60 protein-coding genes and 1 tRNA gene (1 of these 61 cut by a window edge) are annotated in these 54,271 nt (G+C 71.2%); 44 read left to right on the top strand and 17 right to left on the bottom strand.

What is annotated here, in order from left to right:
• The 5 genes from ACWDSL_RS04520 to ACWDSL_RS04500 form a co-directional block, all read left to right on the top strand.
• Window positions 1-1,011 carry the 3' portion of a DUF445 domain-containing protein gene (locus tag ACWDSL_RS04520; RefSeq protein ID WP_450481636.1) on the top strand. The gene continues 309 nt to the left of window position 1, outside the view, so only the last 1,011 of its 1,320 coding nucleotides appear in the window; its start codon lies off the left edge, out of view; the stop codon is at window positions 1,009-1,011.
• A 75-nt stretch (window positions 1,012-1,086) separates the two neighbouring features.
• Window positions 1,087-1,944: a class E sortase gene (locus tag ACWDSL_RS04515; RefSeq protein ID WP_450481634.1), complete on the top strand. Its 858-nt coding sequence runs from the start codon at window positions 1,087-1,089 to the stop codon at window positions 1,942-1,944.
• Window positions 1,945-2,034: 90 nt separating this feature from the next.
• Window positions 2,035-2,343, top strand: coding sequence for a DUF6412 domain-containing protein (locus tag ACWDSL_RS04510; RefSeq protein ID WP_398533194.1), 309 nt, complete (start codon window positions 2,035-2,037; stop codon window positions 2,341-2,343).
• 126 nt (window positions 2,344-2,469) lie between these two features.
• On the top strand, window positions 2,470-3,192 hold the full coding sequence (locus tag ACWDSL_RS04505; RefSeq protein ID WP_450481632.1) for a YidC/Oxa1 family membrane protein insertase: 723 nt from the start codon (window positions 2,470-2,472) through the stop codon (window positions 3,190-3,192).
• Between the two features lie 80 nt (window positions 3,193-3,272).
• Window positions 3,273-4,139, top strand: a complete 867-nt coding sequence (locus ACWDSL_RS04500) for a fumarylacetoacetate hydrolase family protein (RefSeq protein WP_450481630.1) — start codon at window positions 3,273-3,275, stop codon at window positions 4,137-4,139.
• Here the strand turns inward: ACWDSL_RS04500 and ACWDSL_RS04495 are convergent.
• Window positions 4,126-5,238, bottom strand: a complete 1,113-nt coding sequence (locus ACWDSL_RS04495) for a Gfo/Idh/MocA family oxidoreductase (RefSeq protein ID WP_450481628.1) — start codon at window positions 5,236-5,238, stop codon at window positions 4,126-4,128. The genes ACWDSL_RS04500 and ACWDSL_RS04495 overlap by 14 nt on opposite strands.
• A 67-nt stretch (window positions 5,239-5,305) precedes the next feature.
• Here ACWDSL_RS04495 and ACWDSL_RS04490 point away from each other — a divergent pair, with 67 nt between their 5' ends.
• Both ACWDSL_RS04490 and ACWDSL_RS04485 read left to right on the top strand, forming a co-directional pair.
• Complete coding sequence (locus ACWDSL_RS04490; protein ID WP_450481754.1) at window positions 5,306-6,529, top strand: ROK family transcriptional regulator; 1,224 nt, start codon at window positions 5,306-5,308, stop codon at window positions 6,527-6,529.
• 154 nt (window positions 6,530-6,683) lie between these two features.
• Window positions 6,684-7,715, top strand: a complete 1,032-nt coding sequence (locus ACWDSL_RS04485; RefSeq protein WP_450481626.1) for a hypothetical protein — start codon at window positions 6,684-6,686, stop codon at window positions 7,713-7,715.
• 13 nt (window positions 7,716-7,728) lie between these two features.
• Here ACWDSL_RS04485 and ACWDSL_RS04480 read toward each other — a convergent pair whose 3' ends face one another.
• Window positions 7,729-7,890, bottom strand: coding sequence for an antitoxin (locus ACWDSL_RS04480; RefSeq protein WP_450481625.1), 162 nt, complete (start codon window positions 7,888-7,890; stop codon window positions 7,729-7,731).
• A gap of 263 nt (window positions 7,891-8,153) precedes the next feature.
• Here ACWDSL_RS04480 and ACWDSL_RS04475 point away from each other — a divergent pair, with 263 nt between their 5' ends.
• The 4 genes from ACWDSL_RS04475 to ACWDSL_RS04460 all read left to right on the top strand — a co-directional run bounded on the left by ACWDSL_RS04475 (window position 8,154) and on the right by ACWDSL_RS04460 (window position 11,235).
• Complete coding sequence (locus ACWDSL_RS04475; RefSeq protein WP_089512412.1) at window positions 8,154-8,933, top strand: HAD-IIA family hydrolase; 780 nt, start codon at window positions 8,154-8,156, stop codon at window positions 8,931-8,933.
• A 125-nt stretch (window positions 8,934-9,058) separates the two neighbouring features.
• Window positions 9,059-9,352: a hypothetical protein gene (locus tag ACWDSL_RS04470; RefSeq protein ID WP_450481623.1), complete on the top strand. Its 294-nt coding sequence runs from the start codon at window positions 9,059-9,061 to the stop codon at window positions 9,350-9,352.
• A gap of 5 nt (window positions 9,353-9,357) precedes the next feature.
• Window positions 9,358-10,002 (top strand): class F sortase, encoded by a 645-nt coding sequence (locus ACWDSL_RS04465; protein WP_450481621.1) that lies wholly within the window; start codon window positions 9,358-9,360, stop codon window positions 10,000-10,002.
• Between the two features lie 177 nt (window positions 10,003-10,179).
• Window positions 10,180-11,235, top strand: coding sequence for a glycoside hydrolase family 6 protein (locus ACWDSL_RS04460; protein ID WP_450481619.1), 1,056 nt, complete (start codon window positions 10,180-10,182; stop codon window positions 11,233-11,235).
• Between the two features lie 53 nt (window positions 11,236-11,288).
• Here ACWDSL_RS04460 and ACWDSL_RS04455 read toward each other — a convergent pair whose 3' ends face one another.
• The 4 genes from ACWDSL_RS04455 to ACWDSL_RS04440 form a co-directional block, all read right to left on the bottom strand.
• Window positions 11,289-13,256: a galactose oxidase-like domain-containing protein gene (locus tag ACWDSL_RS04455; RefSeq protein ID WP_450481617.1), complete on the bottom strand. Its 1,968-nt coding sequence runs from the start codon at window positions 13,254-13,256 to the stop codon at window positions 11,289-11,291.
• Between the two features lie 3 nt (window positions 13,257-13,259).
• Window positions 13,260-15,068 carry a glycosyltransferase family 2 protein gene (locus ACWDSL_RS04450; RefSeq protein ID WP_450481615.1) on the bottom strand — a complete coding sequence of 603 codons (1,809 nt, stop codon included), beginning with the start codon at window positions 15,066-15,068 and terminating at the stop codon, window positions 13,260-13,262.
• 282 nt (window positions 15,069-15,350) lie between these two features.
• The gene (locus ACWDSL_RS04445) at window positions 15,351-16,031 is read right to left on the bottom strand and encodes a FadR/GntR family transcriptional regulator (protein ID WP_450481614.1); all 681 of its coding nucleotides are present in this window, start codon (window positions 16,029-16,031) and stop codon (window positions 15,351-15,353) included.
• Window positions 16,032-16,140: 109 nt separating this feature from the next.
• Window positions 16,141-16,214: transfer RNA gene (locus ACWDSL_RS04440), tRNA-Lys, on the bottom strand.
• A 192-nt stretch (window positions 16,215-16,406) separates the two neighbouring features.
• On the opposite strand from ACWDSL_RS04440, the gene ACWDSL_RS04435 reads away from it, so the two are divergent.
• The gene (locus tag ACWDSL_RS04435) at window positions 16,407-17,000 is read left to right on the top strand and encodes a lytic polysaccharide monooxygenase auxiliary activity family 9 protein (protein WP_450481612.1); all 594 of its coding nucleotides are present in this window, start codon (window positions 16,407-16,409) and stop codon (window positions 16,998-17,000) included.
• 75 nt (window positions 17,001-17,075) lie between these two features.
• Here the strand turns inward: ACWDSL_RS04435 and ACWDSL_RS04430 are convergent, their stop codons facing one another.
• Window positions 17,076-17,225 (bottom strand): DUF397 domain-containing protein, encoded by a 150-nt coding sequence (locus tag ACWDSL_RS04430; RefSeq protein WP_450481610.1) that lies wholly within the window; start codon window positions 17,223-17,225, stop codon window positions 17,076-17,078.
• A gap of 58 nt (window positions 17,226-17,283) precedes the next feature.
• A complete protein-coding gene (locus ACWDSL_RS04425) occupies window positions 17,284-18,219 on the bottom strand; it encodes a DUF5753 domain-containing protein (protein ID WP_450481608.1) in 936 nt (311 codons plus the stop codon).
• A 152-nt stretch (window positions 18,220-18,371) separates the two neighbouring features.
• On the opposite strand from ACWDSL_RS04425, the gene ACWDSL_RS04420 reads away from it, so the two are divergent.
• From ACWDSL_RS04420 to ACWDSL_RS04395, 6 genes are all read left to right on the top strand, one after another.
• Window positions 18,372-18,800, top strand: coding sequence for an ATP-binding protein (locus ACWDSL_RS04420; RefSeq protein WP_089512421.1), 429 nt, complete (start codon window positions 18,372-18,374; stop codon window positions 18,798-18,800).
• A gap of 55 nt (window positions 18,801-18,855) precedes the next feature.
• Window positions 18,856-19,311 (top strand): hypothetical protein, encoded by a 456-nt coding sequence (locus tag ACWDSL_RS04415; RefSeq protein WP_450481605.1) that lies wholly within the window; start codon window positions 18,856-18,858, stop codon window positions 19,309-19,311.
• A 378-nt stretch (window positions 19,312-19,689) separates the two neighbouring features.
• Window positions 19,690-20,514: a helix-turn-helix transcriptional regulator gene (locus ACWDSL_RS04410; protein WP_450481603.1), complete on the top strand. Its 825-nt coding sequence runs from the start codon at window positions 19,690-19,692 to the stop codon at window positions 20,512-20,514.
• Window positions 20,515-20,569: 55 nt separating this feature from the next.
• A complete protein-coding gene (locus tag ACWDSL_RS04405; protein ID WP_450481601.1) occupies window positions 20,570-21,394 on the top strand; it encodes a DNA-binding response regulator in 825 nt (274 codons plus the stop codon).
• Window positions 21,395-21,939: 545 nt separating this feature from the next.
• Window positions 21,940-22,473 (top strand): ABC transporter permease, encoded by a 534-nt coding sequence (locus ACWDSL_RS04400; protein WP_450481752.1) that lies wholly within the window; start codon window positions 21,940-21,942, stop codon window positions 22,471-22,473.
• 31 nt (window positions 22,474-22,504) lie between these two features.
• Window positions 22,505-23,554, top strand: coding sequence for an ABC transporter substrate-binding protein (locus tag ACWDSL_RS04395; protein WP_450481599.1), 1,050 nt, complete (start codon window positions 22,505-22,507; stop codon window positions 23,552-23,554).
• 42 nt (window positions 23,555-23,596) lie between these two features.
• Here the strand turns inward: ACWDSL_RS04395 and ACWDSL_RS04390 are convergent, their stop codons facing one another.
• The 5 genes from ACWDSL_RS04390 to ACWDSL_RS04370 all read right to left on the bottom strand — a co-directional run bounded on the left by ACWDSL_RS04390 (window position 23,597) and on the right by ACWDSL_RS04370 (window position 27,879).
• Window positions 23,597-24,859, bottom strand: coding sequence for an MFS transporter (locus ACWDSL_RS04390; protein WP_450481597.1), 1,263 nt, complete (start codon window positions 24,857-24,859; stop codon window positions 23,597-23,599).
• Window positions 24,856-25,665, bottom strand: a complete 810-nt coding sequence (locus tag ACWDSL_RS04385) for an LLM class F420-dependent oxidoreductase (protein WP_398533213.1) — start codon at window positions 25,663-25,665, stop codon at window positions 24,856-24,858. The genes ACWDSL_RS04390 and ACWDSL_RS04385 overlap by 4 nt, the downstream gene beginning before the upstream one ends.
• Window positions 25,666-25,706: 41 nt before the next feature.
• A complete protein-coding gene (locus ACWDSL_RS04380) occupies window positions 25,707-26,723 on the bottom strand; it encodes a zinc-dependent alcohol dehydrogenase (RefSeq protein ID WP_450481595.1) in 1,017 nt (338 codons plus the stop codon).
• A 113-nt stretch (window positions 26,724-26,836) separates the two neighbouring features.
• Window positions 26,837-27,058: a DUF397 domain-containing protein gene (locus ACWDSL_RS04375; RefSeq protein WP_450481593.1), complete on the bottom strand. Its 222-nt coding sequence runs from the start codon at window positions 27,056-27,058 to the stop codon at window positions 26,837-26,839.
• On the bottom strand, window positions 27,055-27,879 hold the full coding sequence (locus ACWDSL_RS04370; RefSeq protein ID WP_450481591.1) for a helix-turn-helix domain-containing protein: 825 nt from the start codon (window positions 27,877-27,879) through the stop codon (window positions 27,055-27,057). Before ACWDSL_RS04370 ends, ACWDSL_RS04375 begins: the two co-directional genes overlap by 4 nt.
• 237 nt (window positions 27,880-28,116) lie before the next feature.
• Here ACWDSL_RS04370 and ACWDSL_RS04365 point away from each other — a divergent pair, with 237 nt between their 5' ends.
• From ACWDSL_RS04365 to ACWDSL_RS04345, 5 genes are all read left to right on the top strand, one after another.
• Window positions 28,117-28,443, top strand: a complete 327-nt coding sequence (locus ACWDSL_RS04365; protein ID WP_450481589.1) for a hypothetical protein — start codon at window positions 28,117-28,119, stop codon at window positions 28,441-28,443.
• Window positions 28,444-28,599 carry a hypothetical protein gene (locus tag ACWDSL_RS04360; protein WP_450481588.1) on the top strand — a complete coding sequence of 52 codons (156 nt, stop codon included), beginning with the start codon at window positions 28,444-28,446 and terminating at the stop codon, window positions 28,597-28,599.
• Window positions 28,596-28,841, top strand: coding sequence for a hypothetical protein (locus ACWDSL_RS04355; RefSeq protein ID WP_450481586.1), 246 nt, complete (start codon window positions 28,596-28,598; stop codon window positions 28,839-28,841). Before ACWDSL_RS04360 ends, ACWDSL_RS04355 begins: the two co-directional genes overlap by 4 nt.
• Window positions 28,842-28,927: 86 nt before the next feature.
• Window positions 28,928-29,218 (top strand): hypothetical protein, encoded by a 291-nt coding sequence (locus ACWDSL_RS04350; protein WP_450481584.1) that lies wholly within the window; start codon window positions 28,928-28,930, stop codon window positions 29,216-29,218.
• Window positions 29,219-30,081: 863 nt separating this feature from the next.
• Entirely contained in the window at window positions 30,082-30,987 is a 906-nt protein-coding gene (locus tag ACWDSL_RS04345) for an alpha/beta fold hydrolase (RefSeq protein WP_450481582.1), read from the top strand.
• A 4-nt stretch (window positions 30,988-30,991) separates the two neighbouring features.
• Here ACWDSL_RS04345 and ACWDSL_RS04340 read toward each other — a convergent pair whose 3' ends face one another.
• From ACWDSL_RS04340 to ACWDSL_RS04325, 4 genes are all read right to left on the bottom strand, one after another.
• A complete protein-coding gene (locus ACWDSL_RS04340; protein WP_450481580.1) occupies window positions 30,992-31,441 on the bottom strand; it encodes a hypothetical protein in 450 nt (149 codons plus the stop codon).
• Window positions 31,438-31,941, bottom strand: a complete 504-nt coding sequence (locus ACWDSL_RS04335; RefSeq protein ID WP_450481578.1) for an RNA polymerase sigma factor — start codon at window positions 31,939-31,941, stop codon at window positions 31,438-31,440. The genes ACWDSL_RS04340 and ACWDSL_RS04335 overlap by 4 nt, the downstream gene beginning before the upstream one ends.
• A gap of 131 nt (window positions 31,942-32,072) precedes the next feature.
• The gene (locus ACWDSL_RS04330; protein WP_450481576.1) at window positions 32,073-33,593 is read right to left on the bottom strand and encodes a family 43 glycosylhydrolase; all 1,521 of its coding nucleotides are present in this window, start codon (window positions 33,591-33,593) and stop codon (window positions 32,073-32,075) included.
• Window positions 33,594-33,734: 141 nt separating this feature from the next.
• Window positions 33,735-35,306, bottom strand: a complete 1,572-nt coding sequence (locus ACWDSL_RS04325) for an MFS transporter (protein WP_450481574.1) — start codon at window positions 35,304-35,306, stop codon at window positions 33,735-33,737.
• A gap of 330 nt (window positions 35,307-35,636) precedes the next feature.
• Here ACWDSL_RS04325 and ACWDSL_RS04320 point away from each other — a divergent pair, with 330 nt between their 5' ends.
• From ACWDSL_RS04320 to ACWDSL_RS04220, 21 genes are all read left to right on the top strand, one after another.
• Entirely contained in the window at window positions 35,637-36,419 is a 783-nt protein-coding gene (locus ACWDSL_RS04320; protein WP_450481572.1) for a LuxR C-terminal-related transcriptional regulator, read from the top strand.
• Between the two features lie 436 nt (window positions 36,420-36,855).
• Window positions 36,856-37,107 (top strand): acyl carrier protein, encoded by a 252-nt coding sequence (locus ACWDSL_RS04315; protein ID WP_014179312.1) that lies wholly within the window; start codon window positions 36,856-36,858, stop codon window positions 37,105-37,107.
• A 37-nt stretch (window positions 37,108-37,144) separates the two neighbouring features.
• Window positions 37,145-38,380, top strand: coding sequence for a beta-ketoacyl-[acyl-carrier-protein] synthase family protein (locus ACWDSL_RS04310; RefSeq protein WP_450481569.1), 1,236 nt, complete (start codon window positions 37,145-37,147; stop codon window positions 38,378-38,380).
• The gene (locus tag ACWDSL_RS04305) at window positions 38,377-39,567 is read left to right on the top strand and encodes a beta-ketoacyl synthase N-terminal-like domain-containing protein (protein ID WP_450481567.1); all 1,191 of its coding nucleotides are present in this window, start codon (window positions 38,377-38,379) and stop codon (window positions 39,565-39,567) included. The genes ACWDSL_RS04310 and ACWDSL_RS04305 overlap by 4 nt, the downstream gene beginning before the upstream one ends.
• Window positions 39,564-40,658 (top strand): beta-ketoacyl synthase N-terminal-like domain-containing protein, encoded by a 1,095-nt coding sequence (locus ACWDSL_RS04300; RefSeq protein ID WP_450481565.1) that lies wholly within the window; start codon window positions 39,564-39,566, stop codon window positions 40,656-40,658. The genes ACWDSL_RS04305 and ACWDSL_RS04300 overlap by 4 nt, the downstream gene beginning before the upstream one ends.
• A gap of 137 nt (window positions 40,659-40,795) precedes the next feature.
• The gene (locus tag ACWDSL_RS04295; RefSeq protein WP_450481564.1) at window positions 40,796-42,607 is read left to right on the top strand and encodes an alpha/beta fold hydrolase; all 1,812 of its coding nucleotides are present in this window, start codon (window positions 40,796-40,798) and stop codon (window positions 42,605-42,607) included.
• Window positions 42,607-43,851: a beta-ketoacyl-[acyl-carrier-protein] synthase family protein gene (locus ACWDSL_RS04290; RefSeq protein WP_450481562.1), complete on the top strand. Its 1,245-nt coding sequence runs from the start codon at window positions 42,607-42,609 to the stop codon at window positions 43,849-43,851. The genes ACWDSL_RS04295 and ACWDSL_RS04290 overlap by 1 nt, the downstream gene beginning before the upstream one ends.
• Window positions 43,848-44,858 carry a beta-ketoacyl synthase N-terminal-like domain-containing protein gene (locus ACWDSL_RS04285; protein WP_450481560.1) on the top strand — a complete coding sequence of 337 codons (1,011 nt, stop codon included), beginning with the start codon at window positions 43,848-43,850 and terminating at the stop codon, window positions 44,856-44,858. Before ACWDSL_RS04290 ends, ACWDSL_RS04285 begins: the two co-directional genes overlap by 4 nt.
• 7 nt (window positions 44,859-44,865) lie before the next feature.
• Window positions 44,866-45,657, top strand: a complete 792-nt coding sequence (locus tag ACWDSL_RS04280; RefSeq protein WP_450481558.1) for an SDR family oxidoreductase — start codon at window positions 44,866-44,868, stop codon at window positions 45,655-45,657.
• Window positions 45,658-45,752: 95 nt separating this feature from the next.
• Window positions 45,753-46,718, top strand: coding sequence for an alpha/beta hydrolase (locus tag ACWDSL_RS04275; RefSeq protein ID WP_450481556.1), 966 nt, complete (start codon window positions 45,753-45,755; stop codon window positions 46,716-46,718).
• The gene (locus ACWDSL_RS04270) at window positions 46,715-47,065 is read left to right on the top strand and encodes a hypothetical protein (protein WP_450481554.1); all 351 of its coding nucleotides are present in this window, start codon (window positions 46,715-46,717) and stop codon (window positions 47,063-47,065) included. The genes ACWDSL_RS04275 and ACWDSL_RS04270 overlap by 4 nt, the downstream gene beginning before the upstream one ends.
• Complete coding sequence (locus ACWDSL_RS04265) at window positions 47,065-47,472, top strand: hypothetical protein (RefSeq protein ID WP_450481552.1); 408 nt, start codon at window positions 47,065-47,067, stop codon at window positions 47,470-47,472. Before ACWDSL_RS04270 ends, ACWDSL_RS04265 begins: the two co-directional genes overlap by 1 nt.
• A gap of 2 nt (window positions 47,473-47,474) precedes the next feature.
• A complete protein-coding gene (locus ACWDSL_RS04260) occupies window positions 47,475-47,873 on the top strand; it encodes a hypothetical protein (protein ID WP_450481550.1) in 399 nt (132 codons plus the stop codon).
• A gap of 87 nt (window positions 47,874-47,960) precedes the next feature.
• On the top strand, window positions 47,961-49,094 hold the full coding sequence (locus tag ACWDSL_RS04255) for a beta-ketoacyl synthase N-terminal-like domain-containing protein (protein WP_450481548.1): 1,134 nt from the start codon (window positions 47,961-47,963) through the stop codon (window positions 49,092-49,094).
• A gap of 99 nt (window positions 49,095-49,193) precedes the next feature.
• On the top strand, window positions 49,194-50,126 hold the full coding sequence (locus ACWDSL_RS04250) for an ACP S-malonyltransferase (protein ID WP_450481547.1): 933 nt from the start codon (window positions 49,194-49,196) through the stop codon (window positions 50,124-50,126).
• Window positions 50,127-50,245: 119 nt separating this feature from the next.
• Window positions 50,246-50,500: an acyl carrier protein gene (locus ACWDSL_RS04245; RefSeq protein ID WP_385621255.1), complete on the top strand. Its 255-nt coding sequence runs from the start codon at window positions 50,246-50,248 to the stop codon at window positions 50,498-50,500.
• A 1-nt stretch (window position 50,501) separates the two neighbouring features.
• Entirely contained in the window at window positions 50,502-51,512 is a 1,011-nt protein-coding gene (locus ACWDSL_RS04240) for a 3-hydroxyacyl-ACP dehydratase FabZ family protein (RefSeq protein ID WP_450481544.1), read from the top strand.
• A gap of 4 nt (window positions 51,513-51,516) precedes the next feature.
• A complete protein-coding gene (fabG, locus tag ACWDSL_RS04235; RefSeq protein WP_450481542.1) occupies window positions 51,517-52,272 on the top strand; it encodes a 3-oxoacyl-[acyl-carrier-protein] reductase in 756 nt (251 codons plus the stop codon).
• A 30-nt stretch (window positions 52,273-52,302) separates the two neighbouring features.
• Window positions 52,303-53,028 (top strand): DsbA family protein, encoded by a 726-nt coding sequence (locus ACWDSL_RS04230; protein ID WP_450481540.1) that lies wholly within the window; start codon window positions 52,303-52,305, stop codon window positions 53,026-53,028.
• Window positions 53,029-53,190: 162 nt separating this feature from the next.
• The gene (locus ACWDSL_RS04225; protein ID WP_450481538.1) at window positions 53,191-54,120 is read left to right on the top strand and encodes an alpha/beta hydrolase; all 930 of its coding nucleotides are present in this window, start codon (window positions 53,191-53,193) and stop codon (window positions 54,118-54,120) included.
• A 50-nt stretch (window positions 54,121-54,170) separates the two neighbouring features.
• Window positions 54,171-54,271 (top strand): biotin carboxylase N-terminal domain-containing protein (locus ACWDSL_RS04220; RefSeq protein WP_344316556.1); only part of this gene is annotated, 101 nt, incomplete at its 3' end.

Below are 54,271 nucleotides of genomic sequence, written 5' to 3'. Positions count from 1 at the left end.
GCGATCATCCCGACCAAGAAGGACCAGCTGGGAGTGAGCCTCGGCGAGTTCGTCGGCGAGAACTTCCTGTCCGGCGATGTGGTGCGGATGCGGCTGCGGGCCGTCGGCATCAGCAGCAGGCTGGGCGCCTGGCTGGCCGAGCCCGCCCACGCCGACCGGGTGACGGCCGAACTGGCGACGGCCCTGCGCGGCGCGCTCACGGTGCTGCGCGACTCCGACGTCCAGGCCGTGGTGGGCGAGGCGATCACCCGGCGCGCCGACGCGCAGGAGATCGCGCCGGGCCTCGGCAAGATGCTGGAGCGGATCGTCGCGGACGGCGGGCACCACCGGGCCGTGGACCTGGTGTGTCTGCGCGCCCACGACTGGCTCGTCGAGCACAACGAGTCGGTGATGGAGGCGGTGGCGGGCGGCGCGCCCGGCTGGACCCCGCGGTTCGTCGACCGGAAGGTCGGCGAGCGGGTCTACAAGGAACTGCTGCGGTTCGTCAGCGAGATGCGCGATATGCCGGATCATCCGGCGCGCGGGGCGCTGGACCGCTTCCTGGCCGACTTCGCGGGCGATCTGCAGTCCGATACGGACACCCGGGCGCGGGTGGAGCGCCTGAAGGGGGAGGTGCTGGGGCGGGGCGAGGTGCAGGATCTGATCGCCTCGGCGTGGGCCTCCGTACGGGCGATGATCGTCGCGGCGGCCGAGGACGAGCGCAGCGAACTGCGGCTGCGGGCGCGGGCGGCGATCCTCTCGCTCGGCTCGCGGCTGGCCACGGAGGGGCGGCTGCGGGCGAAGGTCGACGGGTGGCTGGAGGACGCGGCGGTGTATGTGGTCACCACCTACCGGGACGAGATCACCTCGCTGATCACCGAGACCGTGGCGGGCTGGGATGCGGAGCACACCTCGCGGAAGATCGAGGCGCATATCGGGCGGGACCTGCAGTTCATCCGGATCAACGGCACGGTCGTGGGCGCGCTGGCGGGGCTGGTGATCTATATGGTCTCGCGGCTGCTGGGCGCGTAGCGGTTCTGGGTGCGTAGCGGTTCTGGAGAGTGCGGGCCGCAGGGCCTATGGTGCCCCCGACCGGAGGGGGTAGGCGTGCGACGGCAGCGGTTACCGGTGGTCGTACGGGGGCGGGTGCGGGGGCGCGTACGGGGACGCCTACGGGGACGGCGTCCGCGGCGGGCGGTCCTGGCGCGGGTCCTGTGGACCGGCGCGGAGATCACCGTCACTCTCGGGCTCGTCATGCTGCTCTTCGTCGTCCATCAGCTGTGGTGGACCAACCGGCAGGCGCGGGAGGGCGCCAAGCGGGAAGTGGCGGCGCTGGAGCGGGACTGGCGCGACGGGGCGGGGGCCGGGGACGGCTCGGCCGAGGATCCGTCCGGCGGCGACTCCTCCGGGGGCTCCTCGGGGGCGGCGGACCCCGACTCGGACCGCGCCACGGCCCGTAACTCCCCGGCTGCCGCCGGGAGCCGGGCCCCGCGCCGCGACCAGACGTACGCCGTGCTGCGCATCCCCCGTATCGGGCTGACCGCCCCGGTGGCCGAGGGCATCAGCAGGGCCGGGGTGCTCAACAAGGGGTACGTGGGCCACTACCCGAAGACCGCGCAGCCCGGCCAGGTGGGCAACTTCGCGCTCGCGGGCCACCGCAATACGCACGGCGAGCCGTTCCGCCACCTCGACGAGGTGCGGCCGGGCGATACGGTCCGCGTCGAGACCGCCGACGGCCGCTACACCTATGTCGTCGAGCGAACCCTGCCGCGCACCTCGCCCTCGGACGGCACGGTCGTCGCGGCGGTGCCGTACAGCTCGGCGCATCCGCGTTACCGCTACACGGAGCGGGGCTCGTACATCACGCTGACGACCTGCACCCCGGAGTACACCTCGCGGTACCGGCTGGTGGTGTGGGGCAGGCTGAAGGCGGCTGAGCCGCGCGCTGTCGGTGGCGGCGACTAGACTCGCGTACGAACGGATCAGCTGGGCAAGGGCGTTGTGGGACTCGCGGGTCCCGCGGGCCTCGCGGGTGTTACGGGGAGGGGGAGTCCGATGGTCCACCGCATCGAAGTGCTGCGGACGCACCTCGGCGTGCTCCTGTTCCTGCTGACCGGAGCGCTCCTCACCCACACCGGCCTGATGAGCGCCGTCGCGCTCGCCGCGACCGCCACGATCGCGGCCGCCCTGCTGACCTGCGCGCTGCTGGCCGCGCGCGCTCTCGCCCCGCTTCCGCCGGGGCGAATACGCACCGCGATACGGGACAGGGAGCGCCGTACGGCGTTCCTGGCCCAGCGGGATCCCGACGCCGCGGGCCGGCCGCGGCCGCGAGCGCCGGGCCGTCGCCTGCCGACGGCCGCGTAGGCGCTCCGCTCCCGTAGCTTCATCAGCTTTATTGCTGGAGCCCGCTTCATTGCTGGAGCCCATGTGGCTCGTCACGCCGACTTGTCGATTCCGGCACCACGACGAGATCCCGTGGAGGGCTTTCCCATGTCTGTTTTCGCCGCGCTGGGCACGCTGCTCAGCTGGTTCGCCGACTGTCTGGCACCGCTGTTCGGGGCGTCCGCGACGGCCGCCTCGATCGTCCTGTTCACGCTGTGCGTGCGCGCCGCGCTCCATCCGCTCGCCCGCGCGGCCGTGCGCGGCGAGAAGGCGCGCGCCGCGCTCGCGCCGAAGCTGGCCGAGCTGAACCGCCGTCACAAGCGCGACCCCGAGCGGCTGCGGCGCGCGATGGCCGAGCTGTACCAGAAGGAGTCGGTCTCCCCGGTCGCGGGCTGCCTGCCGACGCTCGTTCAACTGCCCGTCTTCTTCGTCATGTACCACCTGTTCTCCACCGGCAGCGGCGCCGGGGACCTGCTGGACCACACCCTCGCGGGCGCCCCGCTGGGCGGCCGGTGGGGCGGGGACCTGGCCGGGCCGCACGGGGCGGTCTACCTCGCCCTGTTCGCGCTGATCGCGGCGGTGGCGGGCTGGACGTACCTACGCGCCCGCAAGGCTGCCGTCGGCCGGCCGGCCCCCGCGGGGGTCCCGGCGGGGGCGGCCAGGCTGCTGCCCCTGATGTCGTTCGGCACGCTGGTCACCGCCGCCGTGGTGCCGCTGGCGGCGGGGCTCTACCTGGCGACCAGCACGACCTGGACGGCGGTCGAGCGGGCCCTGCTCCAGCGCACGGGCCGGGAGGAGAAGGCCAAAGGGGGCGCGCGGTCCAGTGGATGAACGGAGTCTTGCGGACTGGACGCCGCTCTTGTGAGGATCGATCAGCCAGGGCCGCCCCTCGACTTACGGGAGTCATCAGAATGAAGCTGCTGCGTGTCGGACCTGCGGGGGCGGAGCGCCCGGCGGTACTCGACGAGTCGGGCACCCCGCGCGATCTGTCGAGCCTGGTCAAGGACATCGACGGGGACCTGCTCGGCGACGAGGCGGCGCTCGCCGGGATCCGTGCGGCGGTCGCGTCGGGGGAACTGCCCGCGCTGGACGCCACGGACGCCACCGACTCCCGGATCGGTCCGCCGCTGGGCCGTATCGGCAAGATCGTGTGCATCGGGCTGAACTACCACGACCACGCCACGGAGACCGGCGCCGCGATCCCCAAGGAGCCGATCCTCTTCATGAAGGCCCCGGACACCGTCGTCGGCCCCGATGACACGGTCCTGGTGCCGCGCGGCAGCGAGAAGACCGACTGGGAGGTGGAGCTGGCCGTCGTCATCGGGCGCACGGCCCGCTACCTCGAATCCGACGAGGAGGCCCTTGCCTCGGTCGCGGGCTACGCCATCGCCCACGACGTCTCGGAGCGGGCGTTCCAGATCGAGCGCGGCGGCCAGTGGGACAAGGGCAAGAACTGCGAGACGTTCAACCCCCTCGGCCCCTGGCTGGTCACCGCCGACGAGATCCCCGACCCCCAGGCGCTGGCCTTGCGCCTGTGGGTCAACGGCGAGCTCAAGCAGGACGGCACCACGGCGGACCAGATCTTCCCGGTGGCCCAGGTGGTGCGCTACCTCAGCCAGTTCATGACCCTCTACCCGGGGGATGTCATCAACACCGGCACCCCGGCGGGCGTGGCCCTCGGGCAGCCCGAGCCCAAGCCGTATCTGCGGGCCGGGGACGTCGTCGAGCTGGAGATCGACGGGCTGGGGCGGCAGCGCCAGGAGTTCAAGGACGCGTGATCCGGACCGTACGGTCCTCCGCTGCCGAGGTGCGGGCCGCCTCCAGGACCCGGAGGGCGGCCGCGGCCTCGGCGGCGGTGACCGGCGGGGCGCCGCCGTCGCGGAGCGCGGTGGCGATGGCGCGGTAGTAGGCCGGGTAGTCGCCCGGGAGGGTGGGTACGGGCACGCCGCCGCCGCTCAGCGGCGATTCTCCCGCGCCCAGCCGGCCCCAGGCGGCTTCGGGTTCGGCGCCCCAGGGAGCACCGCCGTCCGTACCGGGGCGCAGGCCCTCGCGCAGGGCGGCCTCCTGGGGGTCGAGGCCGTACTTCACATAGCCCGCCTGGCTGCCCAGCACCCGGAAGCGCGGGCCCAGCTGCGCGGTGATCGCGCTCATCCACAGATGGGAGCGGACGCCGCTCGCATGGGTGAGGGCGATGAAGGTGTCGTCGTCGGTGCGGGCGCCCGGGCGGCGCACATCGACCTCGGCGTAGACGGAGGTGGCCGGCCCGAAGAGGGTGAGGGCCTGGTCGACGAGGTGGCTGCCCAGGTCGTACAGCAGCCCGCCGACCTCGGCCGGGTCGCCGGACTCGCGCCAGCCGCCCTTGAGCTGGGGGCGCCAGCGCTCGAAGCGGGACTCGAAGCGCTGCACCTCGCCGAGCGCGCCCTCGGCGAGCAGCTTGTGCAGAGTGCGGAAGTCGTTGTCCCAGCGGCGGTTCTGGAAGACGCTCAGCAGCAGGCCGCGGCGGTCGGCGAGCTCGGCCAGCTCCTCGGCCTCGGCGGCGGTCGCGGCGAGCGGCTTGTCGACGACGACCGGCAGCCCGGCCTCCAGGGCGGCGCGCGCGAGGGGGACGTGGGTGCGGTTGGGGGAGGCGATGACGACCAGGCCCAGCTCGCCGGCGCGCGCCCACAGCTCATCGGCTGAGGCGGCGAGGCGCACCCCCGGGTACTCGTCGGCGGCCTGCCGCTGCCGCTCCGGGCTGGAGGTGACCACGGTGTCGAGGACGAGGCCGTCCGTGGCGGCGATCAGGGGCGCGTGGAAGACGGAACCCGCCAGACCGAAGCCGATGAGGGCGACGCGTACGGGGGTGGAGCCAGGGGTGCCGGTGCCGGTGTCAGCCATGAGACCACTTTGACAACACTGTTGCGGAAGCGCAAGCGGGAGCCACAATGGGGGCGTGAACAGCGCGATGTCCTCGACGGCCCGAGCGGTTTCCGGCCCCGGCCCCGGCCCCGGCCCCGGAACCGGAACCGGCCACGGAGCCCGGCCCGGGCCTGGAGTTCAGCCCGGACCGGGAATCCAGCCCGGCCCCGGCGCCAATCTGGCCGTCCTGCGCGGCCATAACGCGGCCCTCGTCCTCGGCCTGCTGCGGGACGCGGGCGAGGGCGGGATCAGCCGGCTGGAGCTGGCCGCGCAGACCGGGCTCACCCCGCAGGCCGTCAGCAAGATCACGGCCCGGCTGCGGGCGGACGGGCTGGCCGCCGAGGCTGGCCACCGGGCGTCCACCGGCGGTAAGCCGCGTACGGTCCTCCGGCTGGTCCCGGGTGCGCGGCGGGCGATCGGGTTGCACCTGGACCGCGACGAGCTGACGGCCGTGCTGGTCGACCTCGCGGGCACACCGCTCGGCCGGCGCACGGTCCCCTTCGACTTCGGCGCGGGGGCCGAGGAGGCGGTCGCCGTGGTCGGCGGCGAGGTCGAGGCCCTGCTCGCCGAGGCCGACGGCGGCCGCACCGGGCTGCTGGGCGCCGGGGTCGCAGCCCCCGGGCCGCTGGACCACGGCTCCGGGGTGCTGCGCCGCGTCACCGGCTTCCCCCGCTGGGACGGCTTCCCGCTGCGCGACGCGCTCGCCGAACGCCTCGGCCTGCCCGTCGTCCTGGACAAGGACACCAACGCCGCCGCACTCGGGCTCACCGTCGGCCGCGCCCGGCAGCGCGCCGCCGCCGGGCCCTTCCCCGCCGGGTCCTTCGCGTATCTGCACCTCGGCACCGGTCTGGGCGCCGGTCTCGTCCTCGGCGGGGCCGTCCACCGGGGAGCCCGCACCGGCGCGGGGGAGTTCGGACACCAGGTCGTCCAGCTGGACGGACCGCCCTGCGGCTGCGGCAACCGCGGCTGCCTGGAGGCGCTGTGCCTGGCCGCGGTCGCGGACGGCGACCCGGCCCGGGCGGCGCGGCTGCTCGGCGTCGGCGCCGCCAACCTCGTACGGCTGCTCGACATCGACCGGGTGCTGCTCGGCGGCCGGGTCGTACTGGCCGCGCCCGAGCCGTACGCGCGCGGCGTGGCCGAGACGCTGGCCGCGGACGCGGCGCGGGCCGGCGGCCGTACGGTCCCGGTGGACGTGGTCGGCCGGGGCGGCCACGCGGTCGTGGAGGGCGCGGCGCAGCTGGTGCTGGCGCCGCTGTTCGCGGTGGGGTGAGGGAGTAGGGGGCTGATCGGCTGACGATCCGATGGGCCGAACGAGGGGGTTGTTGACCGCCAGTCGGAGGCAATCGGCCCGGTCGGCCGCGTGTCGGTGCCCCAAGGTGGAAGACAGCAGGGCACTCGGGAAACCACCGCAGCAGAGGTCGCCCATGCGCTCGCCCGCCACCCCCGTCGTCCGCGCAGCCGCCCGGTCCGCCGCCGCGCTCGCGCTGCTCGTGCCCGCGGCGTGGTGCGGAACCGCGCAGTCCGCGGCCGCGGCCGCGTCGGCCGCCGTGCCCTCCTGCGGACGGCGGGAGAGCCCCCGCTTCCCGATCGACGCCCGGCTGCACGACGGGCCGGCCCGGTACGCGCGGGGCGGCGGCTGGCGCGCCTGGCACCTGGAGCTGCGCAACACCACACGCGCCGAGTGCCGCGCCATCCACCCCATCGCGATCCTCGTCGACCGCGCGCACGCCCTGCGGCCCGACCACATCAGGATGGAGTTCCTGGACCCTTACGCCGACAAGGCCGCCGGTGGCCGATGGCGGCCCGTCTCCTTTGAGACCACGGACGAGGACGAGAACATCGGGGTCTTCGGCGACCCGTTCCAGGGCTTCACCGTGCCCGCGCGCGGGAGCGTGAAGGTGCGGGTGCGGTCCTGCTTCACCGACTCCGCGCCGATCGGCCCCGTCACCGCGAACGTCATCACCATGGAGCGCCGCGCGGACGACGGGGACTGGGTCGGCCAGTCCGGCGACTACGACTTCCGCATCGAGCGCGCGGCGGGGGCGGGGGCGGAGGAGGCGAGCGGGGCCGGTACGGAGGAGCCGGGGGAGCCCCGTAAGAGCGGGCCGAGCGCCGGTGAGCAGCGCAGCACGGGCGGGCTCCGCACCGGTGAGCCCTCTGCCGAGCCGCAGCCCGAGCCCCGCGCCGATCAGGGGACCGGCGCCGGCGGGCGCACCGGGGGCCCCGGACGCACCGAGGGCCCTGAGGGCCCTGGGGGCCCCGGGAAGGAAGAGGCGCCCGCCCGCGCCGACGCCACCCCCGGCCCCCGCGGCGAGGGCAGCAGTCGCGACCATCTGCCGCCTGAACTCGCCGCGACGGGCCGGGGCGTCGTACTCCTCGGACTCGCCGTGATCAGTGGCGCGCTCATCGTCTCCGGTACCGCGCTGGTGATCAGGTCCCGGCGTCCGAGGCAGTGAGAGCCGGCTGCCGCTACCGCCCCCTGGGCGGCTCGCCCCGGCGGCGGAGCTCTTCGTCCGCCTTCTCCGCGCCGCTGCGGGGCCGGCCGGTGGTGCCCTTGCCCTTGCGTGAGGCTTGCCGCGCCCGTTCCTGGCCCTTGTTGATCGCGTCCTTGAGCTTGTCCTTGATGCTCATCTGAATCTCCTTCGCGCGGGGAGGGGGGAGCGGAAGCGGCCGCGGCAGACGCGGCCTTCACCACCAGGATCGGCCGCCCGCCCGGCTCTGTCGCGCTGGAACGCTTGCCGCGAGTCCGCCGCGGTCCCGTCTGCCGAGGTCAGAGGGGACCGGGGAGGTCCAGGTCGCGGCCCGGCTGACTACGCTGGACCCTCGGCCCGTCCGCAATGGCGCGGTCGGTGTCCCCACTCAGGTGTTATTGGTGCACGGCAGGAGAGTCCGCAATGGCAGAGCGCAAGCCGATCGAGTCCTGGCTCACCGATATGGACGGGGTGCTGATGCACGAGGGGATCCCGGTGCCCGGGGCCGACGCCTTCATCAAGCGGCTGCGCGAGTCCGGCAAGCCCTTCCTCGTGCTCACCAACAACTCCATCTACACCCCGCGCGATCTGCACGCCCGGCTGTCCCGGATCGGCCTGGACGTGCCGGTCGCCAACATCTGGACGTCCGCGCTGGCCACCGCCAAGTTCCTGGACGACCAGCGGCCCGGCGGTACGGCGTATGTCATCGGCGAGGCGGGGTTGACCACGGCCCTGCACGACATCGGCTATGTCCTCACCGACGTCGAACCGGACTATGTGGTCCTCGGCGAGACCCGTACCTACAGCTTCGAAGCGCTGACCAAGGCCATCCGCCTGATCAACAACGGCGCCCGCTTCATCGCCACCAACCCCGACGAGACCGGGCCCTCGGCGGAGGGCGCGCTGCCCGCGACCGGCTCCGTGGCCGCGCTGATCACCAAGGCGACGGGGGCCGAGCCGTACTTCGTCGGCAAGCCGAACCCGCTGATGATGCGCGCCGGGCTGAACGCGATCGGGGCGCACTCCGAGACCAGCGCGATGATCGGCGACCGGATGGACACCGATGTGCTGGCCGGTCTCGAGGCGGGCATGGAGACCTTCCTGGTGCTCACCGGGGTCACTCAGATCGGAGAGGTCGACCGGCACCCGTTCCGGCCGTCGACGGTCGTGAACTCCATCGCGGACCTGGTCGAGCGGGTGTGACGCCAACCGGAACAATCTGACGCGTACGGACTGACCCGGACTGACCCGTACGGAGCAGCCGGGGGCCGCAGCGGATGCGGCTCCCGGCGGCGCGCGTGAGCCTCGGTGGTGTCAGGAGGTTCACCATGCGTTCGCTCGCCCTCACGCTCCGTATGGCCGCCTGTGCGGCGGCGGTGGTCATGGCCATCGCCGGACCCGCCGCCGCGGACCAGGAGGACAACGCCCCCGCCCACCCGGCCCACCCGGCTCACCCCGCCCACCACGCCCATCCGGGCATCGCCCCGGCCGATGACGCGGCGCGCCAGGACTTCGGCGGGGCCGAGGCGTACGGTCTGGTGCTCTCCGGGGGCACGGCGCTGGCCGTCGCCGGGCTGGCGGTGCACCGCCGCCGTCGCCCGGTCGCAGTGGCATCGGGCTGACGGCGGTGTACGGGAAGGGCTTCGGCCGGGTCGGCCGGCCGGTCGCGGGGGTGGCCTGGGCGGCGCTGCTGCTCGGGCTGTGGCTGTGGGGCCATGACACCGCGGAGGGTCTGGGCGGTGTGGTGCCGGTGACGGGAGACGTTGCGGCCGTGGGGCGCCCGCCCGCGCATCCGCTGCCGCCGTCCCGGGAACCGCTGCCGTCCGTACGGGCGCGGCGCGTCGTCGTCGCGTCGGCAGGGATCGCGGGGCGGGTCGGTGAGCCGGTCCGTGGCCGGAGCTGGAGCCGGCGAATGGGCCGGGGCGCGGACTGGTACGGCGTGGGGGTGCGGCCGGGGGCCGCGGGTACGGCGGTGCTGATCGGGCCCGCCGACGCTGGTGTCGTCCGCCGCCTGGGCGGGGTCAGACGCGGGGACGCGGTGCGGGTGTCGCGGGCGGACGGGACGGTGGCCGAATTCACGGTCGAGGGCGTCGAGATGGTCATGGCCGGGCGGTACGACGCGCGGCGGGTGTTCGGGGCGCGGGCTCGGGGCCGGGCGGAGCTGCGGCTGGTCGCGAGGGACGGAATCCAGGGAGAGCACGGGGCGCGCGGGGCGTACGCGGCGCCTGGTGCGCGCGTGGTGGTGTCGGCGTATCTGACGGGGATTCGGTAGGCGTGCGCGCCCCGGCGCGGCTCAGGGCACGCACCACGCCGTACGGGCGAAATCGCGCAAAGGGCTGTGGACAACCCTGTGGGGGTCGGTGTGGTGTGTAAGCATGGATTCGACCGGTCTTGTCCTACCCGGGGGCCTGAGGGGTGCCTCCCGGAGCGTGCACCCAAGGGGGAGTGGATGTACGGGAGTTACACCGGCCGTCGGCGCAGGGCTGTCCATGTGCGGGCCGCGGTGGGGGCGCTGCTGTCGCTGCTGTTGCTTGTGACGCTCTCCGGCTGCTTCGGCTCGTCGTCCTCCGACAGCGAGGAGGAGTCGATCGCGGCCGCCAAGCCCGCGCAGCGGCCCAGGAATATCGTGCCGTACTGGGTGAATCCCGACGGCAGTGCGGCGCGGCAGGTCGCCGCGTACCGCAGGAAGGGGGCGGACGCCGAGGCGAGGCTGATAGGGCGGATCGCGGCGCAGCCGGTCGCGGAGTGGCTGGGGGTGGACGATCCGGAGGGCCAGGCGCGCGGGTTCACCGAGGCCGCCGCCCGGGAGGAGCGCGATGCGCTGCTGGTCTTCTACAACATCCCGCACCGCGACTGCGGACACTATTCGAAGGGCGGCGCCGCCGACGGCAATACGTACCGCGCCTGGCTGGACAAGGCGGTCAGGGGTATCGGCGACCGGGCCGCCACGGTCATCCTGGAGCCGGACGCGCTGCCTCACGCGGTGGACGGCTGCACGCCCAAGAAGTTCCTCGAGGAGCGCTATGACCTGCTGACCGGGGCCGTGGACAAGCTCAAGGGGCTGCCCCACACCAAGGTCTATCTGGACGCCGGGAATCCGCACTGGATCAAGGACCCGCGCCGGATGGCCGAGCCGCTGAGGCGGGCGGGGCTGAAGAAGGCCGACGGCTTCGCGCTCAACATCGCCAATTACCAGACCACCGAGGACAACAAGATATACGGCAAGAAGCTCTCCGCCCTGGTCGGCGGCAAGCCCTTCGTGATCGACACCAGCCGTAATGGCAACGGCCCGGTGCCGGGCAAGGAGGACCCCGAGGCATGGTGCAACCCCAAGGGGCGGGCGCTGGGCGAGACGCCGACGGTCCGCACGGGCGACGGCGCGGTTGCCGCGTATCTGTGGATCAAGCGTCCGGGCGAGTCGGACGGCACCTGCAAGGGCGGCCCCGAGGCCGGCCGGTGGTGGCCGCGGTACGCGCTCGACCTCGCCCGTAACGTCAAGCGGTAACACGAAGCAGTAACGCCAAGCAGTAACGCCGAACAGCCCGGATAGCCGACCGGTCAGCGCTTGGAGGCGCCCGCGGTAGCTGCGGACGGGGGTACCTCCACCCAGGCCGCCTTCGACGGGGTGCCCTCGTCGTCCACCACTGTGAGCATGTACCACCCCGGCGGGACCAGCGACGGGTCCTTCGGGATCCGGACGGTGACGCTGTCCCGGCCGGCGACGAAGTCCAGCGCGATCGACCGCTGTTCGACGTTGGTCACATGGGTGAAGGCCCCCGGGCGGATCAGCCGCACCCGCTCGATGGCCGGTGCGTGCGGGGTCCGGTAGGTGGCCTTCGCCCCGTGCTTGACGGTCCGCGGCGCGGTGTCGACCAGCGTGGGCCGCGCGTCGCGGAACAGATACGGCGGGGTGTACAGGTCGATCTGCTGCTGGAACGTCCCCGGCTTGGTGTTGGCGGAGTCGCCGAACAGTGAGTCGGAGCCGAAGGTCATCACCCGGCCGTCGGGCAGCAGCAGCGCCCCGGAGTGGTAGTTGCGGCCCACCAGCGGGTCGGCCACGCTGCGCACGGTGTTGGTCTTGGGGTCGTAGACCTCGGCCCGCAGCACATCGCTGCCGTCGCGCCCGCGGTAGTCGCCCGAGCCGTTGGTGGTCAGCAGCGTGTCGTCCGGGAGGATGACGCTGCTGGGGTAGCGGACCTCGGAGTACAGCTTCGGCCCGTCGTGGAAGCGCGGCCGTGCCTTGTGCAGATCGACGATCCGGGTCTTCGCGGTGGCCCTGGGGTCCTCGCCGACCCCACCGCCGCCGAGCACCATGTACCGCTGCTCCTGGGCCGGTGGCAGCAGCACGGACATCGACGTCTCCAGGATGTCCGGGTCGCTCATACCGGGCACGGCCTTGAACGCATTGGTCTTCAGATCCCAGATGCCGGGGGTGCGGCCCACGTTGTCCGGGCCGTAGCCGGCGTTGGAGCCGGTGTAGAAGATCTTGCCGCCTTCGGCGAGGAAGAGTGCGGGGTACGTGGGGAAGAACCGCTTCTTGGGCAGGTACTTCCACTTCTTGGTCCGGGGGTCGTAGGTCTCGTTCTTCCCCGGTACGACCTGGCCGATCTCGTCCAGACCGGAGACCGACAGCACCCGGCCGTCCTGGAGGGTGGTCAGGGTCGGGTACCAGCGGGCCTCGTGCATCGGGTCGACGGGGACATAGCGCTCGGCGACCGGGTCGAACTCGTAGGCGGTCTTGATGCCCTGGAAGTCCTTCTTGTCGAAGGACAGCTTCTGCGCGATGCCGTAGAAGTTCCGCCGGTCCTTGCCCTCCAGCCCCTCGATCCGGTAGTTGTCCTGGGTCCCGGTCTGGTACCGCTTCCCCTTGCGCAGCGCCTCCACATAGACCCGGGCGGTGCTGGCGGTCACGGTGACCTTGCCGGACTTGCGGTTCTTGGCCTTCTTGGCGCGCGGGACCAGCACCGGGTCCTTGGACTCGAAGACCTTGCCGTTCTCCTTGCCGGTGAAGCGGGTGCCCGCCGGGAACGTCCTCGGCTTGTCCGGGTCCTCGTTGTGGACAAACATCAGGCCGCCGGCCTTCTCCACATCGCCCTTGAGCTTTTCGTACCGCTGAGTGCCGCCCGCCACCAGCAGTTTTCCGTCCGGCAGCTGGGAGTGTCCGGCGCAGAAGAGGTCCTGGGGGGTGGGGATGTTCCGATAGGTGTTCTTCACCGGGTCCCACAGGACGCTCCGGAAGGACTTGGCGGCGAAGTTCTTCGCGTTGTTCCCGGAGCCGGCGACCAGCAGCACCTTGCCGGTATGCAGCAGGGCGGCGTGGATCGTGTTGATCCGGTACTCCTCGGGGACGTTCACCACATCCCAGTGGCCGTTCCTGACCTTGTACTCCGGCTGGTTGATCTTGTACTTGTGGTACTTGTCCGAGCTGAAGCGGTAGAGGGCCGGTCCGTTCATTCCGGCCAGCATGAGCACAGCCGCCGCACCGATCCCGAAGCGGCGGGTGCGGCGACTCGGTCGGTACTTCACGTTCTATCGTCCCCCAAGGGATGGATCGGCGGTCTGCTTCTCGGTCCGTTTCTGCTGGCGGAGGGTCCACCGCCAGGCGATGATCGGCGCGGCCGTGACAGCCAGGGCAAGTGATGCCCAAACGGTCATCGCTGGATGACTGTGGTCGAAATAGAAGGAAGAGGCGAGCGACCCGCCGAAGACCGCCAGGAAGAAAAGGTGAATCCGGAAGGTGCCGAAGAGCGTGTCGGGGCTCGCCGAGTCGCCCTTGGGTGTCACCACGAACCTGCTCTTACGGCGCAGTACGGCGTCCATCAGCGAACGGGCGTAGATCGGCGCGGCGAGGGCGGACATCACCATGCCGGCCACACCGCCGGACCCCTCCGGTTCGTGCGGCGAGACGTTGTGCCGCCGGTTCCAGATGTACAGACCGATCTGCAGGGCCGAGGCGTTGCCGTAGAGCATCATCCAGATGGCGGGGTCGATCTGGAGCCCCGAGGCGCCGAAGCCGAGGAAGAGCGCGCAGCTGAGGGCGGCGAGAATCCAGTTGAGCGCCGACGCCGGATAGAAGATCACCATCAGCGTGTAGTTGAAGAGCTTGCCCGGCGGCAGGGTGAACGGCGCCTTCCAGAACTGCTTGAGCAGCGTCTCGTAGGTGCCCCGGGACCAGCGCAGCTGCTGGGTGAAGAAGTCGGTCCAGGCGCCCGGGCCCTCGCCGACCGCGAGCACGTCGGGGGTGTAGACGGAGCGCCACTTGCGGCCGGTGGCGGGGTTGCGGTGGCGGTGCAGCTCGAAGCCGGTGGCCATGTCCTCGGTGATCGAGTCGTACAGCCCGCCGATGCCCTTGAGGGCGCTGATCCGTACGGCGTTGTTGGTGCCGACGAACATGGGGCCGCCATAGGCGTTCCCCGCGCGCTGGATGAGGGCGTGGAAGAGGAACTGCTGGCTCTCGGCGGCCTTGGTGACGACCGCGTCGTAGTTGCCGTAGACCTGCGGGCCGACGACGAAGGCGACGTCCGGGTCGCGGAAGTAGCCGAGCATCCGCTCCAGGTAGTTGGGGAGCGGGACGTGGTCGGTGTCGACGGAGGCGAAGTAGTCGTATGCGTCGCCGTGGGCGTCCAGCCAGGCGTTGTAGTTGCCGTGCTTGGTCCTGGCGCGGTGCGGGCCCTTGGGTCGGTTCCACTTCTCGACGCCCTTGCGGGTGAAGTGGCGTACGTCCAGGCGCGCGCAGACCGCCCTCACCGCCGGGTCGTCGCCCTCGTCGAGGAGCCAGACGTGCAGCGTGCCGCGGTGGCGCACCCGCACCGCCGCCTCCAGGGTCCGGGTCACCATCTCCAGCGGCTCCTTGCCGGGCACGAAGGAGGTGAGGAAGGCGACCTTGGTGCCGGTCTCGGGCACCACCGGGACCGGGTCGCGGGCGACGAGGGTGGCATGCGCGTTGGACAGCACATTGAGCGTGCGGAACAGCTCGATCAGCCCGATGGAGACCAGCATCACGGTGTCCATGGCGGCCATGACCGGGCCGACGCCCTCCCGGCTGGTCCAGTGGGCGGGCTGCATCAGCCACAGCAGCAGCCCCAGCGAGAGCAGGGGCGCGGCGCCGAGCAGCAGCGCGGCGCGGATGCGGTGCGGTTCGTCGGCCAGCAGCCCGCGGTAGCGCACCCGGTACGGTTTGGCTGAATTTCCGGCGCTTTCGGAATCCGGTCGGCTGAGCGGGCCGGCGAGCCGGCTGTAGTGCTCGTAGTCGTACTTCGGCAGCGGCGGCCGGGGCCGGTGCCGTGGCGGTTCGCTCTGGTGCTGTCGTGGGATGCGCGCGCTGGTCGTCGACGCCATGAGTCATTCCCCCCGCACGCGGAAGCCGGCCGCGTGCTGAAGCCCGTTCGTCGTGTGCTCTCCCCCGAAACGGCCCCCCTCGGCCGTACGGGCACATTAGTGGAGACAACCGGCGATGCGGACATGGAACGGCCGCCTCGTGAAGCGCAACAGCGAGAACCGGACCTTTCCGGCGGGGAGGGGGGAATCGGCCGCGGCGCGAGGCGGGAGGCGGCGCGAGGCGGGAAGGCGGGGCGAGGCGGGAAGGCGGGGCTCAGGCCGGTTGTGGTGCGGGGCGCCGGGTCATTCCTGGTGAGGGGAGCGCAGCCGCTCCCGGATGTTGCCGAAGTGATCGCGGACGGCGGCCTCGGCCCGTACGACATCGCCGGTGCGGACCGCCTCCAGGATCTCCCGGTGCTGTCGGCAGGTGACCTTGGGGTCGGTGTGCAGATCCACCAGATCGGTGCGCACCCGGTGGAAGGCGTCCCAGAACGCCTCCAGCATCTCGCTGAGCAGCAGACTGTCCAGCCCGCGGTGGAGGGCGGCGTGGAAGGCCCGGTCGGTGTCCGCGCGTACGGCGCCCTCGGCGGCCTCCGCCTCCATCCGCTCGACCAGGGCGTCCAGCTCGGCCAGGTCGGCCTGGGGTATTCGTCCGGCCAGCCGTGCGATCAGCCCGGTCTCCACCGCCTCGCGCAGCTCCAGCAGCTGGAGCAGGCTGTCCTCGCCGCGGTAGTGGCCGGCGACGGTGCGGAAGATCAACCCCTCGATCATCGGGCCCATCGACATGGGTCCGACGTAGGTGCCGAAGCCATGGCGGATCTCCACGATGTTCATGGCCTGCAGCCCCTTGAGGGCTTCGCGCACGGAGTTGCGGCTGACGCCGAGCAGTTCCATCAGCTCGGTCTCGGTCGGCAGCGGGGCGCCGGAGGGCAGCCGCTGGTCGACGATCAGGCGCTTGATGCGCTCCTGGATGTCGCTCGCCATGCCGCGATTGTGCGCCGCCACAGCCACCTCCGATCGCGTCAGCTTACCGGGAACGCGACAGGGGCTCCTCGGCGAACCGAGAAACCCCTGGTCAGTGGCGTAAGCCAAGTGCGCCGCCAGGGACTCGAACCCCGGACCCGCTGATTAAGAGTCAGCTGCTCTAACCAACTGAGCTAGCGGCGCCTGCTGACGGATGAATCCTACCCGACCTGGAGGGGTGCTCCGGGCGGCGCGCTTCATCGCGCTTCATTGGTATGGACATCTCCCATATTTGGTATGGACATGACCAAGAAATCGCGGTTACTCTGCGACTTGGTCTAGACCGCACTTGCACTCGGCTCGCCGAAGCACTCCCCACGTCTTCAGGAGCGAAGCATGCGCAAGAAGATCAGCGCCGCTGTGATCGGCATCGGGCTCGTGGCGGTCTCCGTTCTCACCACCGGCGGCAGCGCCTCCAGCCACGCCTACACCGACTCGCCCATCAGCCGCCAGAAGCTGTGTGCCAACGGCACCGTCACCAACTGCGGCGACATCCAGTACGAACCGCAGAGCGTCGAGGGCCCCAAGGGCTTCCCGTCCGGCGGTCCGGCCGACGGCACGATCTGCGCGGGTGGCAACAGCCGGTTCTCCCAGCTGGACGACCCGCGCGGCGGCCAGTGGCCGACCACCAAGCTCACCGCCGGGCAGAGCTACACCTTCACCTGGCGCTTCACCGCCTCGCACGCCACGACGGACTTCAAGTACTTCATCACCAAGAACGGCTGGAACCCCAACTCGAAGCTCACCCGCGCGAGCCTGGACTCCACGCCGTTCCTGACCGTCCCGTACAACGGCCAGCGGCCACCGTCCACGCTCTCCCACTCGGGCACCATCCCGAGCGGGAAGACCGGCAGGCATCTGATCCTCGCCGTGTGGACCGTCGCCGACACCTCGAACGCCTTCTATGCCTGCTCGGACGTGCAGTTCTGACCCCTTTTTCGGGGGCTCGGTTCGCCGACCGAACGGCACGGGGCCCGGCCCGTCAGGACCGGGCCCCGCGTCATCTCAGGCGTCGTATAAGCCCGCCTTCACGCCGCGTACGAAAGCGGACCAGACGGCCGGGGCGGCGCCCAGGACCGCGTCCGGGTCGTCGCTTTCGCGCAGTCGGACCAGGCCGCCCCACGCGGCGACCTCGACACACTGGCCCTCGCCCACGGAGTGCGAGGACTTGCGCCAGCGCGGGCGCGGGGACGGGGATGGGTTCGGGGACAGGTCATGCGGGTTCTCGGGCACTCTTGAGGTGTTCACGGTGTGGGGCCCTCTTTCCTAAGAGACCGGCGATGAGGGCCTTCGTCTCCTCCGTCGACAGCGCGCTGTCGACGATGTGGTCGAAGGCGTCGGCGAAGACGTTGACGTCGTCGACTCCTTCGACGTAAATGGGGCCGCGCAGGTTCTCCTGGGTGACCACGTCCGGCATCGGACCGGGAAACCCGACGATCGTGAAGGCGCCCGCGTCCCCGGGGTTGGGCGCCGCGTCGATCGGCATCACCTGCAGCGTGACCGTGGGCCAGTCCGCGACGTCGAGCAGTCGCCGCAACTGCTCGTCCATGATGGCCGGGCGGCCGGAGAAACGCCGGTGGAGGGCGGCCTCGTGGATCACCGCCCACAGCCGCAGCGGAGCGCGCGGACGGGTCAGCACCGCCTGGCGGGCCAGCCGCACCTCGGCGAGCGCCGCGACCTCCGCCTCGCTGCGCGCGACCGCGTTGGCGGCGATCGTCTCCCGGGCGTAGTCGGGCGTCTGCAGCAGCCCGGGGACGACCAGCGGGGCGAAGTCGCGGACGGATTCGGCGTCGCTCTCCAGCGAGATGTAGTCGGCGTACGCGGGGGCGACCACACCGCGGTAGGTCTGCCACCAGCCGCGTTTCCCGGCGTCCTTGGCCAGCCTCTCGAGCGCCGCGCGGACTTCGGAGTCGCTGATGGCGTAGGCCTCCAGCAGGGTGGCGACCTCCGTGGCACGGATGGTCGCGTTCGCGTTCTCTATCCGGGACAGCTTCGGGGCGCTCCAGCGGCGGGCGCCCGTACGTCCCCTTTGGGCCGCGTTCAGCGCCTGCGCGGCCGCGTCCAATGTCATCCCCGCTTCGGTACGCAGCTTCCGCAGAGTGGACCCCAGCCGCCTGCGCCGCACGGTGGGCACTGGGTGGTAGGACATGTCGCCAGTCTGACGTATCGCCAACTACAACCACCAGGCGGCATATGCCAGTCTTGCGTGAGTGGGTCGAAACATTGCGAGTAGCACGGACATGGGACAGGATCGCCTGTGCGACACGGCAGCGCGCCGTGCCTTGGAGGGCCCTGGACGACATGGCAGAGAACATCCCGCAGGGGGCACCGCCCGGCGGTAGCTGGGGGCGATACGAGCTGCGCCTGCGCGTCCATCCGCAGACACTCGCGGACGTGCGCCGCGTCGTGGGTGCGCGGCTGCGCCAGTGGGGCCGCGAGGAGTTGATCACCGCGGCGGCGATGTGTGTCACCGAACTGCTCTCCAACGTCCACAAGCACGCTGCCTCGCCCGACTGTGTGCTCACCCTCGAGAACCGCCCGTACGGCATACGGGCCTCCGTCACCGACAGCGAGTCCTCGCTGCCGGTGGTCAAGGAGCCCGACTTCCTCTCCGAGAGCGGGCGGGGGATGTTTCTGCTCAGCAAGACGGCCGACGAATGGGGCACGGACCTCAACACCACCGGGAAGACGGTCTGGTTCACGCTTCGCGCGGAATCGGTCGGTCCGTGAGCCGCCGTTCGGTAGCGTGCCGTTCGGGAGTGGTGTGCGAGCCGGGGAGGGGCCCATGGATCCGGTGACGGCGGGTGCGCTGATCGCGGCGGTCAACGCGGTGGTGTCCGGGGCCGGCGGTGAGGCGGGCCGGCGGGCGCTCGAGGCGCTCGGCGCGCTGTCCCGCAGGGTGCTCCGGCGGGACCCGTCCGATCCGGCGGCCGACCCGGGCGCGGACCCGGCGGCCGATCCGCCGGGCGGCCCGGGCGCCGATCCGGCGGGCGACGGCGAGCCCGTCGCGATTCCGTACGACGACCCGGAGCGGCTGCGCCGGCTGGCCGAGCTGCTGGTCGAACGGGCCCGCCAGGACCCCGAGTTGGGGCGCGATCTGGCGGCCTGGATGAGCCGGTACGGAACGCCGGCCCAAGAGGTCGGCACCGTCCACAATTCCATCTCGGGTGATGCGCGGATCACCGGACCGGTTATTCAAGGCCGGGATTTCCAGGGCCCGATCAGCTTCGGCTCGCAGTGACTCACCCCCGGACGGGGGTACCCGGGCGCCCGTCGGTGGCTGGCAGCAAGCGGACAGCGGCCCCGGCCGCCGGTCGCCCAGAGTGTCACGGGGGCTGCGCTGGGTGGCGTACGGGCGGCCGGGCGGCGCGGATGCATGCAACTTCCTGACATACCGCGTGTCGTTGCGCGCGCGAGGCGTTGCGGTAGGGTCTGACACGCCGTCATTTGCCTACTCTTTACCTGACTCGCTGCGTTGACGCCGTCGCTGTGTGCGAATTACTGTCGTCAATGGAATTGCATAGCGTTTTTTGCTCCAAGAAATTCTCGAACCAGGCTCGAATTTCAGAAAACAGGTCGCCTTCGCCCTGCAGGGGAAGTCATGGTTGGTCTTGCGAGAATGCCCGAGCCGTCACCCGAGCGCGGGACGGCCGGTGCCGCGGGCTCCGACCATGTGGAGCGGGCGCTGCTGGCGGCCCATGACCTGATCGAGTCCGTGGTGACCCGGCACCGGCAGGACCAGGCCCGCCAGTCGTGGGTGCGGGCCGGGCCCGGTCGGCCGTCGGCCGCCGAGGCCGCCGACCGGCTCATCGCCGGAGCCGAGCGGACCGTTGCCGTCGTGCTCTCCGGCGACCCGGAGCAGGAGGACGCCGTCTGCGCGGCGCTCGCCCGCCCGCCCCGCCCCGGCCGCGAGGGCGTCGCCGTCCGGCTGCTGTGCCTGCCGGACGCCCTGGCCGGCCCGCGGATACCCGCGCTGGTGCGCACCGACCCGCGCTGTGAGGCGCGGACGGCCGACGGGGCGTTACCCGAAACCCTGCTCGTCGACGGCCGGATCGGCTACGTACGGCCGGAGATGGGGCCGGAGCCGGGCCCGGGACTCGGCCCCGAACCCGGGCCGGAGCGGGCCGTGCCGCCGGTCTCCCTCGTGGAGGACGCGGCCACGGTGCAGGCCCTGGACCTGATGTTCGCCGGGGCGTGGGGGAACGCCGCGGCGCTCGCCGAGCCATCGCGCCCGCCCGGACGGCTGTGCACCGACACCGCGCTGCGGATCCTGGAGTGTCTGCGGGCCGGGGTCACCGACGAGGTGGCCGCCCGCGACCTCAAGGTGTCGCTGCGCACCTACCGCCGTTACGTCGCGGAGATCATGCGCGAGCTGGGGGCGCATTCCCGGTTCCAAGCGGGGGTACGGGCGGTGGAGACGGGGCTTTTGCCAAGCCGCCCCTGAAGCACTCGAGACCTGACCATGTCGCGAGGCGGGACGACGAAGCGATGACCAGACGATGACGGACCAGATGACGGAACGGATCACGGACCGGATTGCGGACCGGATCACCGAGCCGGCCCCCGCGGTCGAGGATGCCCTCGACCGCACCCTGCAAGAGGTACGCACCCTCTTACAGTCCACCGTTCACGAACACCGGGCCCGGCAGGCCAGAAGCGAGCTGTTCACCGAGGTGGGGGCGGCCGACGCGGCCTTTCTCGCCGCCGCCGAACAGGTCGTCGGCCAGGCCGTGCACAGCGTCGACGCCGCGTTCCCGGAGCCCACGGCCCGGCCGGCGGTCGACCACGCGGCCCTGCACACCCTGGTCTCGGGCCTCGGCGACGCCATTGACGTACGAGTCCTGCGGACCCGGCCGCCTGCCGACCCCGGCCCCGCGCTCGGGCCGGGCGGCGGCCTCGGGGCCCGCCCGCCGCAGATCCGGATCGCGGCGGTGGCGCTGCCCACGGCCGTGATCGCCGACGGCCGGACCGCCCTGGTGTGCGCGGACTCGGCCGACGGGCGGCAGGCATCGGTCGTGCAGGACCCGGCCGTGGTCGCCGCCCTGCACGCCATGTTCGGCAACCTCTGGCGCTCCGCCGCGCCCGCCGCCCGTCCGCTCGACTTCGGCAACCGCGCCCGCACCGAGATGGTGCGGCGGGTGCTGCGGCGGCTGGGCGACGGGGTCACGGACGAGGCCGCGGCGCGGGAGCTGGCGATCTCGGTGCGCACCTACCGCCGCTACGTCACCGGAATCCTGGAGTTACTCGAGGTGAACTCCCGTTTTCAGGCCGGGGTGCGCGCCTGTGAGCTCGGCATCCTCGACCGATTCTCCACCGGTGGATGAACCGATGGATGAACCGATGGATGAAACGGAACGATTTCCTTGTTCCCCACCACATTGTGATCCTGAGCGGGCTGGCGATAGGTTGCACGCGGGCGTGCCGGGAGATCTGGCAACCGCCGGTAATACAAGGGGATTTGGGGATGACGCAAGGGCGCGGAAGGGGTGCGACCGCCACGGCGGGCGCGCGTGGCGGACCGGGAACGGAACCGTCGCATTCACCCCGGCCCGGACAGGTACGAAAGTCCGGGAAGAACAGCGGAAAAGCATCGCACGCGGGTCGCTCGAGTCAAAGCCCCAAGGGGGTACACGGCCGCCGAGTTCGCGGGAACATGGCCGGATCCGCGACCCGAGGAGTGCTGCCGCCGCTCGTATTCGGGGTGGCCCTGCTCATCGTCTGGGATCTTGCCATCCGTATCGGCGCCGTGGACACGTTCTACCTTCCGGCGCCGTACGACCTGGCGAAACATTTCGTCGACGAGGTCCTGCACGGCGATCTGCGCGACTACACCAAGGAGACGGTGTGGGAGGCGCTGGCGGGCAGCGGCATGGGGCTCGGAGTCGCCCTGCCGCTCGGCTACCTCATTGCTCGCAGCGACCTCGCGGCCTCGGCCCTCCAGCCGTATGTGGCCGCTTCGCAGGCGGTGCCCGCGGTGGCCCTGGCCCCGCTGTTCGCGCTGTGGCTCGGCTATGGGCTGCTGCCCATCGCCGTGCTGTGCGCGCTGCTGGTCTTCTTCCCCATCCTGATGAACACCGTGCTGGGCTTGCGCTCGCTGGACCCCGATGTGATGGGGGCCGCGCGCGTGGACGGCGTGGGGTGGTGGGGGATGCTGTGGTACATCGAGTTTCCGCTCGCGCTGCCCAGCATCCTCACGGGGGTGCGCAATGGCTTCACCCTGTCCATCACCGGTGCGGTGGTCGGCGAGTTCGTCATGGGCGGCGAGGGGCTCGGCCAGCTCCTCTCGGTCCAGCGACAGGAGGCCGACACCATTGGGCTGTTCTCGACGCTCGTCATGCTCGCACTTCTCGCCGCCGGCTTCTATGGCGTCATTCGCCTGGTCGAGCGGCTCGTACAGCGCTGACTGACATCTTCCACTCATTGAGGAGAAGTACGTGCGTTTGGTAAGGACGTCCACCAGGCACGCCCTGAGACTCCGGGTCACGGGGGCGGCTCTCGCGTCGGTGGTGGCGGCGGCCACCCTGACCTCATGCGCCGAGAAGCCGAAGGACGCGGGGGGCAAGAGCGGAGACAAGATCACGGTCGGGCTGACGTACACGCCCAACATCCAGTTCGCCCCGTTCTATGTGGCGGCCGAGAAGGGGTACTACGACGACGCCGGGCTGAACGTCAAGCTGCGTCACCACGGCGCCGCGGAAGACCTCTTCGGAGCCCTGAAGTCGGGCAATGAAGATGTCATCTACGCGGGCGGGGACGAGATGCTGCAGGCCCGCTCTCAGAATCTCCCCCTGGTAGACATCGCCACCTTTTACCAGAAATACCCGGTGGGTCTGATCGTCCCCAAGGATTCCGACATCAAGAAGCCTTCGGACCTGAAGGGCCGTACGCTCGGCACCCCCGGTCCCTATGGCGAGACCTATTTCGGTCTGCTGGCCCTGCTGAAGGAAGGCGGGCTCTCCACCAAGGACGCCAAGGTGAAGAACATCGGCTTCACCCAGCAGGCGGCGCTGACCGGCAAAAAGGTCGAGGGTGTCATGGGCTACCTCAACAATGACGCCATTGCCTTCCAGGAGGCCGGCAAGGAGGTCCGCTCCCTGACGCTCGACGGGGGCGCCGAGGGCGATCCGCTGGTCGGGGTGGGAATCGGCGTCAAGGAAAAGACGCTGGACAAGCGCGGCGACGAGATGAAGAAGTTCGTCGACGCCACCCTGCGCGGTCTCCAGTACGCCATCGACAAACCCGAGGACACCGTCAAGCTCAGCCAGAAGTACGTCCCCGGTCTCGGCGACGAGAAGCGGCAGAAGAACGCGCTCGCGGTGCTCAAGGCCACCACGCCCATGATGCAGAACGACGCGGGTGAGCTGGGCACCAACGACGCCCAGAGCTGGAGCCGTATGGCCGACTTCATGTACGACCAGGGCCTGCTGGAGAAGACGGTCACGCCTGAGGACGCGTACTCCAACGACTATCTGCCCAAGTCGTAGCCGGCAGTCGTAGTCAGTCCCGCCCGGCCGGGCGGCGGGGGCTCACGCACCCGCCGCCCGGTCCCGGGCCGCCCGGCGGTGCAGCGCGCCGGCCACCGCGAACGCCGCGAGCGCGCCGACCGCGAGCGCGACCCAGCTGCCCGTCGCCGAGGTGTGCACGATCACGAACAGCCCGATCGGCGGCCCGGAGGCCGTGCCGAGGTTCCACGCCAGCGACGCCAGGGCGCTCGCCCGGCCCACGGCCGTCTCCCCGGACCAGCGCAGCAGCAGCGGATAGAACGCCGAGGAATACATCAGCTCGCCCGCCGCGAAGACCACCGCGAAGGCCAGCAGCAGCCCGTACCGCAGCAGCGACGAGGCGGCGTCCCCGGCGAGCACCGCGCCGAGCCCGCAGCAGAACGCCGCCACCCACAGCACCGGACCGGCGGCCAGCGCGACCGTCTCCGGCAGCCGCTCCAGCCGCCGTCGCAGCAGCGGCTGCAGCGCCACCAGTGCGAACGAGTTGGCCGCCACCACCACCGACACCCACCCCAGCGTGATGCCCATGTGGTCGTGGAGCAGCAGCGGCACCGTCGCCTCGATCTGGGTGAAGCCGACGATCGCGAACAGCGCCTGGGCCAGCACCAGCAACGCCATCGGACGGGCGCGCAGCAGCGTACGGTACGTAGGACCGCCGCCCCGCTCGCCCTCTTCTTCCCGCACCTGGGCGGATTCCCTCGGCCGCATGGCCCAGATGGCCACCAGCAGCGGTAGCGCGGCCGCCGCGTTGGCCACGTACAGCCAGCGCAGCGTCCCGACGGGAGCCTCGGCCCCGCGCAGCGCCAGCCCGGCGACGACCGACCCCGCCCCGATCCCCACGTTGTTCACGATGTGCCGGACCGAGAAGGCCGTACGGCGCCCGCTCTCCGGGACGGCGGCGTCCACGACGCCCACGATCGAGGCGTAGAACAGCCCGAAGCCCACCCCGACGCACGCGCCCGAGAACAGGACCGGCACCACCGCGTCGACCGGGGCCAGCATTCCGTACCCGACCGCGAGCGCCGCGGCCCCCAGCGCCCCCACCCGGTGCGGCCCCGCCCGGTCCGCGAGCGGCCCGCCGAGCAGGGCGGCGGCGAAGCTGGCCGCCGCCATGGCGATGAAGTAGCCGCCGGCGGCCCGGGAGCCGAGCCCGAGCAGTTCGCTGATGTAGATGGAGGTGAACGGGAAGCACAGGCCGTTGCCCAGGGTGGACAGCAGCAGACAGCCCATGAGCAGGCGAAAGCGCCGCCCCAGGACCTCGCGGGGCGGCGCTGCGCCAGCCGTCAAGAAGCCCGCCCGGCGCCCAGCGCCTCGCGCACCTTGAGCAGTTCCTCCACCTGGCGCAGGTCGTACGGCGCGGCCAGGGACAGCACCACATGGACCGCACCGGCCTCGGCGAAGCCCTCCACGAGCGGCAGCTGGTCCGGGTTGACCATGACCGTACGGGCCACCTCGCCCGGGTCGCGGCCGACGCGCTCGCACCACTGGTCCAGCACGCCGTTCAGCTCGCGGAAGTCGGCGACCGGGTCCTCGGAGGCCCAGCCGTACCAGTTCCACCAGTCCGCCTCGCGGGCCACCAGCTCCAGGGTGCGCCGCCGCCCGGCCCCGCCGATCAGCAGCGGAAGCGGCCCCGCGGGGCCGGGGTTGAGCTTCCCCAGCCGCTCCTTGATCGCCGCGATGGCCGCGGCGAACGCGTCCACGCGCTCGGCCGGGCCCGGGAACGGGATGCCGTACTCCGTGTGCTCCGCCTCGAACCACCCCGCCCCGAGCCCCAGCACCAGCCGCCCGCCGCTGAGCTGGTCGACGGTGCGGGCCATGTCGGCGAGCACATGCGGATTGCGGAACGCGGTGCAGCTGACGAGCGGGCCGATGGTGGCCCGGCTGGTCTCGACGGCCATCGCGGACAGCAGCGACCAGCACTCGAAGTGGTTCCCGGCCGGGTCGCCGTGGTGCGGCAGGAAGTGGTCCCAGGTCCAGATCGAGTCGACGCCGAGCGCGTCGGCCTCGCGCCAGGCGGTGCGGAGCTGGTCGAGCTCGGTGTGCTGGGGGTGCAGCTGCACGCCGACGCGCAGGGTGTTCTCGTGCGGGGGCACAGTGGTCCTCTCGATAGTGGTGGGAATGCCGCCCGCAGGGGCTACGGCGTCACGACGACCCGGTAGACCGGCGTCTCCGCGGCCTGCTTCAGCGCCTTCTCGACCTCGTCCAGCGCATACCGCGCGGTGACCAGCGTCTCAAGACGACCCGTCAGCGCGCCCCCGCGCAGCAGCTCCGCCGCCGCGCGCCAGTCCTCCGGGTCATGGCTGAAGGAGCCGGTGACCGTCAGCTGGCGGCGGTGCACCTCGTAGCCGGGCAGCTCGGCCGGTGGGCCGTCGGGGGAGCCGCCGAAGAGCACGATGCGGCCGCCGTCGGCGACCGAGGCCAGCGCCACGGCGATGGCCTCCTTGGACGCGATGGTCACGAACACCACATCGGCGCGGGGCAGTTGGCCCAGATCGCCCGGGGCGACGGCCGCGTCCGCGCCGGCCGCGGCGATGGCGGCCAGCCGCTGCTCGTCCAGCTCCACCACGGACACGCTGCGCGCCTGCAGCGCCTTGGTCACGGCGAGATGCAGATGGCCCATATACCCGGCGCCGACCACGGTGACCCGGTCGCCCGCCCGGAAGCCACCGCGGCGCAGCGAGTGGACCACGCAGGCGAGCGGTTCGCCCATGGCCGCGACGGCCGGGTCCGTGTCGCCCACCGACCACACCCGCGAGGCGTCCACCTTGATGTAGTCGGCGAGTCCCGCGCCCATGGTGATCGCGCCGTCCTCGCGCTTATGCCCCTGGAGGGCGACGCAGATGGCGGACTGCCCCGCCCGGCAGCTGCGGCAGGTCCCGCAGCGCGGCAGCCCGTCGATGGTGACGAGGTCGCCGACGGCCGGCATGTCATCCAGCCCGGCGGCCTTGGCGCCCACCCGCTCGACCCACCCGGCGATCTCATGGCCGGCGGCGGCGGGGTAGACGGTCATGCGTCCCGCGTACAGGTTGGCCTCCATGGTGCACACCCCGCACGCGGCGATGCGTACCAGCACCTCCGAGTCGCCCACGTCCGGCACAGGTATCTCGCTGATCTCCACCTGTCCTGGCGCCGTGATGACAGCTGTACGCATGGGAACTGCCTTCCGAATTACGGTCGTTGTGCCCGGAGGCTATGCCTGGGTCACGGACCGAGGCAAGGAAAAGATCACAAGCCGCGTGCGTCGGAAGGGAGTTGTCGGGCGGATCAGGTGGCGGGGAACTCCCCGCACCGTATGGCGGTGACGAACGCGGACCAGCCGTCCGCCGGGAACACCAGAGCCGGACCGTGCGGGTCCTTACTGTCCCGGACGGGAACGACACCGACCGGCGCGAAGCTCCGGGAGAATTCGACGCACTGTCCCCCGTCGGACCCGCTGTACGAGGACTTGGCCCACTCTGCGGCGGTGAGATCGATGTCTGCGCTCATAAGGTGTACTCCTTGTGCAGATCCTTGATCAGGGCAAGTGAATCATCCGGGGGTAGAGCGTGCGCCCGCAACCGTTCATAGTTACGCACAGCAGCCGCGACGGTCGCCTCCTTGTCATATAGCTTGCCCCCTAGCGGCCCGTCTGAGTAAAGGACCGTGGGGTGGGAGTCGAACATGAGCAGCGTGAACGGCAACAGGTGCGCCGCTGCGGCCCCGGCCGCGTAGGTGATCACCTGGATGTCGATGTCAGGGCTGTCAGCCGAGGCAATCAAGTGCTGTAGCTGGGCCGCCATGACGGCGGGTCCGCCTACGACCGTCCGTAGACACGCCTCGTGCAGGACTGTCCACAGCGTGGGTGGATTCGCCCGTGCCATCACCTCGCGGCGCCTTATACGGGCATCGACCTTGCCCTTGATCACATCGGCGCGCGCATGCGGGTACCCGGCGCGAAAGATGGCCTGGGCATAGGCCCCCGTCTGCAAGATGCCCATGATGCTGTGGACCGAGTAGTCCTGGATGCGCGCCGCCTTTTTCTCCTGTTCGAGGTAGGGGACGAACCAACTCGGGTGGTCCCCCTCGTCGATCCTCTTCAACAAGCCCACGAAGAGGCCATTCGTCCCGAAGGCCAGGTCGCACCCCCTGGCGAACTTCATGCTGGGCATCTGCTTCCCGGCTTCCACCAGGCTGACGTACCCATCGGAGTAGCCCGTGGCCTTGCCCAGCTGTTTCTGCGTGAGCTTGCGCCCGAGACGTACGCGCTTCACGTCCGCTCCGAAACGCTGGAGGGGATTCAAGATCCCTGGGGTGGTCGTCTCGTCCAACGCTGTGACCTCCTACTTCGGTTACCTGACGCAGCGTCGCAGAGGAGGGCAAGTCTGAATTTGCCCGCTTAAGTCTGCCCAGCCTACTGGAGGTTGTGCTCTCCTGGTGACCAATCGACTACAACCGGTACGCAGCCGGGCGGTCGGACGTCACACCACGGACCACACACAAGACCCCCGCAACCGCATGCACCGCGGCCCGGGGGCGTGACCCACAACCACTTGGAGGTTGCGAGCATGGCAAACGCTATCGCGTGGATCTTGAAAACGCTGCTACGGCTGCTGTTGCCGCCGTCGGGCCGCCACCGCGCCGCGCCGCACCAGCACACGCCGCCGATGCCGCGTCCGTCACACGTGCCCGAGGCGCCCGCCTCAGCCACCCTCTCCGGGGCGCCGTGCGACGCCGGTCCCGCCATGATCCGGCCGTACCTCGTCGCGCACGAGCAACACGAGGCGCGCGCTGCGCGCCGACTGCGGCGGCAGCGTCGGCGGACGCTGTGGCTGGCCGTGCACGGCATCGACATCGGCCCGCGCGTCATCCATGGCGTCAGGGTGGTGGCGTAGATGACCACTCCGGCAATGCCCCCGCCGCCGCAGGGGCAGGACGACGGACCGCAGGGGCAGAGCGGTGAAGATCGCCCGACCCTTGAAGAACTGTGGCAGCAGTCCGCCGCCCTGAGCGAGCAGATTGCCCAGCACCTGGGGCGGGGGCCGAAGTGACAAGGAGAACCGGCACCCCGCCCAGCCTCGCGATCGGCATGGTGGTCTACGACCGCCACTACGACATGCCCGGGACGATCACCGACTTCGTCGGGCCGTTCGTCTGCCTCACCCGTCCCACCGGCCTCACCTGGCGCTCCCCCCAGGCATCCGTACGCCCCGCCACCGCGTACGAGCGGCGGCAGCTACGCGCCATCGCCCGGCTGCACGCCCAGCGCCAACGTGGCATCGCCTCCGCATAGAACCTGCCCCTGCCGGGTGACACCCTGGCAGGGGCGCCGCGCCCACAGAACTCACCGAACACTTCGCCAGAGCGGACGATCAACCCATGCCACATGGACCCTGGCACGCCGAATGGACGTTCATCAGCAAAAACGGCGTCACTACAGGGACCGCCCGCACGCCACGGTACGTCGACATCCGTACAGCCATATTCAAAGCCGCCGACGAGTCGCTGCGAGATCTGGCCCACGAAGAAGCCGTCGAGCGAGACGAGCCTTGGAGACTCCTGGTCAGGGCCCTGTACTCCGAAGCGATGCTCACGGCGGACGAACTCGGCATATGGCAGTACGTAAGCCCGGACGGCTGGGCGAACGTAACCGTCCGATTCGCGCCGTAGCCGCCGCTGTCGCCCTCGGACCGGTGCCGGGCGCCTGAACTAGCCGTCGGGGAGGCTGGTCCGTTGTTCTGGTTCCTCGGTCCGGCGGGTGGCTGAGCTTAAGGCTGGCTCCGCTGCGCTCCGCCGCGACTGCTGCCGCGTGGTGGCCGGGCGAGGGGATTAGCGGTGCGCTCGGCTGGGGTGCGGGAGTGCGACGTACGGGCCGGCGCTGTTGGGCGGCATGCTCCGGTTGCCGCGTGCGGGCATCGTCTCGCGCCTTCGGCGCACAGCGGCCGGCAGCGGGAAGGGGAGGGGGCACCGGGGGCATCGTCGCCGTCCAGTCCAAGGGGTCGTCGCCTGCTGACGGGTGGCGGAACGGTGGTTGGGTGTCCGAAGCGGTGGAGGCCGGTCCGGTTGGGGCCTCCACCCACCTGCTCTTAAAAAGATGCTTGATCTGCATCAAGTACTGCATCAACTGTTTTCCTTAGTGGGGGTGGGGGTGGGGGAGCGGCGATCCCGTCCCCCGGTCCAGCGCACCGCTGGGCTGATAGGTCGGCCACCGCGCGGCAGCAGCTGCGGCGGAGCGCAGCGGAGCCTCTTTGAGCTCAGCCACCCGCCGGGCCGAGGAACCGCGACACCGGGCCAGCCGCCCCCCTTCCCCCTTCTCGCTGGCGCTTTGGACCCGAAGGGCCCGAGACGAACCCGCACCCGCACGAGCCGAATGCCGCGAGACGGCGCATCGGCGCAGGCACTGCGGGGAGGGCGATGCACGCATGCCGTAGCCGCCTGGTCAGAAGGCGCGGGGAACGTTTTGGCCCGGTCCTGCCTCCTGGTATGCCGAAGCGGGCCCCCAGGAGACCCGCCGAAGGCGAGAGGTGTTTCCCATGACATCGAGCACAACCTCGGTCACGGCCGCCGTCTACAGACCGCTCCCGAATGCCGAAGGGGCCGAGCACAGCTGGGTGGAGGTGCGCGGCGTCCGGTTGCATGTCGCCGAGTACGGGGCCGGGGCGCCGGTCCTGCTGCTGCACGGCTTCCCGCAGCACTGGTTCGCCTGGCACCGGGTCGCCGTCCTGTCGGCCGCTGGACGGCGGCTGATCTGCCCGGATCTGCGGGGCTTCGGTTGGTCGGAGCAGACTCGGCGCGGCTACGACTTCGACAGCTTGGCCGATGACATGCTCGCGCTGCTGGACGCGCTTGGGCTTGATCGCGTGGGCCTGGTCGGGCACGACTGGGGCGCCCATGTCGGCTTCCGGCTGTGCCTGCGGGCACCGGAGCGGTTCACTGGTTATCTGGCGCTCAACATGGCGCACCCGTGGGCCCGGCAGCGGGCCATCCTGCCGAACGTGTGGCGGCAGTGGTACACCGCCTTCATCGAGTATCCGGTGATCGGCCGGGCCGTGCTGCGCCGCTGGCCGGCGTTCAGTCGCTTTCTGCTGCGTCACCAGGTCGCCGACAAGTCGGTCTGGCAAGCCGATGAGCTCGCGGAGTTCAGCGCTGCGGCGCAGGCCGGCGCGCATGCCGGGCAGGCCATGTTCTGGCAGTACGTGGTCCGGGAGATCCCGGCGCTGCTGCGCGGCACGTGGCGCGGGCAGCGGCTGACCGTCCCGACCGTGCTGCTGGGCGGTGAGCGGGACAACGTGATACGGCCGTCCATGCTGGCCGGGGGCGAGAGCCACGCGGACGACCTCACCGTACGGATCGTGCCGGGCGTCGGCCACTTTCTGCCGCGGGAGAGTCCCCATGTGGTCGCCGGGGCACTGCGGGAGCTGTTCGTGACGGGTCGTTGAACGGCTAGGTGCGCAAGGCCGCCCGCAGTGCGACCTTCCGGATGAAGGCCCGGCTGCGGCGGGCCCCGAGAGCGTACGCCCACTGAACCGGCCGCAGGGTGGCGGGGCGCGCCGCGCCGAGCATGGCGAAGCGCGTGCCGTCGCCCTCCGGTACGGCGGCCATACCCCCCACCACGAGTCGCGACTGCATCAGGCACCAGCCGGGAGCCAGCCGCACGTCGAAGGCGCTGCGGCAGCCCAGGGGGCCCACCGCCAGGGCACGCTTGCGATCGGCGTCGCCGGGCGGGACTTGGAACTCGCGCAACAGAGGTACGAGGTGTGGCAGCTCGCCCCCCAGATCCGAGGCGACCGCCCATACCTTGTCGTACGGCAGCTCCAGGCGCTCCTCCGCGTACAACGTGGTGTGCAGACCCGTGGCCATCAGCCGCAGCCGGGTCACGGCATCAACGCTCATTGCTGCCACGCCTTCCGGAATGCCGAACGGGCGCGGTGGAGCCTCGACTTGACCGTGCCCGGCGCGATACCCAGGATCTTGGCCGCACTTCGTTCATCAAGCTCCTCAAGCTCGCGCAGGACGAGCACGGCGCGATGATGCACGGGCATCCGCGCGAGTACGTCCCGTACCTGTGCCGACAGCTCGCCGTCACCGACGCCGACGAGACCGTGCAGGCGGGCGACTTCGTCGGGATCGACGGCCCGCTCGACGGCGGTGCGCCGCGCCACCCGCACCGCCTCGCGCACGGTGACGGTGCGTACCCATCCGTAGAACGCCTGTGGATCGCGCAGCCCCCGCACCCCGACGAAGACCGCGGTCAGCGCCTCCTGAACGGCGTCCTCGCAATGCGACAGGGCGATCGGCCGGCACAGCCGGGTCACATACGGCGTCACCACGGTCAACACCTCGTCCATCGCCAGCACGTCGCCTGCCTGCGCCGCCCGCACCAGCGCGGCCACGGCATCCCACGGCGGCTGAGGTTCTCCTGCTGAGCCGTCCATCCCCGCGGACACTACTGCCTCGAGGCTGAGCGCATGACGTGGGGTGGCCGTGGTCAGGCTGTGCCGAACGATCCGGACGCGGCCCCGCGTCAGGCGGTCGTGGGAACGAGCCGCCACTGCTGGCAGTTGTTGTTGAGCCAGCTCCACTGGCGTACGTCGGCGCCGTCCGCCGTACCGCAGTCGGCCACGTCGGCGACCTTGCCGCTGTTGGCGTTGGTGATCCGGACGTGGTCACCGCCGGTGTAGATCAGCCGGGACTTCTGGCAGTTGTTGTTCAGCCAGGACCACTGGCGGATATCGGCGCCGTCGGCGGTGGAGCAGTCGGCGGTGTCCATGACCTTGCCGGTGGCCACGTTCACCAGGCGGCTGGTGTCATCGCCCATGTCCTCGATCCGCCACTTCTGGTTGGCGCCGCCGCTGCACGTCCACTGGAAGATGTTGGCGCCGTCGGCGGTGTTGCCGCCCGATACATCGAGGCATTTGCCGCTGTTGCGGTTGACCAGCGTGTACGCGGTGGGGGTGGTGGCCGTTTCGCCGGACGGGCCGGGGAGCGAGGTGCCGAGGGCTACGGGGGTGCCGAAGTTCGGCGTGCCGTCGGCGTTCCAGGTGAACTTCTGCGCCCGGGTCGTACGGCCGTTGCCGCAGCCGCCGTTGGCCGAGTTGTTGCCGTGGTAGACGATCCAGTTCTCGGTGCCGTCGGGGGAGGTGAAGAACCCGTTGTGGCCGGGGCCGTAGACACCGGCGGCGTCGTTGCGCTGGAAGACCGGCGTCTGCTTCTTGGTCCAGGCGGCGGGGTTCAGCGGATCGCTGCCGGTGAGCTCCAGCTGGCCGAGCTTGTAGTCGGGGGTCTGGCAGGAGCTGGCGGAGAAGGTCAGGAAGGTGCGGCCGTTGCGGTACAGCGGCTCGGGGCCTTCGTTGACCGGGTTGCCGGAGGTCTCCCAGCTCAGGGTGGGGCTGGAGATGATGGTGAAGGTGGAGCTGGCGAGCGTGTACGGATTGCTCAGCGGCGCGATGACCAGGCTCTGTGTGCTGCCGTTGATGAAGCCGCTGCCCACCAGGTACAGCTTGCCGCCGTGCCGGAGCACGCTGGCGTCGATGAGCCAGCCGTCGGGGCCGAGGTTGGCTCCGGCGAGCTTGTTCTTGTAGGTGTAGGGGCCCATCGGGTCGGAGCCCGCGCTCTCCAGGACATGGGTGCGCTGGGAGTCGCAGCAGGCGGTGCCGCGGTTGCCGGCCGAGTAGTACAGGTACCACTTGCCGTCGAAGAAGTGGAGCTCGGGCGCCCAGAAGTTGGAGTTGCGGCCCGAGGTGGCATCGGACCACACCTGGACGCTCGGCGCGGTGGAAAGACCGGCCAGCGTGGCCGACTTGCGCATGGTGAGCTCACCGGTGAAGGAGGTCGTCACCAGGTAGTAGTTGCCGTTGTAGTACTCCAGCCAGGGGTCGGCGCCCTTCTGCGCCTTGACCGGGTTGGTGTACGGCCTGCCGTCGGCCGCGGCGGCGGGCTGCGCGGACTGGACGGTGGCGGTGACGAATGAGGCGAGCAGGGCCAGTACCGCTGCCCCGAGGGTCAGCCAGTGGCGGACGCGGGTGCGGACGCGGGTGCGGAACACGACAAGTCCCTTCCGGCGGCGACACGTTCGAGATTACGAACGTTGTACGTAACTTCGGCCAGAAGGTAGAGGCGAGGCCGGAAGGGCGTCAATGGATCGGACGTATCACATGCCCTCAGCCGTGGTCGGCGGCGCGTGCGCTCAGCCGTTTTCGGCGGCGCGCTTGGGAAAGGGGGGTCGGCGGAACGTCCACCAGATGATCGCGGCGCCGAACGCGGCCGCGGCGGCGCCGACGACGGACGCGACATGCATGGCGTGGACGAAACCCTGGTCCGCGAAGTCGGACAGCCGGGGCAGGGACAGCCGCTGGGCGAGCAGCCGGGTGGCCTCCGGCGACTCCCCGGCGGCGTCGGCCTGCTCCGCGGACAGGCCGTCCAGCTTCGGGGTGATCTCGTTCCGGTACACCCCGGCCAGGACGGAGCCGAGGACCGCGACCCCCAGGACGCCGCCGATCTGCCGCATCGAGTTGTTGACGGCCGAGCCCGCACCGGTCCGGTCGGTGGGCAGGACGGACATGATGGCCTCGGTGGTGGGGGCGACCGCGGCGCCCATGCCCAGGCCCTGGAGGACCAGGAAGACCCAGAACAGCCCCAGGCCGCTGTTCTCGTCGAGGAAGACATAGCCGAAGAAGCCCACCGTGGCGATCAGCATGGCGCTGGTCACCACGGCGCGGACGCCGTACAGCCGGACCAGCCGGGCCGACAGCGGGGCGCCCAGCAGCACGCCGAGGGCCACCGGGGCGATGGACAGGCCGCACTCCAGCGGCGTCTGGCCGTGGACGCCCTGGAGATAGAAGCTGGTGTAGTACATCGAGCCGTTCACCCCGAAGAAGGTGAGCATCACCGCGACGCTCGCGCCGGTGAACCGCACGTTGCGGAACAGCCGGACGTCGAATCCGGGACTCGACACGCGTAGTTCGATCAGAACGAAGACGGCGACCAGGACCGCGCCGCCGGCCAGCGAGCCGAGGACGGCCGGGCCGGTCCAGTCGTTGCGATGGCCGCCCTCGATGACGCCCCAGACGACGGCGAACAGCCCGGCGGTGGAGAACAGCACACCGAGCGGGTCGAATTTCTTGCGGACCTTGGCGACCGCTCCGGGCAGATAGGCGAACGAGCCCACCGCGCACAGCACCACGATCGGCACATTGACCAGGAAGATCGCGCCCCACCAGAAGTGGTCCAGGATCGCGCCGCTGATCATCGGGCCGGTGGCGATGGCGATACCGCTGGAGCCGGACCAGATGGCGATGGCCATGGCGCGGTGGCGCTCGTCGAAGACCTGGGCGATCAGCGCGAGCGTCGCGGGCATGATCAGGGCGCTGCCCAGGCCCATCACCCCGCGGGCGACAATGAGTTCATCGGCCGAGCCGGAGTAGGCGGCCCAGACGGAGGCGGCGCCGAAGACGAGCATGCCGATGAGCAGCAGCCGGCGGTGGCCGTACCGGTCGGCGAGCACCCCGCCGGTGAACAGCAGCACCGCGAAGACCAGCGTGTACGAACTGATGCTCCACTGGAGCTGGTTCGGGCTGGCGCCGAGACCTTCGTCCGGGTCGGCCAGGGTCTTCAGCGCGACATTGAGCACGGTGTTGTCGAGCCATACCGCCAGTTGGGACAGGACAAGCACCGACAGAGCGAGCCATTGGCGGCCGGTCGGCGACCGAGGCGGGTCGGCCGGCGCGGCGGCGGTGGTCGCGGTGTTCTGTGCAGCCATGTGTGCGGCGCCTTTCGGGACCCGGGGATGGATGGGTCCGCCGTCGTACGGCAAGGGACTCGTGCTGGCTTGAAGCGAAGTTATCAATGGGGACCGGGGGCCGCAGCCTCTTGGGCACAAGGACAAGGCTTATCTCGGCCTGAGTGAAGCCTGAGAACCGGTATATTCCCGCCGATGATAGGGCTCGTATACCCCGCTGGGTATGCCTTGCGATCGGGTGCGCACCCTCGTTACTGTGCCAAAAAAGGAACCGGGGGGTGTCCTTTGAGCCAATTTCGAATTCAACAAGACGACGGTACGTCCATTGCTGGAATTGAGGGGGAAGTGGGCGTGAGGGGGGCGATTCGGGCGGAGCCGGAAACAGGGGCCGACCACCTCGAGCAGACCCTCGGGCAGGCCCTGCACCTGCTCGAGTCCGCGGTGCGCCACCACCGGCGTGCCACCCTCGCCTGTGTGACGGCCGACCTGCCCGTGGAGGGCGAGGCCGTGGCCGGATGGGTGGCCCGGCTGGTGCTGCGGGCCGAAGAGGACGTGATCTGGTCGCTGCCGGAGGTCGCCTCCGACGAGCACGCCAAGCTGACCGCCCAGACGTTCGCGCAGCTTCTGGACAAGGGCGTCCGGGTCAGGCTGCTGTGTCCGCAGGCGGTCATCCGGGGCGCGCGCTGGCAGCGGACCGTGGGTGAGCTGGGGCCCCGCGTGGAGGTGCGGGTGTCAAGCGCCGTACGCCAGGAGCTGGTCGTGGTGGACGGCGCCGCGGTCATCGCCCCCGACGCGGCGCCGGGGGAGCCGGGCGGGTCCCGGGCCTCGATGATCCAGAACTCGACCGTGGCCGACATGCTGTACGGGCTGCTCTGCGGGATGTGGGACGCGGCCCAGCGCCCGACCCGGCCGCTGTCCTTCGAGGGCGGGGCGCGGGGCAGGGTGCTGCGCGAGGTGCTGACTCTGATGGCGGAGGGCTACAAGGACGACGCGGCGGCCCGGAAGCTCGGGCTTTCGGTGCGTACGTACCGGCGCTATGTGGCCGACATCATGCGGGACCTGAAGGTCGAGTCGCGTTTCCAGGCCGGAGTGCGGGCGGTGCGCGCGGGGCTCATGGAGCCATACCCCGAGTGACCCGACTGACTCGCGCAACAGTCCGCCCCCCGTAGGGCGATATGGCTCGATCTCATGGGTTCCAGGGTCTTTAGTAGTCCCCCTAGAGATACGCCGCGGCCGCGCGCGCCGCGGCCGTCCGGCGTGGCCTGAAGCTGCCTCGAACTGCCCGAAGCCGCCTGGTGGCGCCTCGGGCGGGCCACCCGCGCGGCTTTGCGGGCGATACGGTCCTGTCCGTACCCCTTTTGCTGGCAACTTGCTGCAGCTTTACTGCGTACAACACCTGTGAACGGCCTATGGGCGGCAGGTTTATGACAGCCGAGGTTACCAATCGGTCACCTCGGGCGAGGGGTATGACAGCTAGTGGACTCCGGGGTTGTCGCGATCTGGAACCGGCGCTTAGCGTCATGGGCACGTTCCTCGCTTTGCCCATGCCCAAAAATGGAGGTGCGCGGTAATGGCCGCCATCGTCGAAGAGCGCCAGGAAACAATCAAGGAAATCGTCACGGATATCCTTGAGATAGATCCGGATGAGGTCACCGAGACCAGCCTCTTCAAGGAAGAACACGACGCGGATTCGCTGCGGGCCATAGAGATTCTGGCGGCCCTGGAAAAGGAGTTCAACGTCGTCATCCCGCAGGCGCAGCTCAGCCGCATGACCAACCTCGAGGGTGTCTACGAGGTCGTCTCCGAAGCGGCCGGCTGGTAACGGACACCGTGGCGGACTCAAGCGAAGGCAGGGCGATATGCAGGGTGAGCCGGCCCGCAGGGTCGTGATAACGGGTCTCGGAACGGTGTCCGGCATCGGTGTCGGCACCGCCGAGTTCCTTGCCGGACTGCGGTCCGGGAAGAGCGCCGCGAAGCCGATCACCGCTTTCGACACCGAGGGGTTCGACCACGCCACGGCGTGCGAGATCACCGACTTCGACCCCGGCGAGTGGATCCGGCACCTCGATGTCCGGACCCTCGGCCGGGCCAGCCAGTTCTCCGTATCGGCCGCCCGCATGGCGGTGGCCGACGCCGGACTGACCGAGCACGATCTGCGGGACGTCCCGACACTGATCTCCGTCGGCACCACCGACGGCGAGTCCAGGGACCTGGATCACCTGGTCGAGGTGGAGGTCGACCAGGGGCCCGAGCAGATGGATGCCGTCGTCGCCCGCCGGGTGCCCGCCGGGCGGCTCTCCGCCGCGATAGCCCAGGAGTTCGGCCTCACCCGGGTGGAGGCCGTCACCCTCCCCACCGCCTGCGCGGCGGGGAACTACGCGATCGGCTACGGCTTCGACGCCATACGTGGCGGAGACGTGGACTTCGCGCTGTGCGGCGGTGCCGACGCCCTCTGCCGCAAGACGTTCACCGGCTTCTACCGGCTTGGCACCATCGCCCCCGAGCGCTGTCAGCCATTCGACAAGGACCGCAAGGGAATCCTCACCGGCGAGGGCGCGGGCATATTGCTGCTGGAGAGCCTGGAATCGGCGCTCGCCCGAAGGGCCCATATCTACGCGGAAGTCCTTGGATACGGCCTCAACTGCGATGCGCACCACCCCGTCGCACCCCACCAGGACAGCGTGGCCCGCTGTATGCGGATCGCCCTGGAGAATGCCGAAGTCAAGCCGGAGGAAGTCGACTTCATCTCCGCGCACGGCACCGGAACCAAGGCCAACGATGTCACCGAGGCGCGCGCCATCCGCCAGGTCTTCGGGGAGGACGACCCGCCCCGCACCGTATCCGTCAAGTCGATGATCGGCCACACCATGGGGGCCGCCAGCGCGCTGGCCGCCATCGCCTGCTCCCTCGCCCTCACCGAGGGCTTCATCCCGCCGACCATCAACCACGCGGAGACCGACCCCGAGTGCGCGCTCGACGTCGTGCCCAACCGGGCCATCGACGCCGATGTGAAGATCGTGCAGAACAACGGCCTGGCCTTCGGCGGCAACAACGCCGTCGTGATCTTCGGCAAGCGCGACACGGACTGGTCATGAGTCAGCTGGTGACCGGCGCGGGCGCCGTGGCGAGCGTGGGCGAAGGCGTCGACGAGGTCTTCGCGGCGCTGTGCGCGGGCACCAGCGGACGATGTGAACTGCGCGGCTTCGACCCGGACAGATACCGGGCGCGCCACGCGTACGAGATCGACGACCGCCCCGCCACGGGCGGCGACATACCCGGCCGCGCCACCGCGTGGCTGCTGCGCGCCGTTGCCGAGGCCGCCGCCCAGGCCGGCCTCGGCGACGATCTGAGCCGGGTGCCGGTCCTGGTCGGCACCGGCCTGCGGGAGCTGCGCTCCGCCGAGCTGGCGTGGCGCGACGGCACCCCCTTCGACCCCGACCGGCTGCACTTCGGCCCCGCGCTGCGCGCCCGCTTCGGCGCGGAGCGCAGCTACACCTTCTCGGGCGCCTGCTCGGCCTCCCTGTACGCGCTCGCCCTGGCCGCCGATCTGCTGGCCACCGGCGCCGAGGACACCGTGGTCGTGGCCGGGGTCGACACCCTCACCGAGAGCATGTTCGGGCTCCTGGACCGGGTCCACGCCGAGCCGCCCGAGCGCGTCCAGCCCTTCGACCGGGCGCGCCGCGGGGTGCTGATGGGCGACGGCGCGGCGGCGGTGGTGCTGCGGCGGGACGAGCCGCAGAGCGAGCAGACGCGGGAGGGAGCGGCCGCCGGTGTGCTTTTGGGGCGGTTGCGCGCCGTCAGCATGAACTGTGACGCGCGTCATGTCACCGCCCCCGACCCCAGGGGGATCGCCGAGGCGGTGCACGAGGCGCAGTGGCGGGCAGGCGTCAAACCGTGCGACATCGACCTGGTCCTGCTGCACGGTACCGGCACCCTGCTCAACGACGAGGCGGAGGCGACGGCCATCGCCGAGGTCTTCGGCCACGACGTGGGGTCGCCCCTGATGACCGCCATCAAGTCCATGACCGGCCACACCTCCGGCAGCTCGGGGCTGCTGAGCCTGATCGTCGCGCTCAAGTCGCTCTCCACGGGCCAGGTGCCGCCGACCCTCGGCCTGACCGACCCGGTCGCGGAGGCGGCGGACTTCCGCTTCGTACGGGAGCGGATCGAGGGCGCCGAGCTCAACGTCGCGCAGATAGACGCCTTCGGGTTCGGCGGCGTCAACGCGGTGGCCATCGTGGAGCGGGTGGGTGCGAGTGCGGGCGGGAGGGCTGGGTCATGACACTCAAGGCCCCTCAGAATTTCAAGGCCCCTTTAGTTTCCCCAAAAATTGTTGTCACCGGTGTCGGGCTGGCCCTGCCCGGCGCCGACACTCCCCGGGAACTGCTGCGCGCCGCTGGTGAGTCTGGTGTGGACCGGCCGTACGAGCCCTTCGATACGGGCGCCCGTATCGGCCGCCGCGGCCACCGCTACAAGGACCGCGCGACCCAACTGGCCCTGTGCGCGGCGCAAGACGCGCTGCGGGACGCCGCCCTGATCCCCGGAGACAGCGAGGAGCTGACCGTGCCGGGCGGGACGGTGGGCGTCGTCGCGAGCTCCAACCTGGGCAACCTGGACACCGCGTGCCTCACGGCCGCCGCCATCGCCGAGGACTCGGTCGCCGGCCTCAGCCCCATGGGCCTGCCGAACGCCTCCAGCAACGTGGTCGCCTCCTGGGCGGCCATCCGCTTCGGCCTGCGCGGCCCCAACCTGATGCTGTGCAACGGCGCCACCTCCGGCCTGGACGCCGTCCACTGGGCCGCCACGATGGTGGCCGCCGGGCGGGTGCGCCGCGCGCTGGTGATCGGCGTCGAGACGCACAACGCGGTGGTGGAGGGGCTGTTGAGCAGTGCTTCCAGGGACTCCGCCGACGACCTGCTGCTCGACGGGGCGGGCGCCCTCGTCGTCGAGGGCGCCGCCTGGGCGCGCGAACGGGGCGTCGAGCCCGTGGCCGTCCTGGGCCGCTACGCCCGCCGGACCGAACTCGGCGCGTCCGTGCGGGCGTTGCTGCCCGAGGACGCCGCGCCCGGGGTCTGGTTCACCCCCGAGGGCTACGGCACGCCCCGCGACGCGGGCGCCACTGCCGCCCCCGTCCCCGACGGCGTCCCGCGACACGACCTCACCGCCGCCTTCGGCCGCGCCTCCGGCGCGCTGGGCGTGCTGCAGTGCGCCGCCGCGGTCGGCTGGCTCGGCACGGCCGAGGGCCGGGCCGACGCCGGGGACGCGCTGATCACCAGCGGCGACGACACCACGGACGCCGTGGCCGCACTGCTGCTCAGCCCTCCCGGCCGGCTCGCCGCCGCCCCCCGCCGGCCGGGCGGAGCCGCCGCGTGAACACCGCATACGTCCCGGGGAGATTCGTCGAGGTACGCCTGGTCCGCCCGGCCGCCCCCGACGCCGTCGCTCCCGCAGCGGCTGAGCCAAGGCGCGGAGGACCCGAGCGCCCGGAGGCGAAGCCGCTAAGAGGGAGGATGCTGTTGTTGCACGGGCTGGCCGGTGGCGCCGCCGTATGGGACGGCTTCAGCGGACTCGTCGACCCGGCCTGGGAGGTGTGGGCCGCCGATCTTCCCTGGAGCGGCTTCTCGCGGCCCGGCTGGCCGGACCGCCCGGTCACCCACTGGGTGGCGGAGGCCGTGGCCCGGGTGCCAGGCGGGCCCGATGTGATCGCCGGCCACTCCTTCGGAGCCTCCGCGCTGCTCTCCTGGCTGGCCGAGACGTCCGCCGAGGACCGCGCGCCCGCCGAGGACCACACGCCTGCCGAGGTCTCCGGGGTCATTCTCGTCTCCCCTTTCTACCGGGCGCGCAAGCACGACTTCGACTGGGCCACGCTGTCGTTCTACGTCAACAACTTCGACCAGATCCTCGAGGACGGCCTGCGGGTCAGCGCCGGTGACCGGCTGTCTCCCGACGTACGGCGCCACATGGCGCTGAAGGTCCGCGACCACGTCGGCCCGTACGGCTGGATGCGCTTCTTCGAGACGTATCTGGCGACCCCTCGGCTGCCGGTGGAGCGCCTGCGGACCCCGTTCCTCATCGTCAGCGGGGAACGGGACAAGGCCGCTCCGGCCGCCGAGGCCATGGGGCTGGCAACGGCGCTGCCTGACGCCGATGTGCGCGTGCTCACCGACGTCGGCCACTTCCCGATGATCGAGCGCGCCGACGAGTTTTCGGAGGCGGTCAACGGCTTCCTCCGCACTGTTGCCGCCCGGCACCCCCGGCCGGGCGAAGCCCTTTCTGTTCCCGATGGAGTACACCTGATGACAGCTGCGGTCGCGCCGACACTGACCAAGGCCCTGCTCGCCGATACCACCACCGTGCGGCTGCGCCCCCGCTACGAGGGCTCCAACATCTGCACCTGGATCGGCTTCAAGCACGTCAACTACCTCGTGGAAGAGGCCGTGCTGATCCACTTCGCGCACTGCGGGGTGCCGGCCCGGCTGCTGTACGAGGAGTACGGCCTCGGCCTGGACATCGTCGGTCTGGACAGCCGCATCCTGCACGCGTTCCACATGGATGACGAGGCGGAGGCGGAGGTGGTGCCGGACACCTCGGCCGACGACGGCACCCTCGGCTTCCGGGTGACCATCCGGGTCGACCGCGACGATTCGACGCTCAAGGCCGTCACCTCCAAGGTGCGTGTCTCGCTGCGTACGGACACCTATCTGGACCCGCCTGTCGAGGCGCCTGAGGAGCTCGCCCCTTTCACCGTCGGCCGGCTCGGTGGGCACGAGGGCGCGACGGAGGCGGCCGGGGCCTGTGTGGCGGCGGACGCGGTGCCGGCGGGCGGCGGGGACGAGGCGGCGGTGCTTGCGGCCCTGACCGAGGGCCGTAACGCCTACGCCTGGAAGTGGAACATCACCTATCCCTACTGCCACTTCACCGAGCGCCTTCAGATGTCCGGCTATCTGCGGCTCATGGAGGAGGCCAAGGACCGCTTCGTCCTCGACCGCGGCATATCCATCAAGACCCTGCTGGACGACCGCAAGTGGATCCCCGTCGTGCCGCACTCCGTGATCCGCGTCGTCGACGAGGCGCTGATGGAGGAAGACCTGTACACGGTCTACACCGTGGAGGAGATCTTCAAGGACTTCACCTACACCTCCCGCATGGACTGCTACGTCATCCGCGACGGCAGGCTCACGCTCACCGCGACCGGCCGGATCGTGCACGGCTACGCGGTGATCGAGAACCGCCGCGACTGGCATCTGGTCCCCTTCGACCAGCGGGTGCTGAGCGCGCTCGGCGGAAAGCTCGCGGCGCCCGGAAAGCCCGGCGGCAGCTGATGGCCGCCGACACCCCCGACGTACTGGTCACCGGCCTGGGCGCGCTGAGCTGTGTGGGCTCGGGCACAGGCGCCCTGTGGCGGGGCATGCACACCGCGCGCAGCGCGCCGACGCGGGTGCCCGATCCGCTCGCGCATATGGACCATCCGCATATGTATCTGGTGCCGGAGGCCGATCTGCCGGTCGGGCCCGAGGAGTTGGACGGGCTGCCGCTGGGGCGCGCCTCCCAGTTCGCCATCGAGGCGGCGCGCGAGGCGGTCGAGAGCGCGGGGCTGACCGGGCTGGCCGGGGTGGATCCGCGCCGGGTGGCCGTCGCGATCAGCAGCGGCATGGGCGACTCCGATCTGCACGAGCGGCGGCGCGCCGGCGAGCCCGCCAAGCACGACCGCTGGGCGCCCGTCTTCCCGGTCGCCTCGGCGGTCGGGGCCTGGCTCGGCGCGCAGGGCGCCAACACCAGCCTCAGCAACGCCTGCGCCGCCAGCGGCTACGCCCTGTCCGTCGCCGCCGATCTGATCCGCTCGGGCGAGGCGGACGTGGTCCTTGCCGGCGGCACCGAGGCGTACTCCCGCACCGCGCTGGCCTGCTTCAACCGGCTGGGCGCGATCGACCCCGAGCGGTGCCGTCCGTTCGCCGCCGACCGGCGCGGGACGATCTTCGGCGAGGGCGCCGCCGTACTGGTCCTGGAGTCGGCGGCGCACGCACGCGCCCGGGGCGCGAAGACGGTCTACGCACGCCTGGCGGGCACCGGCTGGAGCTGCGACGCGTACCACGCGACCGCGCCCGAGCCCGGCGGCGCGCAGATCGAGCGCGCGATGCGCGAGGCCCTGCGGGAGGCGGACCCGGCCCTCGACCCGGCCCTCGATACGGCTTCCGGGGCAGCGGGCCCCGGCCCGCTCGGGTTCGTCGTGCCGCACGGCACCGGCACCGAACTCAACGACGTCGTGGAGGCCCGGGCGCTGTCCGCCGTGCTCGGCGAGGCGGCCCCGCTCACCCCGCTCTACAGCGTCAAGGCGCTGCTCGGCCACACCGGCGGCGCGGCGGGCGCCTTCGCCGCGCTGGCCGCCGTACTCGTACTGCACCACAAGACGCTCCCGCCGAACGTGCCCGTGGGCGCGCTCGACCCCGAGTGCGAGGTGCCGCTGCCCGCCGAGCCCACCCCCATGACCGCGCCCTACGGCCTGGTCAACGCCTACGCCTTTGGTGGCAACAACGTCTCGCTCGTACTCCAGGAGGCGTCCTCATGACCGCTGAACTGATCGTGTCGGGCGTCGGGACGGTGCGCCCCGAGGGGTTCGACTTCAAGACCGCGCTCGGCCGCCGCGGCTACAAGTACCTGCCCACCGCCTCCCAGTACTTCCTCGCCGCCGCCAAACGGGCCCTGGCCGACATCGGGCAGGGCGGCGACCCCCTGGAGGCGGTCGCCGCCGAGCGCCGCGCCGCCGCCGTCGGCACCAACAGCGCGGCCGCCTCGCTGCACGACGCGATGGACCGTACGGTCATGGAGACCGGCGCCGCCGAGCTGAGCCCGGTCCTCGCCCCGTACTTCTCCATCAACCTCTTCGGCAGCCGCCTGGCGACGGAGCATGAACTCAAGGGCTTCAACATCACCTTCGTCAGCCCCCGAGTCGCCGGTCTCGAAGCCATCGAGACCGGTCAGCGCGCCCTCGCCGCCGGCCGGGCCGGCTGGCTGCTGGCCGGGGCCACCGAACAGGTGCTGGCCGAGGACGAGCCGGGGGCGGACACCTCCGAGGCCGGGGCGGTCGCCCTGGTGCTGGAGCCGGCCGCCGCCGTCGCGGCGCGCGGCGGGCGGGCGTACGGCCGGGTGGCGGTCCGCTCGTTCTTCCTGCCGCCCGCCGTGGCCGCCGGCGCGCACGGCGCGGAGCGCGCCCGGGCGCTGATCGACGGCGCGCTCGAAGCGCTGGGCCATGTCGCTGACGGCCCGCTGCCCACCACGGCCGTACTCGACGACTCCCCGGTGGGCGCGGCCTTCGCGGCGGCGCTGGGGGAGCGGGCGGAGCGCGTGTCCGCGGGCGCCGGCTGTCTGGAGCCGGTGGCGCGGGTCGCCGCCGCCCTGGCGGACGGGTCGGGCCCGGCGCGACTGGTGCTCACCGCGGCGGCGGAGGGGAACGCCGCCGTATGCCTCGTCACTCCCGGCGGCCCCGATACGGGAGTTGGCGCACAGGCCGAAACACAAGCCGAAACGCAAGCCGAAACGCAAGCCGAAGCACAAGCGGAAGATGGCGGAGGGTGAGCGGCTGATGATCACATCACTCAAGGGCTCCTGGTGCCTGATCCTGGGCGCGTCCAGCGGCATGGGCCTGGCCACCGCCCAGGAACTGGCGCGCGAGGGCGTCAACATCCTGGGCGTCCACTTCGACACCGCGGAGGGGCAGGACAAGGCCGCCGTCGCGCGCGAGGAGCTGTGCGCCCACGGCGTCCAGGCGCATTTCTTCAACGCCAACGCGGCCTCCGCCAGAACCCGGGAGGAGCTGCTGCCGCAGTTCGCCGAGCTGACCGGCGAGTCCGGCGTCAGGATCCTGGTGCACTCCCTCGCCTTCGGCACCCTGCTGCCCTTCGTCGCCCCCGAGGGCGAAGCGGGCGTGACCTCCCGCCAGATGAACATGACGCTCGATGTGATGGCCCACTCCCTCGTCTACTGGACGCAGGACCTGTTCACCGCGGGCCTGCTGCGCGAGGGCGCGAAGGTGTACGCGATGACCAGCGCGGGCGGCGCCCGCGTCATGCCCAGCTACGGCGCCGTGTCCGCGGCCAAGTCCGCGCTGGAGTCGCATGTCCGCCAGCTCGCCATGGAGCTGGCCCCCTCCGGCATCGCCGTCAACGCGCTGCGCGCCGGGGTGACCGTGACCCCGTCCATGGAGCGCATCCCCGACAGCGACCGGCTCGCCGAGTACGCGCGCGGGCTCAATCCGCACCACAGGCTGACCCGGCCCGAGGACGTCGCCGAAGCCATCTCCCTGCTCTCCCGCACCGACTCCTCCTGGATCACCGGCAATGTGATCGGGGTCGACGGCGGCGAAATCCTGACCTGACCGACCTGACCGACCTGACCGACCTGACCGACCTGACCGACCTGACCGACCTGACCTGACCTGTCCTGAATCAACTCGTACGCCGAGGACCGACGATGACCAGTGCAGACACCGGCGGCGCACCGCCGCGGCGGCCGGGCGGAGCCCTGCGCGCCCCCGCGGCGCCGCTGCTGGGCATCGTCGGCGCGGCCAAGCACGCGTATCAGCTCTATCACCCCCCGCTGCCCGCCGGCCGCGCCCGCACCCCGGCCGACAAGGGGCTGCCGCTGCTCCACAAGACCGTGGTGGCCTCCTTCGACGGCGTCCCGCTGCGCGCCTGGGTGGTGCCGGGCGCCGGGCCGCACACCGTGATCGTGTGCCACGGCATGGGCCGCACCAAGTCCATGGCGCTCGGCCATATCGAACTGCTCCACCGGGCCGGCCACCATGTCATCGCGTACGACATGCGCAACCACGGGGACAGCGGCGCGGACCGGGCGCTGGGCCGGATGGCCGAGCGCTACACCAGCGATCTGCGGGACGTACTCCTCGCCACCGCCGCCGACCCCCGGCTGCGCGGCGGCGCCATCGCCCTGTACGGGTTCTCCTTCTCGACCTGGCCCGCGCTCCAGGTGGTGCGCCGCTCCCGGGTGCCGGTGGCCGCCGTGATCGCGGACAGCGGCCCGGCGTACGACGTCCCGGCCGGGCTGCGCCACTTCGCGGCGCTGCGCGGGCGGACCCTGCCGCCCTGGCTGCGCGGGCCGTTCACGCTCGCCGCCCACGAGCGCGCCTTCGCGTTCTTCGCGATGCGGATGCTGCGCCTGACCGACTGGCCGCCGGACCTGTCCGGGTACGACACCCGGCTGATGTTCATCGCCAGCGCCGACGACACCTTCGTCTGTCCCGCCGCCGTCGCGCAAACCGCCCGCCACTACCCGGGCGCCGAGTACTGGACGGCGGCCGGGGCCCCGCATATGCGGGGGCTGCGGTTCGACGCGGCGGAGTACGAGAAGCGGGTCCTCGGCTTTCTGGCCGACGCGTTCGACACGTCCGAGGGGGCCATGGGGGGTGGGCGACCATGACCGACCATCCGCTCGACCATCCGCTCGACCACCTGCTCGTCGAGAGCGGCGGGGCGGAGTCCGGGCCCGCCTGCGAGCGGTTCGTCGGCGACGCCGTACGGCTGCTCCAGGACGGCCACCGGGTGGTGCTGTTCCTCGTCGAGAACGGGGTGACCGCCGCAGTGCCCGGCGCCTCGCCCCGCGTCGCGACCTTTCTGCGGGACGGTGGCGAGCTGTGGGTGGACGCCTTCTCGGCCGCCCAGCGCGCCCTCCCCGCCGAGGATCTGCTGCCCGGATCCCGCCTCGCGGACATGGACGAGGTGGCGGACCGGCTGCTGGAGCCCCGTCTACGGGCGGTGTGGCACTGATGGCCTGGTCGCCGCCCCCCACCGACGTACTGCTGCAACTCCTCGGCGCCCCGCACCAGACCGAACTCGTCAGCTCGGCCCTGCGGCTGACGACCGCGCTGCTCGGCAAGGGCGCCCGGGTCCAGGTGTGGGCCTGCGGTGACGCCACCCGGCTGACCTGGACGGGCCTCGGCGAGACCAAGCCGCGCAACTACGGCGACTGGGAGCGGGAGTACCCCTCCGCCACCCGGATCGTGTGCGAGCTGCTGACCGACCACCCGGACCGCCTCTACTGGTACGTCTGCGCCTTCTGCGCCGAGGAGCGGGGCACGGCCGACCAGATCCCGCAGGTGCGCAGGCGGCCCATGTTCAAGTACGCCGAGCACGTGGCCGTGGCCGGCAAATGCCTGTCCCTGGGGGTGCACTGACCATGCCCGAGACGACGGCGCGCTGGCTGGTGATGATCGAACGGGCCTATCGGGGCGCGGTCGAGCGGCAGTTCGCCGACGTACTGTCCCTGATCACCGAGTTGCACCGGCAGAGCGGCGGCACCGATCTCGCGCTGCGCGGACTCGCCGCCAGCTACGCCATGACCACCGACTACGAACCGACGGTACGCATCGGCGGCCGCACCCTCGACACCCTCCCCGACCCGCGCGCCACGGTGCGGGACATCCTCGCCGCGGGGGTGGTCGTACTGGTCGAGGAGCCCGACCTCACCGCGCTCGGCCGGACCGCCGCGGACCGGCTGCTGCCCGGCGTACGGGTCGTCGAAGGAGGAGGACTGGCCGCCCGCTGGCCCTCGTACGAACAGGTGTGGTTCCTGTGACCGGGCCCGAGAGTGACGACCCGGGCCGTCGGCGCGCCGCCCACCCGCACACTGCCCCAGCCCTCTCCCGAAGGAGTGCACGGATCCATGGTCTTCGCCACCGCCGCCAGCGGCCCGGTCATCTCCGCCTGGGCCGCCATATCTCCGCTCGGCCTGCACGGGGCGGACTTCGCCACCGGGCTGCACTCCGGCCGCAGGGCCGGTAAGCCACTGGACCCCGAGGAGTGGTCGGTGCCCTTTCACGAGGCCTGCCTCGTGCCCGACTTCCACATCAAGCAGATCCTGGGCCGCAAGGGCACCCGCTCCATGGACCGGGCCACCGGCCTGGCCGTGACCGCCATCGGCCAACTGCTCACCGACGAGCGGCCCGAACGCCTCCCCGGTGTGGGCGAGGACACCGGCGTGGCGCTGGGCACCAGCACCGGAAGCGCCCAGTCCATCATGGACTTCACCCGCGACTCCCTGGTCGGCGAGCGCCCCTTCTTCGTGGACCCGGCCCGGTTCCCCAACACGGTCATGAACTGCGCGGCCGGGCAGACCGCCATCTGGCACGGGTTCAAGGGCCCCAACACCACCATCGCGGGCGGCCGCGCCACCGGGCTGCTCACCCTCCAGTACGCGCTGCGGCTGCAGCGCGCCGGGCGGGCCACCGCCGTGCTGTGCGGGGCCGTCGAGGAGTTCTCCTCCGCCCGCGCCTGGCTGGAGTGGCACTCCCGCGCCGACGGCGACACCGCGGCCGTGCTCGGCGAGGGCGCGGCGGTGTGGCTGCTGGAGCCGAGCGCGGCCGCGCGCGAACACGGGCGCGTCGGCCTGGTCGAGGTGGCGGGCCTCGAGTTCGGCTTCGCCGGCGACCCCGAGGGCGGCGCCGGGCGGGCCCGTACGGTGCTCGCCGACGTGGTACGGCGGCTGCTCGACCGTACGGGCGTGGAGCCCGGCGGGATCTGGGCGGTCGCCGATTCGCAGGCGCCGGGCGCGGAGGGGGAGGCGGAGCGCGCCGCCCTCGCGGAGGTGCTGGACGGCCACGAGCCGCTGCGGATATCGGCCGTCGACTCCATCGGGGACACCTACGCCGCCTCGGCCGCCTTCCAGATCACCGCCGTGCTGGCGCTCGCCGAGCGGTCGGACACCGCCCCCGGCAGCCTGGCCCTGGTCACCTCGGTGGACCGGGACGGCGTGGTCGGCGCGGCCCTGCTCAGGACCCGGCCGCAAGCGACCACGTAACACGCGCGGGACCACCGTGAGGAGCTGGTTGAGATGAGACACGACGACAGAGACAGAGACAGAGCGAGCACAGAGAACAGAGCGAGCACAAGCGACGATATGCGCACCGCCCTTGTCTTCCCGGGCCAGGGCGCTCAGAAGCAGGGCATGGGCGAGGTGTGGCGGGAGGCCGAGTCCTGGCCGCTGGTCGCCGGGATCTCCGAGCACACCGGAGTGGACGTCGAGGACCTGCTGCTGAAGGCGGACGACGAGACGCTGCGCCGCACCGACCTGGCCCAGATCGCCGTGTTCACCACCGAAGTGCTCGCCCACCGCGAGGCGGCAGCGGCCGGTGTGCTGGGCGAGGTGGTCGCGTGTGCGGGGCACAGCCTGGGCGAGTACACCGCGCTGTACGCGGCGGGGGCGCTGTCGCTCGCCGACGCCGCGCGCCTGGTGGCCGCCCGCGGCCGTGCCATGCGCGTCTGCGCCGAGCGGTCGCCGGGCACCATGGCCGCGGTGGTCCGCCTGGACGCGTCGACCGTGGAGGCGCTGGCCGCGCGGGCCCAGGAGGCGGGCGAGGAGCTGTGGGTCGCCAACGTCAACGCGCCCGGCGCCATCGTCGTCTCGGGCACCGCCGACGGCGTGGCGCGGCTCGGCGAGTCGGCCGTCGAGAGCGGCGGCAAGGTGATCCCGCTCAAGGTCGGCGGCGCCTTCCACAGCCCGCGCATGGCGGATGCGGCGGCCGAGCTGGAGGCGGCGCTGGCGGCCGTGGAGTTCGCCGCCGAGCACATGCCCGTCGTCGCCAACGTGGATGCCCGCGCGTACACCGGCGGCGGTCGGTGGCGGGACCTGGAGCTGCGTCAGCTCACCAGCCCGGTGCGCTGGGAGGAATGCGTCCGCACGCTCGCCGGTGAGCTCGGCTGCACCCGCTTCGTGGAGCTCGGCCCCGGCCGCCAGCTGACCGGGATGATCCGCCGGATCGCCAAGGACGCGGCGACCGTCCCGGTCGACTCGTCCGCCGCGCTCGCCAAGCTGACCGCCCCTTCCGACTGAGCACGCCCGACTGAGCACGCCCGACTGAGCACGCCCGACTGAGCACGTACGACCGCAGGACCGCACGACCGAGCCCGCGCAAGCCCGAGCAAGCCCTGAGAACCGCGAGGAGAACACTCATGGCAGACACCGCCGCCGCCCTGGACCTGGAGGAGCTGCGCGCCTTCGTCGCCGACGTCCTCGACGTCGAGGAGGAGGAGGTCACCGACGACGCCGACTTCGTGGAGGAGCTGGGCGTCGACTCCCTCATGGCCCTGGAGGTCATGGTCGTCCTGGAGAAGAAGTACTCGGTGAAGCTCCAGGAGCAGGAGATGAAGGAGATCACCTGTCTCAGCAACGTCTATGACCTGCTGGCCTCGAAACTGGAGAAGTGAGGTGACGACGACAACCGCGTGCGGACCGGTCGACGGCACCATCGAGGTCGTCGACCCCGGGGCCCCGGGCGGCCGCCCGGCCCGGACCAGGGTCCTCATCGACGCGACCGAGCGGGTGTTCGCCGGACACTTCCCGGGCTTCCCCGTCTTCCCTGGCGTCTGCGTGGTCGAGTACGCCCACCGCGGCGCCCTGGCCACGCTCCCCGAGCCCGGCGAGCACTGGACCCTGGCGGCCGTCGAATCGTCCCGGTTCACCAGCCCGGTCTTCCCCGGCGACCTGCTGAGCTGCGATATCACCTGGTCGCGGGGATCAGGGCCGCGGGAGTCCGGGCCGCGGGCGGCCGGGGAGTGGCGCTGCCGGGTGGCCGTGTCCACCGGGCGGGGGCCCGTCGCGCTCGTACGGCTGCGCTACGCCCGCGACGGCGGCGGGCAGCGGGAAGCCGCCGTGGCCGAGCGCACCGCCGAAGCGGCGCCCGCGGTCCCGGAGCACCAGCCGGAGCACCAGCCGGAGCACCGTACGGTGATCGCGACCAGCGAGATCAAGCGGGTGCTGCCGCACCGCTACCCCATGCTGCTGATCGACCGGGTCACCGAGCTGGTGCCCGGCGGTCGTGCGACCGGCATCAAGGCGGTGACCTGCAACGAGCCCTGGTACGAAGGGGTGCGGGACAAGGCCGCCGAGGAGGACTACCACTACCCGTGGACGGCCCTGATCGAGTCCTGGTGCCATGTCGCCGGGGTGCTGGTCGCCCACGACCAGCCGAACCCCGATGTGCTCAGCGGTCAGGTCATGCTGCTGGGCGGCATCACCGACGCCACACCGCTGCGCCCGGCCGTCCCCGGTGACCTCGTCGAGCACCGCGTACGGCTGTCCCGCCAGGTCGGCGAGACCTTCATGTTCGAGGGCGAGAGCCGGATCGGGGACGAGACCGCCCTGACGGTCGGCCGACTGGTGATGACCATGCGCCCCGCCGAGGCCCTGACGGACGCGGTCCCGACGGGAGGTGAGTGACCGGATGCCCGACAACACGACGGCCATGACGGAGCGCGTCGCGCTGGTCTCCGGCGGTTCGCGCGGCATCGGCCGCGCCACGGTGCTGCGGCTGGCCCGGGACGGCTTCGACGTCGCGTTCTGCTACCAGTCCAGCCCGGACGCCGCCCGCAGCCTGGAGAAGGAGGCCGAGGAGCTGGGCGGCGGGCGGGTGATCGGCAAACAGGCGGACGTCTCCGACGCCGACTCGGTGCGCGAACTGGTCGCCTTCGCGGAGGAGCAGTTGGGCGCCATCGACGTCGCGGTGACCTCGGCGGGCATCACCCAGGACAATCCGCTGCTGCTGATGAAGGACGAGGAGTGGCGGCAGGTGCTGGGCGTGAACCTGGACGGCACGTATCACGTGTGCCGGTCGGTGGTCTTCGAGATGATGAAGCGCAAATCCGGCTGCATCGTCAACATCTCCTCGGTGGCCGGGGTGTACGGCAACGCCACCCAGAGCAATTACGCGGCGTCCAAGGCAGGGATCATCGGATTCACCAAGTCGCTGGCCAAAGAGGTCGGCCGCTACGGCATCCGGGCCAATGTGGTGGCGCCGGGCTTCATCGATACGGATATGACCTCCTCGCTGTCGGAAAGTACGCAGAAGGAGGCGCGTAAGAAGATCCCGCTCGGCCGCTTCGGCCGCCCGGAAGAGGTCGCTGACATGGTCGCGTATCTCATCGGGGCGGAGTATGTGACCGGCGCGGTCTTCGAGGTCGACGGCGGCATCGTCATCTGAGCCGTACGGAACAGAAAGGGGGGATCAGCGATGGCCGGCAGGCGCGGCAAGGTGCCACGCTTCTATTTCAACTTTCGCAGTCCGTACAGCTGGATCGCCTACCGCGACCTGATGGACCGCTATCCGGATGTCGCACAGACGGTCGAATGGCATCCGTGGTGGGAGCCGGACGCGGACGGCGAACGCCTCATGAAAGAGCACGGCGAGACATTCCCGTACACCCCGATGACCCGCGAGAAGCACCTCTACGTTCTGCAAGACGTACGGCGGCTCGCCCGCGCCCGCGGACTCGACATCAGCTGGCCGCTGGACGAGGACCCGGTGTGGGAGGTGCCGCACCTCGCGTACTTCCTGGCGCTGGAGGCCGGGCACGGCCCCCGGTACATCGAGCGCGTCTACCGGGCCCGCTGGCAGGAGGGGCGCGACATCTGCGATCCGGCGACGGTCGAGGACATCGCCACGGAGCTGGGGCTGCCGGCCGAGCGGCTGGCGGGGGCGGCCGAGGACCGGGAGCTGCGCGAGGGTCCGGGCCTCGCGGCGCTGCTCGCCCTGGGCCGGGACGGGGCGTTCGGCGTCCCGTTCTTCCTCCACGGCTACGACAAGTTCTGGGGGGTGGACCGGCTGCCCGCCTTCGTCGAGTCCGTACGCGCCCGCGCCCGCGCCCGCCCCGAGCCCGTAGAGCCTGGTGTGTCTGGCGGGCCGGACTTTTCCGCAGCCCGAGCGGGCGACCAGGGCCATGCCGGGGGCTGCGGCTGACCGCACACACGACCCGCACCAATGACCCGCACACATGACCGGACGAACGACCCGCACCGCTCACCCCGCTCATCCACCCGAGACGACCGAGACGACCGAGACGACCGAGACGAGACCCCTCTGACTCCCGACGGACCCCCCATCCCTGCACGGAGGACGCAGATGCCCGAGCCACGGCAGAAGTCGGTACGGTATCCCGCGCTGAAGTCCCGCGTCCTGTCGGCCGCTGCGCTGCCGTTGGCCCCGCTGTACGGGGCCTCGCTGGCGTACCGGGCCTTCCATCCGCGCCGGGCACAGGACGACGGGCATCCGCGGGACTACGGCCTGTCCGCCACGGAGCTGAAGATCCCCTTCGCCGCCCGGAAGTACGTCCACGCCTGGCTGTGCCCCGGATCCGAGCAGAAGGTGGTGGTCCTCGGGCACAGCATGGGGATGAGCAAGACGCGCAGCCTCGGCCACGCCAAGTTCCTGCACGACGCGGGCTATACGGTCTGTCTGTTCGACCACCGCAACCACGGGGCAAGCAGCGTCGACCGGGCGCTGCTCGGCCTCGGCGACCGGTTCGCCAGCGACGTCACCGCCGTCGTCTCCCAGCTGCGTGGCAACCAGGGCTACGGCCAGGCCCGGTTGGCCGTGTTCGGCTTCTCCTTCTCCTGCTTCTCGTCCATGTGGGCGCTGACGCACGAGGGGTTCGCCGTGGACGCGCTGGTGTGCGACAGCGGCCCCGGTCATGACGTACCGCCGCTGCTGCGCAAGTACCTGGAGGCCGGGATGTTGCCGGTGCCGGCGCTGCTGAGCGGGGAGCCGTCGCTGTCGGTGGTCAAGGGGGTGCTGTGCTCGCTGGCGCCTGCCCTGGTCCGCGCGCAGTGGCCGCCGCCCGCGACGGGGAAGTTCGCCGAGATACCGCTGCTGTTCATGTCGGGGGAGCGGGACGCCATCGTGCCGCCTTCCTCAGTGGACGCGCTCGCCGAGCGTTATGCCCAGGCCGAGACGCATGTCCTGCCGAACGCCGAGCATCTGCTCGGCTTGGAGACCGATCCCGAGGCATACGCGAATGTCGTACTGGATTTCCTCAAGCGGGCCCTGGGGTAGCCACTGACCGTCCTGGACGGACGGTTCTTCTGACAGAGGGAAGAGAGAGCATGCAAAAGGTGCTCATCGCCAATCGTGGCGAAATCGCGGTCCGCGTTGCCCGTGCCTGTCGGGATGCCGGTATCGCGAGTGTTGCGGTCTACGCCGATCC

The sequence above is a fragment of the Streptomyces sp. NPDC000941 genome, assembly GCF_053599555.1.
Note: the sequence above shows the minus strand (reverse complement) of the source record. Positions and strands in the feature narration are given on the sequence as shown.

What these genes read in the sequence shown, in the direction of transcription:
- ACWDSL_RS04510 (WP_398533194.1), top strand. Translation starts at nt 2,035, where the DNA reads ATGGTCCACCGCATCGAAGTGCTGCGGACGCACCTCGGCGTGCTCCTG.
- ACWDSL_RS04505 (WP_450481632.1), top strand. Translation starts at nt 2,470, where the DNA reads ATGTCTGTTTTCGCCGCGCTGGGCACGCTGCTCAGCTGGTTCGCCGAC.
- ACWDSL_RS04500 (WP_450481630.1), top strand. Translation starts at nt 3,273, where the DNA reads ATGAAGCTGCTGCGTGTCGGACCTGCGGGGGCGGAGCGCCCGGCGGTA.
- ACWDSL_RS04495 (WP_450481628.1), bottom strand. Translation starts at nt 5,238, where the DNA reads ATGGCTGACACCGGCACCGGCACCCCTGGCTCCACCCCCGTACGCGTC.
- ACWDSL_RS04490 (WP_450481754.1), top strand. Translation starts at nt 5,306, where the DNA reads ATGTCCTCGACGGCCCGAGCGGTTTCCGGCCCCGGCCCCGGCCCCGGC.
- ACWDSL_RS04485 (WP_450481626.1), top strand. Translation starts at nt 6,684, where the DNA reads ATGCGCTCGCCCGCCACCCCCGTCGTCCGCGCAGCCGCCCGGTCCGCC.
- ACWDSL_RS04480 (WP_450481625.1), bottom strand. Translation starts at nt 7,890, where the DNA reads ATGAGCATCAAGGACAAGCTCAAGGACGCGATCAACAAGGGCCAGGAA.
- ACWDSL_RS04475 (WP_089512412.1), top strand. Translation starts at nt 8,154, where the DNA reads ATGGCAGAGCGCAAGCCGATCGAGTCCTGGCTCACCGATATGGACGGG.
- ACWDSL_RS04470 (WP_450481623.1), top strand. Translation starts at nt 9,059, where the DNA reads ATGCGTTCGCTCGCCCTCACGCTCCGTATGGCCGCCTGTGCGGCGGCG.
- ACWDSL_RS04460 (WP_450481619.1), top strand. Translation starts at nt 10,180, where the DNA reads ATGTACGGGAGTTACACCGGCCGTCGGCGCAGGGCTGTCCATGTGCGG.
- ACWDSL_RS04450 (WP_450481615.1), bottom strand. Translation starts at nt 15,068, where the DNA reads ATGGCGTCGACGACCAGCGCGCGCATCCCACGACAGCACCAGAGCGAA.
- ACWDSL_RS04445 (WP_450481614.1), bottom strand. Translation starts at nt 16,031, where the DNA reads ATGGCGAGCGACATCCAGGAGCGCATCAAGCGCCTGATCGTCGACCAG.
- ACWDSL_RS04435 (WP_450481612.1), top strand. Translation starts at nt 16,407, where the DNA reads ATGCGCAAGAAGATCAGCGCCGCTGTGATCGGCATCGGGCTCGTGGCG.
- ACWDSL_RS04425 (WP_450481608.1), bottom strand. Translation starts at nt 18,219, where the DNA reads ATGTCCTACCACCCAGTGCCCACCGTGCGGCGCAGGCGGCTGGGGTCC.
- ACWDSL_RS04420 (WP_089512421.1), top strand. Translation starts at nt 18,372, where the DNA reads ATGGCAGAGAACATCCCGCAGGGGGCACCGCCCGGCGGTAGCTGGGGG.
- ACWDSL_RS04415 (WP_450481605.1), top strand. Translation starts at nt 18,856, where the DNA reads ATGGATCCGGTGACGGCGGGTGCGCTGATCGCGGCGGTCAACGCGGTG.
- ACWDSL_RS04410 (WP_450481603.1), top strand. Translation starts at nt 19,690, where the DNA reads ATGCCCGAGCCGTCACCCGAGCGCGGGACGGCCGGTGCCGCGGGCTCC.
- ACWDSL_RS04405 (WP_450481601.1), top strand. Translation starts at nt 20,570, where the DNA reads ATGACGGACCAGATGACGGAACGGATCACGGACCGGATTGCGGACCGG.
- ACWDSL_RS04400 (WP_450481752.1), top strand. Translation starts at nt 21,940, where the DNA reads ATGGGGCTCGGAGTCGCCCTGCCGCTCGGCTACCTCATTGCTCGCAGC.
- ACWDSL_RS04380 (WP_450481595.1), bottom strand. Translation starts at nt 26,723, where the DNA reads ATGCGTACAGCTGTCATCACGGCGCCAGGACAGGTGGAGATCAGCGAG.
- ACWDSL_RS04375 (WP_450481593.1), bottom strand. Translation starts at nt 27,058, where the DNA reads ATGAGCGCAGACATCGATCTCACCGCCGCAGAGTGGGCCAAGTCCTCG.
- ACWDSL_RS04365 (WP_450481589.1), top strand. Translation starts at nt 28,117, where the DNA reads ATGGCAAACGCTATCGCGTGGATCTTGAAAACGCTGCTACGGCTGCTG.
- ACWDSL_RS04360 (WP_450481588.1), top strand. Translation starts at nt 28,444, where the DNA reads ATGACCACTCCGGCAATGCCCCCGCCGCCGCAGGGGCAGGACGACGGA.
- ACWDSL_RS04350 (WP_450481584.1), top strand. Translation starts at nt 28,928, where the DNA reads ATGCCACATGGACCCTGGCACGCCGAATGGACGTTCATCAGCAAAAAC.
- ACWDSL_RS04345 (WP_450481582.1), top strand. Translation starts at nt 30,082, where the DNA reads ATGACATCGAGCACAACCTCGGTCACGGCCGCCGTCTACAGACCGCTC.
- ACWDSL_RS04340 (WP_450481580.1), bottom strand. Translation starts at nt 31,441, where the DNA reads ATGAGCGTTGATGCCGTGACCCGGCTGCGGCTGATGGCCACGGGTCTG.
- ACWDSL_RS04325 (WP_450481574.1), bottom strand. Translation starts at nt 35,306, where the DNA reads ATGGCTGCACAGAACACCGCGACCACCGCCGCCGCGCCGGCCGACCCG.
- ACWDSL_RS04315 (WP_014179312.1), top strand. Translation starts at nt 36,856, where the DNA reads ATGGCCGCCATCGTCGAAGAGCGCCAGGAAACAATCAAGGAAATCGTC.
- ACWDSL_RS04310 (WP_450481569.1), top strand. Translation starts at nt 37,145, where the DNA reads ATGCAGGGTGAGCCGGCCCGCAGGGTCGTGATAACGGGTCTCGGAACG.
- ACWDSL_RS04305 (WP_450481567.1), top strand. Translation starts at nt 38,377, where the DNA reads ATGAGTCAGCTGGTGACCGGCGCGGGCGCCGTGGCGAGCGTGGGCGAA.
- ACWDSL_RS04300 (WP_450481565.1), top strand. Translation starts at nt 39,564, where the DNA reads ATGACACTCAAGGCCCCTCAGAATTTCAAGGCCCCTTTAGTTTCCCCA.
- ACWDSL_RS04295 (WP_450481564.1), top strand. Translation starts at nt 40,796, where the DNA reads ATGCTGTTGTTGCACGGGCTGGCCGGTGGCGCCGCCGTATGGGACGGC.
- ACWDSL_RS04290 (WP_450481562.1), top strand. Translation starts at nt 42,607, where the DNA reads ATGGCCGCCGACACCCCCGACGTACTGGTCACCGGCCTGGGCGCGCTG.
- ACWDSL_RS04285 (WP_450481560.1), top strand. Translation starts at nt 43,848, where the DNA reads ATGACCGCTGAACTGATCGTGTCGGGCGTCGGGACGGTGCGCCCCGAG.
- ACWDSL_RS04280 (WP_450481558.1), top strand. Translation starts at nt 44,866, where the DNA reads ATGATCACATCACTCAAGGGCTCCTGGTGCCTGATCCTGGGCGCGTCC.
- ACWDSL_RS04275 (WP_450481556.1), top strand. Translation starts at nt 45,753, where the DNA reads ATGACCAGTGCAGACACCGGCGGCGCACCGCCGCGGCGGCCGGGCGGA.
- ACWDSL_RS04270 (WP_450481554.1), top strand. Translation starts at nt 46,715, where the DNA reads ATGACCGACCATCCGCTCGACCATCCGCTCGACCACCTGCTCGTCGAG.
- ACWDSL_RS04265 (WP_450481552.1), top strand. Translation starts at nt 47,065, where the DNA reads ATGGCCTGGTCGCCGCCCCCCACCGACGTACTGCTGCAACTCCTCGGC.
- ACWDSL_RS04260 (WP_450481550.1), top strand. Translation starts at nt 47,475, where the DNA reads ATGCCCGAGACGACGGCGCGCTGGCTGGTGATGATCGAACGGGCCTAT.
- ACWDSL_RS04255 (WP_450481548.1), top strand. Translation starts at nt 47,961, where the DNA reads ATGGTCTTCGCCACCGCCGCCAGCGGCCCGGTCATCTCCGCCTGGGCC.
- ACWDSL_RS04250 (WP_450481547.1), top strand. Translation starts at nt 49,194, where the DNA reads ATGCGCACCGCCCTTGTCTTCCCGGGCCAGGGCGCTCAGAAGCAGGGC.
- ACWDSL_RS04245 (WP_385621255.1), top strand. Translation starts at nt 50,246, where the DNA reads ATGGCAGACACCGCCGCCGCCCTGGACCTGGAGGAGCTGCGCGCCTTC.
- fabG (WP_450481542.1), top strand. Translation starts at nt 51,517, where the DNA reads ATGCCCGACAACACGACGGCCATGACGGAGCGCGTCGCGCTGGTCTCC.
- ACWDSL_RS04230 (WP_450481540.1), top strand. Translation starts at nt 52,303, where the DNA reads ATGGCCGGCAGGCGCGGCAAGGTGCCACGCTTCTATTTCAACTTTCGC.
- ACWDSL_RS04225 (WP_450481538.1), top strand. Translation starts at nt 53,191, where the DNA reads ATGCCCGAGCCACGGCAGAAGTCGGTACGGTATCCCGCGCTGAAGTCC.